Annotated in this window: 51 protein-coding genes and 1 pseudogene (1 of these 52 running past the window's edge); 34 read left to right on the top strand and 18 right to left on the bottom strand. The window is 43.1% G+C overall.

The genetic code is table 11. The features are described from left to right. Positions 1-125, bottom strand: partial view of a DUF6998 domain-containing protein gene (locus C8D84_RS09605; RefSeq protein WP_109591761.1) — the 5' end (the start) only. Its footprint begins 334 nt before the window's first position; the window shows 125 of its 459 coding nt (coding positions 1-125); the start codon lies at positions 123-125; its stop codon lies off the left edge, out of view. 125 nt (positions 126-250) lie between these two features. On the opposite strand from C8D84_RS09605, the gene glyS reads away from it, so the two are divergent. Together glyS and C8D84_RS09595 are read left to right on the top strand one after the other, a co-directional pair. Beyond that, entirely contained in the window at positions 251-2,368 is a 2,118-nt protein-coding gene (glyS, locus tag C8D84_RS09600; protein ID WP_109591759.1) for a glycine--tRNA ligase subunit beta, read from the top strand. A gap of 251 nt (positions 2,369-2,619) precedes the next feature. Next, positions 2,620-2,916, top strand: a complete 297-nt coding sequence (locus C8D84_RS09595) for a hypothetical protein (RefSeq protein ID WP_228244528.1) — start codon at positions 2,620-2,622, stop codon at positions 2,914-2,916. An 82-nt stretch (positions 2,917-2,998) separates the two neighbouring features. On the opposite strand, the gene C8D84_RS09590 is transcribed toward C8D84_RS09595, so the two are convergent. Both C8D84_RS09590 and C8D84_RS09585 read right to left on the bottom strand, forming a co-directional pair. Continuing rightward, complete coding sequence (locus C8D84_RS09590; protein WP_055124735.1) at positions 2,999-3,430, bottom strand: cell division protein ZapA; 432 nt, start codon at positions 3,428-3,430, stop codon at positions 2,999-3,001. A 115-nt stretch (positions 3,431-3,545) separates the two neighbouring features. Further along, positions 3,546-3,986, bottom strand: coding sequence for a hypothetical protein (locus C8D84_RS09585; protein ID WP_055124734.1), 441 nt, complete (start codon positions 3,984-3,986; stop codon positions 3,546-3,548). 260 nt (positions 3,987-4,246) lie between these two features. On the opposite strand from C8D84_RS09585, the gene C8D84_RS09580 reads away from it, so the two are divergent. From C8D84_RS09580 to C8D84_RS09560, 5 genes are all read left to right on the top strand, one after another. Continuing rightward, the gene (locus C8D84_RS09580; RefSeq protein WP_109591757.1) at positions 4,247-4,900 is read left to right on the top strand and encodes a UPF0149 family protein; all 654 of its coding nucleotides are present in this window, start codon (positions 4,247-4,249) and stop codon (positions 4,898-4,900) included. A 78-nt stretch (positions 4,901-4,978) separates the two neighbouring features. After that, positions 4,979-5,461, top strand: a complete 483-nt coding sequence (locus C8D84_RS09575) for a nucleoside deaminase (protein ID WP_109591755.1) — start codon at positions 4,979-4,981, stop codon at positions 5,459-5,461. Positions 5,462-5,596: 135 nt separating this feature from the next. Further along, positions 5,597-6,817: an acetylornithine deacetylase gene (gene argE / locus C8D84_RS09570; protein WP_109591753.1), complete on the top strand. Its 1,221-nt coding sequence runs from the start codon at positions 5,597-5,599 to the stop codon at positions 6,815-6,817. 135 nt (positions 6,818-6,952) lie between these two features. Then, entirely contained in the window at positions 6,953-7,693 is a 741-nt protein-coding gene (locus C8D84_RS09565) for a LysE family translocator (RefSeq protein ID WP_109591751.1), read from the top strand. Between the two features lie 131 nt (positions 7,694-7,824). Further along, positions 7,825-8,322, top strand: a complete 498-nt coding sequence (locus C8D84_RS09560) for a GNAT family N-acetyltransferase (protein ID WP_109591749.1) — start codon at positions 7,825-7,827, stop codon at positions 8,320-8,322. Between the two features lie 186 nt (positions 8,323-8,508). Here C8D84_RS09560 and miaB read toward each other — a convergent pair whose 3' ends face one another. Beyond that, a complete protein-coding gene (gene miaB / locus C8D84_RS09555; protein ID WP_109591747.1) occupies positions 8,509-9,999 on the bottom strand; it encodes a tRNA (N6-isopentenyl adenosine(37)-C2)-methylthiotransferase MiaB in 1,491 nt (496 codons plus the stop codon). 387 nt (positions 10,000-10,386) lie between these two features. Here miaB and C8D84_RS09550 point away from each other — a divergent pair, with 387 nt between their 5' ends. The 4 genes from C8D84_RS09550 (at position 10,387) to C8D84_RS09535 (ending at position 15,539) form a co-directional block, all read left to right on the top strand. Then, complete coding sequence (locus C8D84_RS09550; RefSeq protein ID WP_109591745.1) at positions 10,387-12,525, top strand: lytic transglycosylase domain-containing protein; 2,139 nt, start codon at positions 10,387-10,389, stop codon at positions 12,523-12,525. 552 nt (positions 12,526-13,077) lie between these two features. Continuing rightward, positions 13,078-13,719, top strand: a complete 642-nt coding sequence (locus C8D84_RS09545) for a T2 family ribonuclease (RefSeq protein WP_055124727.1) — start codon at positions 13,078-13,080, stop codon at positions 13,717-13,719. Between the two features lie 371 nt (positions 13,720-14,090). Beyond that, entirely contained in the window at positions 14,091-15,080 is a 990-nt protein-coding gene (locus tag C8D84_RS09540) for a malate dehydrogenase (protein WP_173936711.1), read from the top strand. A gap of 219 nt (positions 15,081-15,299) precedes the next feature. Further along, positions 15,300-15,539 (top strand): DUF2789 domain-containing protein, encoded by a 240-nt coding sequence (locus tag C8D84_RS09535; RefSeq protein ID WP_045444148.1) that lies wholly within the window; start codon positions 15,300-15,302, stop codon positions 15,537-15,539. 115 nt (positions 15,540-15,654) lie between these two features. Here C8D84_RS09535 and ribF read toward each other — a convergent pair whose 3' ends face one another. Continuing rightward, positions 15,655-16,695, bottom strand: a complete 1,041-nt coding sequence (gene ribF, locus C8D84_RS09530) for a riboflavin biosynthesis protein RibF (protein WP_109591743.1) — start codon at positions 16,693-16,695, stop codon at positions 15,655-15,657. A 263-nt stretch (positions 16,696-16,958) separates the two neighbouring features. Here ribF and C8D84_RS09525 point away from each other — a divergent pair, with 263 nt between their 5' ends. After that, on the top strand, positions 16,959-17,573 hold the full coding sequence (locus tag C8D84_RS09525; protein ID WP_109591741.1) for a GNAT family N-acetyltransferase: 615 nt from the start codon (positions 16,959-16,961) through the stop codon (positions 17,571-17,573). A gap of 11 nt (positions 17,574-17,584) precedes the next feature. Here the strand turns inward: C8D84_RS09525 and C8D84_RS09520 are convergent, their stop codons facing one another. From C8D84_RS09520 to ampD, 3 genes are all read right to left on the bottom strand, one after another. Further along, on the bottom strand, positions 17,585-18,220 hold the full coding sequence (locus tag C8D84_RS09520) for a hypothetical protein (protein ID WP_109591739.1): 636 nt from the start codon (positions 18,218-18,220) through the stop codon (positions 17,585-17,587). Positions 18,221-18,331: 111 nt separating this feature from the next. Further along, positions 18,332-19,882 carry a murein biosynthesis integral membrane protein MurJ gene (gene murJ / locus C8D84_RS09515; RefSeq protein ID WP_109591737.1) on the bottom strand — a complete coding sequence of 517 codons (1,551 nt, stop codon included), beginning with the start codon at positions 19,880-19,882 and terminating at the stop codon, positions 18,332-18,334. 173 nt (positions 19,883-20,055) lie between these two features. Continuing rightward, positions 20,056-20,643: a 1,6-anhydro-N-acetylmuramyl-L-alanine amidase AmpD gene (gene ampD, locus C8D84_RS09510; protein WP_109591735.1), complete on the bottom strand. Its 588-nt coding sequence runs from the start codon at positions 20,641-20,643 to the stop codon at positions 20,056-20,058. Positions 20,644-20,917: 274 nt separating this feature from the next. On the opposite strand from ampD, the gene C8D84_RS09505 reads away from it, so the two are divergent. The 12 genes from C8D84_RS09505 (at position 20,918) to lpxC (ending at position 36,356) form a co-directional block, all read left to right on the top strand. Further along, positions 20,918-23,020 (top strand): Lnb N-terminal periplasmic domain-containing protein, encoded by a 2,103-nt coding sequence (locus tag C8D84_RS09505; RefSeq protein WP_109591733.1) that lies wholly within the window; start codon positions 20,918-20,920, stop codon positions 23,018-23,020. An 83-nt stretch (positions 23,021-23,103) separates the two neighbouring features. Further along, the gene (locus tag C8D84_RS09500; protein WP_109591731.1) at positions 23,104-23,967 is read left to right on the top strand and encodes an SDR family oxidoreductase; all 864 of its coding nucleotides are present in this window, start codon (positions 23,104-23,106) and stop codon (positions 23,965-23,967) included. A gap of 56 nt (positions 23,968-24,023) precedes the next feature. Further along, entirely contained in the window at positions 24,024-25,022 is a 999-nt protein-coding gene (locus C8D84_RS09495; RefSeq protein WP_109591729.1) for a hypothetical protein, read from the top strand. Positions 25,023-25,083: 61 nt separating this feature from the next. Beyond that, positions 25,084-25,806 (top strand): orotate phosphoribosyltransferase, encoded by a 723-nt coding sequence (gene pyrE / locus C8D84_RS09490; protein ID WP_372886432.1) that lies wholly within the window; start codon positions 25,084-25,086, stop codon positions 25,804-25,806. A gap of 58 nt (positions 25,807-25,864) precedes the next feature. Then, positions 25,865-26,848 carry a glutathione synthase gene (gene gshB / locus C8D84_RS09485; protein WP_109591727.1) on the top strand — a complete coding sequence of 328 codons (984 nt, stop codon included), beginning with the start codon at positions 25,865-25,867 and terminating at the stop codon, positions 26,846-26,848. Between the two features lie 338 nt (positions 26,849-27,186). Next, entirely contained in the window at positions 27,187-28,272 is a 1,086-nt protein-coding gene (gene murG / locus C8D84_RS09480) for an undecaprenyldiphospho-muramoylpentapeptide beta-N-acetylglucosaminyltransferase (RefSeq protein ID WP_060491766.1), read from the top strand. Between the two features lie 83 nt (positions 28,273-28,355). Then, positions 28,356-29,795 (top strand): UDP-N-acetylmuramate--L-alanine ligase, encoded by a 1,440-nt coding sequence (gene murC, locus C8D84_RS09475; RefSeq protein ID WP_087814065.1) that lies wholly within the window; start codon positions 28,356-28,358, stop codon positions 29,793-29,795. A gap of 26 nt (positions 29,796-29,821) precedes the next feature. Further along, on the top strand, positions 29,822-30,829 hold the full coding sequence (locus C8D84_RS09470) for a D-alanine--D-alanine ligase (RefSeq protein WP_109591725.1): 1,008 nt from the start codon (positions 29,822-29,824) through the stop codon (positions 30,827-30,829). A gap of 544 nt (positions 30,830-31,373) precedes the next feature. Continuing rightward, positions 31,374-32,168, top strand: a complete 795-nt coding sequence (locus C8D84_RS09465; RefSeq protein WP_045444168.1) for a cell division protein FtsQ/DivIB — start codon at positions 31,374-31,376, stop codon at positions 32,166-32,168. Positions 32,169-32,331: 163 nt separating this feature from the next. Continuing rightward, positions 32,332-33,624 (top strand): cell division protein FtsA, encoded by a 1,293-nt coding sequence (ftsA, locus tag C8D84_RS09460; RefSeq protein ID WP_198329470.1) that lies wholly within the window; start codon positions 32,332-32,334, stop codon positions 33,622-33,624. 235 nt (positions 33,625-33,859) lie between these two features. Beyond that, on the top strand, positions 33,860-35,065 hold the full coding sequence (ftsZ, locus tag C8D84_RS09455) for a cell division protein FtsZ (RefSeq protein WP_045454113.1): 1,206 nt from the start codon (positions 33,860-33,862) through the stop codon (positions 35,063-35,065). A 373-nt stretch (positions 35,066-35,438) separates the two neighbouring features. Further along, positions 35,439-36,356 (top strand): UDP-3-O-acyl-N-acetylglucosamine deacetylase, encoded by a 918-nt coding sequence (gene lpxC / locus C8D84_RS09450; protein WP_055124715.1) that lies wholly within the window; start codon positions 35,439-35,441, stop codon positions 36,354-36,356. A 298-nt stretch (positions 36,357-36,654) separates the two neighbouring features. On the opposite strand, the gene C8D84_RS09445 is transcribed toward lpxC, so the two are convergent. After that, positions 36,655-37,170 (bottom strand): hypothetical protein, encoded by a 516-nt coding sequence (locus tag C8D84_RS09445; RefSeq protein ID WP_055124714.1) that lies wholly within the window; start codon positions 37,168-37,170, stop codon positions 36,655-36,657. A gap of 263 nt (positions 37,171-37,433) precedes the next feature. Between C8D84_RS09445 and C8D84_RS09440 the strand changes: the two genes are divergently transcribed. Further along, positions 37,434-38,162 carry a CHAP domain-containing protein gene (locus C8D84_RS09440; RefSeq protein ID WP_045444182.1) on the top strand — a complete coding sequence of 243 codons (729 nt, stop codon included), beginning with the start codon at positions 37,434-37,436 and terminating at the stop codon, positions 38,160-38,162. Between the two features lie 113 nt (positions 38,163-38,275). Here the strand turns inward: C8D84_RS09440 and C8D84_RS09435 are convergent, their stop codons facing one another. Continuing rightward, on the bottom strand, positions 38,276-39,004 hold the full coding sequence (locus C8D84_RS09435) for a DOMON domain-containing protein (protein ID WP_109591723.1): 729 nt from the start codon (positions 39,002-39,004) through the stop codon (positions 38,276-38,278). Positions 39,005-39,226: 222 nt separating this feature from the next. Then, complete coding sequence (locus tag C8D84_RS09430) at positions 39,227-39,535, bottom strand: YhbY family RNA-binding protein (protein WP_045444184.1); 309 nt, start codon at positions 39,533-39,535, stop codon at positions 39,227-39,229. Positions 39,536-39,878: 343 nt separating this feature from the next. On the opposite strand from C8D84_RS09430, the gene C8D84_RS09425 reads away from it, so the two are divergent. From C8D84_RS09425 to C8D84_RS09395, 7 genes are all read left to right on the top strand, one after another. Then, positions 39,879-40,511 carry an RlmE family RNA methyltransferase gene (locus C8D84_RS09425; protein ID WP_045444188.1) on the top strand — a complete coding sequence of 211 codons (633 nt, stop codon included), beginning with the start codon at positions 39,879-39,881 and terminating at the stop codon, positions 40,509-40,511. 401 nt (positions 40,512-40,912) lie between these two features. After that, on the top strand, positions 40,913-42,808 hold the full coding sequence (ftsH, locus tag C8D84_RS09420) for an ATP-dependent zinc metalloprotease FtsH (protein WP_109591721.1): 1,896 nt from the start codon (positions 40,913-40,915) through the stop codon (positions 42,806-42,808). A gap of 187 nt (positions 42,809-42,995) precedes the next feature. After that, the gene (folP, locus tag C8D84_RS09415; protein ID WP_109591719.1) at positions 42,996-43,892 is read left to right on the top strand and encodes a dihydropteroate synthase; all 897 of its coding nucleotides are present in this window, start codon (positions 42,996-42,998) and stop codon (positions 43,890-43,892) included. A gap of 29 nt (positions 43,893-43,921) precedes the next feature. After that, positions 43,922-44,203: an FAD assembly factor SdhE gene (locus C8D84_RS09410; protein WP_045444191.1), complete on the top strand. Its 282-nt coding sequence runs from the start codon at positions 43,922-43,924 to the stop codon at positions 44,201-44,203. A gap of 92 nt (positions 44,204-44,295) precedes the next feature. After that, on the top strand, positions 44,296-44,739 hold the full coding sequence (locus tag C8D84_RS09405; protein WP_109591717.1) for a hypothetical protein: 444 nt from the start codon (positions 44,296-44,298) through the stop codon (positions 44,737-44,739). A gap of 301 nt (positions 44,740-45,040) precedes the next feature. Then, entirely contained in the window at positions 45,041-45,784 is a 744-nt protein-coding gene (locus tag C8D84_RS09400) for a YidB family protein (RefSeq protein ID WP_109591715.1), read from the top strand. A 307-nt stretch (positions 45,785-46,091) separates the two neighbouring features. After that, positions 46,092-47,549, top strand: a complete 1,458-nt coding sequence (locus tag C8D84_RS09395) for an anion permease (RefSeq protein ID WP_055124707.1) — start codon at positions 46,092-46,094, stop codon at positions 47,547-47,549. Between the two features lie 64 nt (positions 47,550-47,613). On the opposite strand, the gene C8D84_RS09390 is transcribed toward C8D84_RS09395, so the two are convergent. The 3 genes from C8D84_RS09390 to trmB all read right to left on the bottom strand — a co-directional run bounded on the left by C8D84_RS09390 (position 47,614) and on the right by trmB (position 51,735). Then, on the bottom strand, positions 47,614-48,732 hold the full coding sequence (locus C8D84_RS09390; protein WP_109591713.1) for a regulatory protein RecX: 1,119 nt from the start codon (positions 48,730-48,732) through the stop codon (positions 47,614-47,616). 57 nt (positions 48,733-48,789) lie between these two features. Next, positions 48,790-49,842, bottom strand: a complete 1,053-nt coding sequence (recA, locus tag C8D84_RS09385; protein WP_109591711.1) for a recombinase RecA — start codon at positions 49,840-49,842, stop codon at positions 48,790-48,792. A gap of 1,041 nt (positions 49,843-50,883) precedes the next feature. Next, positions 50,884-51,735 carry a tRNA (guanosine(46)-N7)-methyltransferase TrmB gene (gene trmB, locus C8D84_RS09380; protein ID WP_109591709.1) on the bottom strand — a complete coding sequence of 284 codons (852 nt, stop codon included), beginning with the start codon at positions 51,733-51,735 and terminating at the stop codon, positions 50,884-50,886. Positions 51,736-52,033: 298 nt separating this feature from the next. Between trmB and C8D84_RS09375 the strand changes: the two genes are divergently transcribed. Further along, on the top strand, positions 52,034-52,963 hold the full coding sequence (locus C8D84_RS09375; protein ID WP_109591707.1) for a pilin: 930 nt from the start codon (positions 52,034-52,036) through the stop codon (positions 52,961-52,963). A 79-nt stretch (positions 52,964-53,042) separates the two neighbouring features. Here the strand turns inward: C8D84_RS09375 and C8D84_RS09370 are convergent, their stop codons facing one another. Together C8D84_RS09370 and C8D84_RS09365 are read right to left on the bottom strand one after the other, a co-directional pair. Beyond that, positions 53,043-54,929, bottom strand: a complete 1,887-nt coding sequence (locus C8D84_RS09370) for a monovalent cation:proton antiporter-2 (CPA2) family protein (RefSeq protein WP_109591705.1) — start codon at positions 54,927-54,929, stop codon at positions 53,043-53,045. A gap of 75 nt (positions 54,930-55,004) precedes the next feature. After that, entirely contained in the window at positions 55,005-55,709 is a 705-nt protein-coding gene (locus tag C8D84_RS09365) for a hypothetical protein (protein WP_109591703.1), read from the bottom strand. Between the two features lie 387 nt (positions 55,710-56,096). Between C8D84_RS09365 and C8D84_RS13760 the strand changes: the two genes are divergently transcribed. Beyond that, on the top strand, positions 56,097-56,246 hold the full coding sequence (locus C8D84_RS13760) for a hypothetical protein (protein ID WP_170108299.1): 150 nt from the start codon (positions 56,097-56,099) through the stop codon (positions 56,244-56,246). Positions 56,247-56,318: 72 nt separating this feature from the next. Here C8D84_RS13760 and C8D84_RS09355 read toward each other — a convergent pair whose 3' ends face one another. Together C8D84_RS09355 and C8D84_RS09350 are read right to left on the bottom strand one after the other, a co-directional pair. After that, a complete protein-coding gene (locus tag C8D84_RS09355; RefSeq protein WP_109591701.1) occupies positions 56,319-57,509 on the bottom strand; it encodes a cation diffusion facilitator family transporter in 1,191 nt (396 codons plus the stop codon). Positions 57,510-57,588: 79 nt separating this feature from the next. Further along, positions 57,589-57,671, bottom strand: a pseudogene (locus tag C8D84_RS09350) (IS5/IS1182 family transposase); the annotation flags it as partial.

The raw sequence follows: 57,671 nt of genomic DNA, 5'->3' as shown, positions 1-57,671 counted from the left end.
TCACCTAAGCTACCTACTAAATGACCGTCTGGAGTAAAGTGTCGACCGGGAAACATGTTTTCCAATTCGTTGACGGTGTTGTAAAGCTGTTTGACTAGAGTTTGCAGCTTTTCATGATCTATCATAAATGGTTCCGAAACATAAAAAATAGTGTTCCACAATAATATGATCAACTGTTGATTACCATGATTTTGTTATAATCTACTCAATTTTTAAATATATAAAAAATTCTTAATAAACCGAGATTCCCATGAGTACTATTCTATTTGAACTGGGGTGTGAAGAGCTACCTCCAAAAAGCCTAAAACCTCTACGTGATGCGCTACAAGCGAGTGTCACCGAACAATTAAATGAAGCTGAAATTGGCTTCGATAGTATCAAAGCCTTTGCTGCCCCACGTCGTTTGGCGCTTCAAATTCAAGGTATTAGCGACAAGCAACCTGATCGTAGCGAGCAAAAACGTGGCCCTGCGATTAAAGCGGCATTTGATGCAGAGGGCAATCCAACTCGCGCGGCAATGGGTTTTGCAAAAGGCTTAGGTATTGAAGCCAGCGAGTTGATAACGATTAACACCGACAAAGGTGATTATGTCGGTTATGAGCAAGTCATTCATGGTCAAGCAACTACTGAACTGTTAGCTGCCATTTTTCAGACTGCACTAGACAATCTACCGATTGCTAAGCGTATGCGTTCAGGTGCCAGCCGCAATGAATTTGTGCGTCCAGTACAGTGGGCGGTATTGATGCAAGATAGTACTGTCATTGATGCGACTATCCAAGGCCATCAGACAGGCACGCAAACTCGTGGCCACCGCTTCCATAGTCCTAACTATCATGAGATTGCGCACGCCAATGACTACGAAGAATTACTAGGCAGTTTAAAAGTCGTGGCTGATTTTGATAAGCGTCAAATGCTGATCAAAAACCAAGTCAAAGCGCTAGCAGATGAAGTCAATGCTGATGCTATCGTGCCGCAAGATTTGTTGGATGAAGTCACCGCATTGGTTGATTTCCCGATTGCACTGCGAGCAAGCTTTGAGCCGCGTTTTTTACAGGTGCCGCAAGAAGCGCTTATCTCTACCATGCAAGCCGATCAAAAGTATTTTTGCTTAACTGATAAAGCAGGCAAGTTGCAGCCGTACTTTATTTTTATTACCAACATTGAGTCAAAAGATCCCAATCAAATTATCGAAGGTAATGAGAAAGTCGTGCGTCCGCGTTTGGCCGATGCCGAGTTTTTCTTCTTACAAGACCAAAAACAGCCATTATTTGCGTTGACAGAAAGCTTGAAAGCTCGCGTCTTCCAAGACAAGCTGGGTACGATTTGGGAAAAATCTGAGCGTATTGCCAAGCTTGCCGCCTTTATTGCCGCCTTGATGCAACAGCAAGGTCAGCAGATTGATATCGATGAAACGGTGCGTGCGGGTATTTTGTCAAAAGCCGATTTGGCAAGCTCGTTGGTCGGTGAATATCCTGAATTACAAGGTATTGCAGGCACTTATTATGCGCGTTTGAATAATGAGCCTGAAGCAGTCGCGGCAAGTTTAAAAGAGCAATATTTACCCAAGTTCAGTGGTGACGTATTACCACAGACGCCAATTGGCATTTGCTTAGCATTAGCCGACCGTTTAGATACGCTGGTCGGTATTTTTGCCATTGACCAAGCACCGACAGGGTCAAAAGATCCGTTCAGCCTACGTCGCTCAGCCATCGGTATCTTGCGTATTTTGATCGAAAAGCAATTGCCAATTAATCTGGTTGCACTTGTCGAAGAAACTATTAAAAACTATGGCAAACAGAATGCGATAAAGCTTATCAATGATGAAAAGACTATGGATTTGAGTATTAGCGATACCTTCACTCAGGTCATGGCATTCTTAAACTCGCGCTATCGTGCGATGTATACCGAACAGGGCGTGAGCGTTGATACTATCCAAGCAGTGCAAGCGATTAACCCGCATATGCCGCTTGATTTTGATCAGCGTATTCGCGCGGTACAAGCCTTTAGCGAATTGTCACAAGCCTCAATGCTTGCTGATTCAAACAAGCGTGTCGCCAATATATTAGCCAAGTCGGAAGTGAGTGTCGCTGATACTGTGGATGAAGCGCTATTGTCTGAGCCTGCGGAGCAAAGCTTATATGCAAGTGTGCTGCAAGCGCAGACGGCGGTTAAACCGATGCTAGAACAAGCGGATTACACACAAGTGTTGCAAACGCTTGCCAGCTTAGATGAGCCGTTGACGCAATTCTTTGATAATGTGATGGTCAACAGTGAAGACGCCGCCCTTAAAAACAACCGCTTAGCGCTGCTTAAGCAAGTACGCGCATTGTTTTTAACCGTCGCTGATATCAGTGAGTTGCAGCTATAGTTTCGCTAATATAGATCGCTCACTTTATTTTCTGTTTAATACAAAAACTGGCCCGCTATGGCCAGTTTTTTACACCGTATCATGGCATTTATTGATAAATTACCATGATAAATGGATGGACAATTAACTCGCTAAAGCATAGCACTATCGTCAGTATTGCTGGTTAAGTTATACTGCCTAGACGTATTGAATAATCCGCCAAGCGGCTTTTATCAGTCATAGCGCTTACTCATATTTAAAGGAGCATTGCCGTGTTTGCTGTTATCATTATCATCATCGTTATTTGGATAGTAATGTGGGGGTTTTATAAATTTATGTACCCGCGTGCGCCCAAAAGCATGATGCCAAAAAAAGGGGATGTGATTACACCGCGTCAGTGCAATTTTTGTGGCAACAGCTTGGCTGAATACCGCGGAGTCCTTGAAACCAAGCCCAACTTGGCTGCAAATAGTGAGAGTGCCATTGGCGAAAACCAAACATTGTTTTTTTGCAATTATGAGCATCAAGCAGATTTTCATGCAGGTAAGGTTTATAACCCTGACGTATAAATAATTAGATTATGGCTTGGGCATAAAAAAGCGCTTGGCTCATCAGAGCGAAGCGCTTATTGTTTCGTCGCGTAATATGCGCTTATAAAACAGACTGTGCGTCTTTCATAATTTTATTTAATAGCGCTTCAGATTGTTTGTCTTGCTGTAGTCGATCTTCATCGCTTCTTTGATTGGTGTGTATTTTTTCATACAAATTCAAGCAGCACAGTACTAAGATACTTTCTTGACTGAGGCTTGGCGCATCTCGTTTGAGATCTAGTGCATGGTTATTGATATACGAGACAGCTGAGAGCAGCTCTTCTTGTTCGTGTACTGGGCAATAAATAGGATAAGTGACACCCGCAATTGCAATATCAACCTTTTTGATTTGTGGTTCAGGGATAGTGGTTTTCACAGTAGCACTCGACGTATTTGAACCAGTTGCAGCGACTGGTTGTGGTTTAGAAGAAATATTCTGCTGTTGGCCATTTTGTGGCTTTTTTTCTATAGAGTTTTTGTGGTCATCGGTCATGATAAATCCTACAATGTCTGGTCAGTAAAATGAGTAATATAAGATATTACCGTTTTGATTTTGTCAGTTCATTAGCAAGTAGTGATGATCGGTCATCGTTTATTGCCATCCCTGATCAGCCTTCTACTTGGTCGATGTGGGTTAAGCGTTTTAATACAACTTGTGTACGCTCAGCTGCCAATTGATTCTTTTTCTGCAGCTCACTGTTTTGCTGTTTAATATCGCTATATTGCTGCTTTAATTCATTATTTTGTTGCTGTAACTGGCTGTTTTGTTGTTGCAATTGGCTGACCTGTTTTTGCAGTTTGTCTTGCTCTTCGCCTATCATATGATGCGCTTCAGCCAAGCTTTGGTAGCGCTTGTCGAGATCGTTCAATTGTTTTTTGGCACCGTCGCGTTCGCTATGACTAGTGTTGAGCTTGGTCGTTAATGCTGCAAGCTCTTGAGGGTCGCTAACAGGATGCTGTTTGAGGCTGCTAAGTTCAGCACTGACAAGCTGATACTGTTTTTTTATGTCGAGTATCATTTTTTCTAATATTCTAAGTTGATCATACATAGTCAGTTTTTATCCTTAACAAGTAAGCGTGAATGAATTTAGTTCTCTGCGTTTAATAATGCCATAGGTGACCGCATAATATCTATATCAACAAAGTAATTACCTATATTAGGTGTTGTTTGTTTATTTTTATTAGCCATGGTTTGATTGATAATATCAAGCGATGTCTCACACCTATTTTATTCGTCTATTTTTATTTTTTAAGCAATATTTTTTAAGCAATATTTTTTAAGCAATAATCAATCACTAGGATCTTTATTATGAATGACAATATATCTGGCTGGAATACATGGCTGACTGCTTTTGATGACTGGACTGACGTGTCTATCAGCGAAGTGCACGGCTTGATGACAGGGCTTATGACTGCCTGTAATGCGCCTGATGAGCAAGTATGGGCTAAGGTATTTGAGGAGCTCAGTTTTGCGCCTTTACCTGACGAGGCATTGACACTGTTAACAGAAGAAGCGGAAGACACTGTTTTTCAGCTTAAAGACAAAGACGATGCTTATTCTTACACGCCATTAGTACCAGATGATGAACATGATTTGTACGAGCGCGTGATGGCATTGAAACAGTGGGCAAATGGTTTTATGACGGGTTTTGGGATTACCGACTGTGGTCTCAGTGGTGACGAAAATGAGATGCTGTCTGATTTGGCTAAAATCGGTGGTATTCGACTAGAGGATGACGAAAATTTTGAAGGTGGCGAAGAGTCTTATCTGCATATTTATGAGTTTGCGCGCATGGTGCCAGTGAGCTTTGCGACCCGTAAGCGTAAAGCGGTGAAAGATATCGCCTTGATTGCTGGACTGGCTATCGATGCCAAAACCACCAAAGAGCTACAAGCAGAAGGGAAGTTGCCAAAACCGATGCCGCCAGTCGTTGATGCGATGAATCAAAACCGTCCTTCATAATAAAGACGCTATCGTAAATGCTTTGATATGAGTTGATATTCAACACGTCCTAGTATGAAGTGATAAAAGGAGATGGAGATGATAACTGACAATGATATGATTCATTTACGCCGCTCTATTGAGCTTGCTACTGAAGCTTTAGAGGCGGGCGATGAGCCATTTGGTAGCGTATTGGTCGACGGCGACGGTCATGTGCTGCATGAAGATCGCAATCGTGCCAATACGGTCGATGCTACTTATCATCCTGAAATTGCCGTTGCTAAATGGGCAGCAGCAAATATGACAGCGGAGGCGCGCGCTAACGCTGTGGTTTATACCTCGGGCGAGCATTGTGCCATGTGTTCGGCCGCGCATGCGTGGGCAGGGCTTGGTCGTATCGTTTATGTCAGCTCATCAAAACAGTTGGATGAATGGATGCAGGAGATGGGCGTAAAATCCTCATCACCAATCAATTCATTAAGTATTCAAGAAGTGGCTCCGAACATACCAGTACAAGGTCCGATTGCTGGATTAGATGCAGAAGTAAAGGCGCTGCAACAGCGCGCATTTCAAAGACGCTAACACTTTCTATTTTTACCATTCCAGAAATTACAGTAGCGAAAAACGAGTGCGAGTACTACATCTAGTAGGCTTGGAAAATTTAACATCGCTAACCGTATTTCTAAAATTGGTATTATATCGTGATAAGGATATTTCATGACTTCGAACAATAATAATCAGCTCAAAAATACGTCTTACCCTGCGCATAGTATCGATTGGCTCACACGCTTGATTGCTTTTGATACGGTCAGTCGCCATTCTAATCTGGCTTTGATTGAAGATGTGCAAGCATACTGTGAACAATTAGGTTTGATAATAGATTTGACTTTTAATGAAGCCAAAAACAAAGCCAATCTATTCGTTACTGTGCCAGCAGGGGCAAACGCTGACGAAGTCAATCACGGTCTGGTGCTTTCTGGTCATACTGACGTCGTGCCAGTCGACGGGCAAGCATGGACGTCAGATCCATTCACTGCGACGATACGTGGTGATAAGCTATACGGACGCGGTGCGTGTGATATGAAAGGCTTTATCGCTTGTGCATTGACGTTATTACCACGCGCTGTGCAGTTATCCAATGAAGGTCAGTTGCGTCGCCCGCTGCACTTGGCGCTGTCATTCGATGAAGAAGTGGGCTGCTTGGGTGCGCCATTGATACTGGCAGATTTGAAAGCGCGTGGTATTACCCCTGATTATTGTATCGTCGGTGAGCCAACCAATATGACGATGGTTGTGGCACATAAAGGCATTGCCGTTTATCGTTGCCGCGTCCATGGTAAGTCTGCGCATTCGTCATTGACCGCCCAAGGTGTCAATGCTATCAGCTATGCCAGTCGTTTGATTGGTTATGTTGATGAGTTGGCAGAAGAGATTAGTCATCGCAGTGATAATGATGCGCTGTTCGATGTGCCTTATTCGACATTGTCTGTAGGCACGATAAAAGGTGGCACGGCGACCAATATTGTCCCCAATCTATGTGAGTTTACCTTTGACTATCGTAACCTGCCGCATATGACACAAGAGGATATTCTTGCACCGATTCAAGCGAAAGTGACAGAATTAAATGCCCAGATGCAAGCACGTGCTGCCGATACCGGTATTGAGTTGATGCAGGAAGAAAGCGTACCGGCAATGACTGATAACGACAGTGCTAAATTGCAATCGTTAATAGCCGCACTGACTGGAGATAACGAGCGTCATAAAGTGGCTTATGCGACTGAGGGCGGGCAATTTACCAATGCTGGCATCCCAACGATTATCTGCGGTCCCGGTAGTATTGAGCAAGCACATAAAGCCGATGAATATGTCGAGCTGAGTGAAATTGAGCGCTGTGATGGTTTTTTACAGAAGTTATTAGACAGCTGTACTGTTAATTAGTCTATTAGATGGCAGACCGTTTGTTTTTGATATGAATGAGCATAAAATACACCGTCGTTATGGCGGTGTTTATTTTTTAGCAGTTCGGCATTATTACGATAAATTTTTTATAAATAACAAAGTAGGGGTTGGTCGATGTCTTGGCATCTGTTTGCAGTATTCTTTGCAAGTACGTTTTTTATCTCAGCGACCCCAGGTCCCAATATGCTGCTGGCATTTCAGTATGGCATGAACTATGGCGTAAAGCGCACATTGTGGACGCTAGCAGGACTGAGCCTTGGGTTGTTTATTTTGCTGCTATCGACACTACTTGGACTCGATGTGATTAGTCGCCAGTCGCCTTGGTTGTTGACAGTCATTAAAGTAGTGGGTGCGGCGTATTTAATCTATCTAGGTATTAGCTCTTGGTGCGATGCAGGCGATGGCAGCTTGATGAGTGATGCTCGTGAAATGAGCGAAGAAGTCGCGGCTGAATATCCTGCGTCTGACAATGACAGTGAAAGCACGGCTAATACACCGCAGCCGCGTTCGCTCTCAAGCGCAGCGGTGAGAATCTCGCCAAGCAATGTGACCTTGTTTCGTACAGGTGTTTGGGTATCGCTATCTAACCCCAAAGCCATCTTATTTTTTGCCGCTTTCTTCCCCAAATTTATCAATTTTAGTGCGCCGTTATGGCCACAATATGTTTTATTAACGATAGGGTTGTTCTTAAGTGAAACAATTTGGCAAATCGTTTATACCTTGGGTGGTACAAAGCTGGCAAGTTGGCTCGATGTTGGCAATCGTTTAGCGTGGCTCAATCGTGGTTGCGGCGTCATATTTATCATCATTGCTGCAGCCCTATTAGCTGAAGTATTAAATAGCTTTATGGTTTAAAGAACGAATCTAGCAGGTTACGTTTTATCGGCGCTTTCTACGTGAGTTTGACAAAAGTAGTTCACCATGTACACTGAGACAGGTAGCTTAGTTTGATCTATTAGGTATTTTATGATTGGGCAGATGATCGTATGTTAAATATTGAGATAAAAATTTTAAGTGTTAATGAGCTTAACGATTTCAGAACTATCAGACTTTCAGCTCTAGAAAAATCTCCAAGAATTTTTGGATCCACATATGTAGCAGAAGTAGCAAAACCTCCAATTTTTTTTGAAAATTGCTTATCAAGTTCAACTGTATTTGGCGCCTATCATAAAAATAAAATCATAGGTTTAGCCACCTTCACACAAGAGACTGGAATAAAGTTTTCTCATAAAGCGTATCTATCCAGTGTATTCATTGAACCTGAATTCCGAGAAAAAGGCATAGCAAGTCAATTGCTTAGGGAAGTTATGGAGTATAGTAAAAAATATGTGGAACAAATTTTACTTACTGTAGCTGATAATAATAAGCCTGCTATTAATTTCTATAAAAATTTTGGTTTTCAAGCTTATGGGTTAGAACCAATGGCATTGAAAGATAATGAGGAATATATTAACGAGATCTTAATGAAGTGTTTTGTGTTATAGCACTTTTACTGTGTTCAAAAGTCAATATCTCAATATGTCTTTACAGCAATCATTTAGAAAGTTAAGTATCGTTTGCACTCTCTTTGAGAGCTTGATAAAACTAACCCACTTTATCAATAAAAAAGCCGCTCACTATTTATAGTGAACGGCTTTTTCTTATTTTTACTCAGACTTAAAAATTAACAGTTACGCCAATACTTCGATTAGCTCACCTTTTACCATGTGCGGGCTGACGAAATCAGTAATACGTACGCTCACGAGTTTACCCAACATCTCATCCATTTTGTCTTCGTCATAAGGGAACATGACCGTACGGGTATTATCCGCTGTGCCGATTAAGCAATCAGGATGGCGGTTGGCAACTTGTTCCACCAACACACGTGTCGTGGTACCGACCATCTCATGGGTTTTGGCAAGCGTTGAATCAATGATGACTTTTTGGAATTCTGCCAAGCGCTCTTTTTTAGTTTTGAAGCTCACATCATCTGGCAATTCAGCCGCTGGCGTGCCCGGACGCTTAGAGTAGATAAAGCTATAAGAGTGATCGAAGTTCAATTCTTTGGCTAGATTTAAAGTATCTTGGAAATCTTGATCGGTCTCGCCAGGGAAGCCAATGATAAAGTCGCTTGATAAGTGAATGTCAGGACGAATGGCTTTAAGTTTATTAATCTGATTGATATACACATCAATCGTGTGATTGCGTTTCATCGCTGCCAAGATAGCATTTGAGCCACTCTGCACAGGTAGATGCAAGTGTGATACCAGCTCTGGCAATTGTGCATAGGCATCAATGATGTCATCTGTGAATTCTAGCGGATGGCTGGTCGTGTAGCGAATACGCTCGACACCATCAACATGCGAGACATAATGCAACAGCTCAGCGAAACGACAAATGCTGCCATCGTCTTTTTCACCGCGATAGCCGTTGACGTTTTGACCCAATAGGTTGATTTCACGCACGCCTTGCGCTGCTAAGCTATCAATCTCAGCCAATACATCATCGAGTGGGCGAGATAATTCTTCGCCGCGAGTATAAGGAACCACGCAAAATGAGCAATACTTTGAGCAGCCTTCCATGATCGAGACAAACGCTTTAAATCCTTCTACTCTCGGCTCAGGCAAAAAGTCAAACTTTTCAATACTTGGGAATGACACATCAATCGTACCGATACGGTTCTTAGGCGCGATTTCACGTTGCTCGTTTGATTGATCATACAATTCTGGCAAACGGTGTAGTGTCTGTGGGCCAAATACCATATCGACATAAGGCGCGCGCTTTTGAATGTTATCGCCTTCTTGAGAGGCTACGCAACCACCGACACCAATGACGAGATCAGGGCGCTTTTCTTTTAGCTTGCGCCAGCGACCCAATTCTGAAAACACTTTTTCTTGCGCTTTTTCACGGATAGAGCAGGTATTCATCAGCAGCACATCGGCTTCATCGATATCATGCGTGACTTCCATACCGTGTGAATCACCGAGCACGTCCAGCATTTTGCCAGAGTCATAGACATTCATCTGACAGCCCTGCGTGGTGACAAAGACTTTCTTAGTCGCTGATTTGACAGGTGCTTGGGCTGAACTTGATTCTTTGAGTGCAGTGACAGCAGGCGCAGTAGCGGTTGTTTCAGCGACAGCAGTGTCATCGATGCGGGGATTAAATACAGTAACACTCATAAGGATAAGTCCATGATTGACTAAAAATATAGCGTGATAGGTGATTAACAGGTGGCGTATTTTATCACAACCCTATGACAATGTGAAAAATTAGCAGGGTCAATTGTTGGTCGTTATGATAAATTATTTATAATAGTATCAATTGTTTACTGCTTCTAATAACGCGTTTGGCAAAAACTATAGCTTGCTATCACTTCTATGTTACACCGTGCTATCGTATTTATTAACAAAAGGTAAAGGTGATGGTTGAAAGTGCAACGAGTATAGTATGATGAATGCGACCATATTAGCGCGATTGATTAAATCGCGATTTACGCCGTTTTGGCATTGTTATGCTAAATATATTATTTAGCCAAATCATTTGGACACATTACAAAGAGAGTCAGTATGACAAAGCCGCAGGTTGCTCATAGCATCAAGGATAGAGAATCTATTAAGCAAAATGAAGATGCAAAACGAATGAAAGCAAGGACGCTACGAGTCAGTGCGTTAAGTTTGGCGACAGCAATGAGTGCGCTAGGATTGTCACAGGTGGCTTGTGCTGAGCTGACGTGGGGCGAAGAGGACAGCTATCAGCAAGAAGGCAGCTATCAACAAAACAGTGGCTATCAGTCGGACAATGGTGTGAGCTCATTTACAGCAGCGGCAATTGCGGCAGAACGCGGTGATGTCAGTGCTTTATACAATTATGAGCAAGCAATGAGCGGCGGTTTGTTTGCCATGTATCCCACTTATTGGCGGATGAATTTAGATCTTAATTCGCAAAGTTCGGCGGCAGTGTCACAGTTTGTGCGTCAATATCCAAATACGGTAATGGCAGAAAAGCTGGTGGCCGATTTTGCTGAGACCAAAGCAGGCTCCAATGATTACGCCTCAGTACGCCAAGTTGCGAATTTGATTACCAATGCGGATGCCAGTGAGCGCTGTGCGGTTGCGCTTGGGTTCAATAATGGCGGCGATACTATGCGGGCTATGGCAGCCAAGTCTGAAGTTTGGTTGACGACCAAAAAGCAGCCCGCCTTGTGTGACCAGCTCGCGATGGAGATGAATAATAACGCGCTGATTAGCAATGAGGATCGTGCGGCTCGGCTCAAGCGTATGCTACGTAAAGGCAAAACGGGTGACATTATGGCATTGTCATCACGTTTAGGAACGCCTATTGCTTATTCAGCATTGAGTGAGATTCAACTGAATCCGTCTGCTTTTTTTAGCCGTTTTAGTCGAGAACCTGCCAGTCAAAACAATCAATACCTATATCTATATGCCATAGGACGCGTTGCTGACAAGTCTTACCGTGAAGCTGCATTACAGTTAGATTTTGATGTTAAGCAAGACAATCAGCGTTCAGTTAAATTGTTGAATGCGGAGACTCGTCGCTATGCGTATCGCATCCTTGGGGTGCAACGTATGAATCATAATACGGATGATGGTTTTAATGCTGAGGCGGTTGACTGGTTCCGCAATAGCCTAGACGAAGATTTTAATTTTGAAGAAGCCGAAGATTATGCCATGGCAGCGATTCGCTTTAGCCGCTGGGATGATGTGGTCGAAGCCATCTCAAAAATGGAGGCTGAAACCCAAAAAAGTGACCAGTGGCAATATTGGCTGGCTCGCGCTTACGAGCAATCAAGCGATGCTAACAAGCGTAATACTGCTAAAAAAATGTATCAAAACTTGGCAAAAAATAATGACTATTATGGCTTAATGGCAAAGGATAAAGTGGGTCAGCGCTTTGATGCCAGTCGTTTGGGTGGTAATAACTTACCAAATGTCAGTACCGCTGATCGCGCACGTGTCATGCAAGATGCCAACTTTGCGCGTGCTTTTGCTCTATATAATGCTGACGCCAGCCGTGCCTATGCCAATCGTGAATGGAACTGGGCGGTAAAGCAGGCGCGCGACAAGCGTGATGATAACTTGATTATTGCCGCTGCTCGTCAAGCCTATGATATGGGCTGGCTCGACCGAGCAATTTATGCCGTTGATAATACTGATAGAGTAGACAGCTTAGCGTTATCACATCCGATGCCGCATCAAGATGCAGTCGTACGTTATAGTCAGTCTGCTGGTATCGATCCTGCTTGGGCTTATGGCATCATGCGTCAAGAAAGTCGCTTTGTTGCATCAGCACGCTCAAACGTTGGTGCCAGTGGTTTGATGCAGGTGATGCCTGACACGGCAAAATACATTGCTCGCAATTTAGGTGAGACCTATAGCGCCAGCCGTGCCAATAGTGGCGATACCAATATTCGTTACGGCACATGGTATATGGGTGATATTTTCGGTAAGCTAAACCGTCAACCTGTGTTGGCAACGGCTGGCTATAATGCGGGTCCGAACAATGCCAAGCGTTGGCAACCAGTATATGGTTCGCTCGCAGCCGACCAGTACGTCGAGTCGATTGCCTTTCCTGAAACCCGTAATTACGTTAAACACGTGATGGAAAACGCCACCATTTATAGCAGTCTATTAGGTCGTAGTCAGCCTATTAGCCAGCGTATGGGCACGATACCTGCCGCGCTCTAAAATGCTAATGTATAAACCAAAAAAACCATTCGTGAGCAATCATTAATGGTTTTTTCATGTCACTTTATGTCACTTTTTATCGTGCAATCAAAGCTAGCTTTGTCTTGACGCGATGCCTAATTCGACGCCCAACCTCGCTGATTATGACATGCTAACGTTGCGATATTTTTGTACTATTGATGCTATCATTAGCTTATGTTTACGTTTCTGCTATAGATTAAAAAAAACGTTTTGCTACCATTGCATCAATTAGTGTCTTTTATACGTGCTTATAACTTTTATACGTGCTTATAATAAGTGCTTATCAATCAACGCACACATTTTTGTTAGCTCTATTCTTAGTTTTATCAGTGTTTATACGTCGAACACTATGAGCTAAACGATAGCCCATGTTTTTATCATTGCTAGATGCCTTCAGCCCCTATGATCAAAAAATATTTCAATCTGTCCCTGTTATTAAAAGTTAGGCATCAGTCATCTATTCAGCAGATGCTCTCGCTATCTACTCTGACGCCAGATTTAAACCAATCAAGCTCGATAACCAATACATCTATGGATAAACTAAATACGACGCTAAGTATCGGTGCATTAGTGATGTTGCAAGGCATTATGATGATGCCGGTACATGCCGCGAGCGCTGTTAAGAGTGGACAGCGTGTGTTGATGATTGAGATGACGCCAGCATTGTGTAGCATACAGCCGACGCGTGCCCGTATGCGTCAATGCTTGGAGGGTTATTCGTTGACAGTATCAGGTCTAGATATGGGATATGGTGAGCGCTGCGGACGTGGTAGTGAGCCACGTCTGACACCGTTACAGTTAAAAGTCGTCAACCGTATCATGCCTGATACGACAGTACGTAGCCAAGCTTGGCAGCGTTATGGGGCGTGTAGTCCACTTAGTGCCAGTAGTTATTTTCGCCAGATTACCAATTACGCTGGCGCATTAAAGCTGCCTAATGAGCTTAATACGGGTAATAGCTATACGGTTTCTAAATCTCGATTTATCAGTCAAATGACCCAGCTTAACAGTGGCATGTCCTCAAACAGTATTGATTTGATTTGCCAAGCGGGCAGTCGTCGTCAATCAACATTGACGGATATCCATATTTGTTATGAAGGGAGCGAATTTGGCACATGTCATAATGTTGTGAATAATTGTGGCAGTAAGTTCGTCATTTCGGGTGGAAAATAGTTTTTTTAGCCTATTTAAATGCTTATTGTTTGAATTGAGGACACGCCCTAATAATATTCGCTTATCTTAAGTGTTATATCACTATATATAACGCTTCTCAATGCTGTTATCAGCTGCCTTTTATTGCTTTCTAGCAGGGTATCCGTATAGGTTTACAGTAGGTATAAAAATCCTCCCGTATAAAATGTAACAATATAATCGGTGGTCGGCGTCTTATTGTCTCTAGACGATTTGCTGAACGAAGTGCTACACTAGCTCTCGGTTTATGACTGCTATATTCAGTAGGCAAGTCGCTATTTACAACGATAGTCATCCATTAGAACCATCAATCAGAATCATGAATTATCTAATCTATAATTAGGGAGTATTCAATGTCAATGAAACAGCCTTTACGTGTTGCCGTCACTGGTGCCGCTGGTAATATCAGCTATGCTATGTTATTTCGTATTGCATCTGGCGAGATGCTAGGTAAAGATCAGCCAGTTATTTTGCAATTGCTTGAAATCGCTCCAGCACTTGACGCCCTAAAGGGTGTGGTCATGGAATTGGAAGATTGTGCATTCCCTTTATTAGCAGGTATTGTGCAGACTGATGATGCGACCGTTGCATTCAAAGATGTTGACTATGCTCTGCTTGTAGGTTCACGTCCGCGTGGTCCAGGTATGGAACGTAAAGATTTGCTAGAAGCCAACGCTGCGATTTTCTCAGCACAAGGTAAAGCATTGAATGACGTTGCAAGCCGTGACGTAAAAGTATTGGTTGTCGGTAACCCTGCCAACACCAACGCTCTTATCGCTCAGCGCAATGCACCAGATCTTGATCCACGTAACTTTACTGCGATGACTCGTCTAGATCACAACCGTGCCATGGCACAGTTGGCTGGCAAAACGGACAGCACCGTCAATGACGTGAAAAAAATGATCATCTGGGGCAACCATTCATCAACGCAGTATCCTGATCTGACTGCTGCTACTGTCAACGGTAAGCCTGCGTTAGATTTGGTTGATCGCGAATGGTACGAAGCGACTTATATCCCAGAAGTACAACAACGCGGTGCTGCAATCATTAAAGCACGCGGTGCATCATCTGCCGCTTCTGCTGCCAACGCGGCCATTGCACACGTACGTACGTGGGCATTGGGTACTGATGAGAACGATTGGGTATCAATGGGCGTTTATTCAAACGGCGAATACGGTATCGCAAAAGGTTTAATCTACTCATTCCCATGCACATGCACGAACGGTGATTGGTCTATCGTAGATGGCGTTGATGTGTCATCAGATTTCTCTAAAGAGAAAATGGCAGCGACTGAGCAAGAGCTTAGCGAAGAACGTGATGCAGTAGCACACCTGCTTCCATAAGCCACCAATGTCATCATGTCATAAAGCTATTTTATAGAAATTGATCTAAAAAAGCCCTCTAATGTAGAGGGCTTTTTTGTGTCTTGTCTGCCTATCCAAATACAATTGATAACGTTAGATACACGTTGATTAACAGCTATTAAAATAAAGCTTGCTACAATAAATGTGTCAATTTAGATAATAAACACAAAGACACTCGTACCATTTAAGGAGAAAAGTATGTTGGGTGAACCAGAATACAATATGAATGAATTGTTTGCACAGTTGGGACTTGATAGCTCAGATGCAGCGATTGATAGTTTTATTGAAAATAATCAGTTGGATAAAGAAGAGAAGTTGATAGAAGCGAGCATTTGGACAGACAATCAACGTGCTTTTCTACAAGAAGAATGGGAAAAAGATGCGGAATGGGTAGAGGTCATCGATGACTTAAACGTACGTATGCATCCAGATGCTTAGAAAAAAGAACTATTAAAAAACGAATTATTAAATAAAAACCCACTAACGTTATAAACGCTGTGGGTTTTTTTATAAATTATAGATATCGAGGGTCGCATTTAAGCTTAATAGCAACCTAAATGGGCTGCTGCTCTCGCCACTCAATTAATGCTTTGACATCATTATGGATGCCTGTTTTTAATGCTTCTAAGCCATCATAATGTCGTTCACCATGTAAATAATGCAAAAATCGAACCTGTAAAGTTAAGCCGTATAAATCGGCATTTAATTCTGGGAAATGAACTTCCAAACGCCAATCATGTTGTTTATCGACAGAGGGTCTGGTGCCAATATTGGCTGTCCCAAAGAGGCTGTTGGAACGTAATCCTGAGATACCTGATTTGCCATCTATAGCAAGTGCCGATAAGCCATCAGCAATCACTTGCCCATCCTCGTCGAGGCTGACGACATCAACAGCAAAGATACCATGCAGGGCAGGTTTTAAACGCTGTAGGTCAACATTCGCAGTAGGGAAGTCCATGGTACGACCTATTTTATCGCCACCAACGACCATTCCTGTAATCGCATAATCGCGACCAAGTAGCGCATTAGCAGCGTCAATATCACCAGCCAATAGTAAGTCTCGAACGCGAGTAGAGCTGATACGTGCCGCTTTACCACTATCATCGATGACGGTATGTAGGTTGGTCACATCTAAGCCATAATTCCGTAAAAACTGACTGTCACCAGTACGGTCATGACCAAATTTGAAGTCATCACCCAACACCAATGCTTTGACATTTAAGCGCAGGGCTAAAAGATCCGCAAATGCTTGGGCGGATAGCGAGCGAAACTCTGCATCAAATCCTGCCACAATCAAGGTCTCAACGCCATATTCTGCTAACAAAGCTTGTTTTTCAGCGAGATTGGTGAGGCGAGCAGGCGCGGTGGCTGGTGCAAAAAATTCACGAGGCTGTGGCTCAAATATCATGATAGCAGAACCAAGATTTTGTGCATGCGCAATATCACGGACTTGTTCAAGCATTGCTTGATGACCAAGATGGACACCATCGAAGTTACCGATAGTAAGCACACAGGGCGCTAAATCTACTGGGCTAGTATTTGCAGTCAAATTACTTGGCGAGGCAATCAGTTGCTCAAGAAAATAGGTGTTCATAAATTTTCAGCTATGATAGATAAAACCAGATAAAAAACACACCCGTACCAAAATCAATGTGTTTAAAATCAGCCATTATAAAGTAAAATGACCACACTAACATCCTATAGTCTACTGACAATAAAAGTATGGCGCTATCCGCTCTGTCATCTTAAAATACCGTGATGTTTGTCCACATGCTTTTGTAATGACCCTCTGTATAGATGGATCATCTTGCAACAATTATTACTCATAGACTATTAATTAATAATTACGGAGACCTTATGTCCGTTACTGCCTTAAATGCTGTACCAGCTGTTTTGTCAGAACACTATCTCACTGATGAGTTTGTCGTGCAGCGTGCAAGTAGAGACGACTTGTCAGAGATTTTGGTGATTTACAATCAGACTATTGCAGGTAAACAAGCCACTGCCAATCTCACCCCAGTGACTTGTGAAGAGCGTGCAGATTGGTTTGATGAGCATATAAACAGTCCGACGCGTCCTATTTATGTCGTAAAAGCTATGCATAAGACCACGCAAAATTCAGCAGAAGCAGAGACAGCAACAATCGTTGCATGGGGCAGCTTTAGCGATTTATATGCACGACCGGCTTATCATATCAGCACTGAGATTAGTATCTACTTGCATCAGGATTATCACGGTCAAGGATTGGGCAGCTTATTGACATGCTGGATGTTGACACAAGCGCCAAGCCTAGGCATTCATAATGTGATCGCACTTATTTTTGCGCACAATCAGCCAAGCTTAGGATTGTTCCGTAAGCTTGGTTTTGAGCAATGGGGATACATGCCAGAAGTTTGCGATATGGAAGGGTTTATCGCTGATGTCGTGATGCTGGGTAAAGCGGTGACATCGGATGATGCTTCAGATAAGTAAGCTAAAATAGCTTAACCCAAGATCTTCCATTGACCTTCTATCTTCTGTAGCTGATAGGTCAATGGTGCAGGTTCGCTTTGTCCTTTTAACATCAGCTCCCCAATGATGGTGGCACGGGTTTTATCATCACTGTATTTAGTATCGGTAATAGTGACGCCATCGACGGTTTGCTGAAAGGCATACTGGGTTTTAGCCAGCTCTTCTTCGAAGTTTGCCATATCTACTTTATAATATCTAACGGCTTCTTTTACCTCGCCATAATACAAGCTATCTAGTGCTTGCTTGACAGTATCTTCCGGCGTACCAGCTTGGGTGGGATTGGTTACGAGGCTTTTTTGCTTGGTTGCAGAGGTGACTGGATTGATATCATCACTATCAATAACCGTTTCCTCTTTACCACTCTCACTCTCAGCCATCTGCTTGCTGTCAACTGTGCTATTCGCATCCACTGCTGACGTTTGATTAGCAGCGCTATTTTCAGCATCAACGCTTTCATCAGAAATGCCTTCAGCGATGGCTGCTGTATCTTCGGCACTATTAGCTGTCTTATCGTTATCGCTACAAGCACTTAAAAGCAGTCCAGTGCTAAGGACACTAGCAGTCAGGATAGTTGGTAAGCGTAGTAAGGTTACTCGTTTGGTTATCATTATTAGCCCTCAAATTTCATTTATTCGTTAATGGTTAATTATGGCAACTATCCGCATCATTCACTATCCATTCTCTTACTAAGCTTGTTTTGGTTTCGTAAGTGAAACTGTTTAACCATGCTTTAGCTGGCGTGGACGGAAACCAGTGGCTAGTAATACTACGCCATAAACCAGTGCTCCCACGGCACACATAATGAGCAAAGCGGCGATACGTCGCCACTGCGCATCATCGCTAGGGAAGTAAGGCAGCATGACATAAAGTATGCCAATCATAGCGCTGGTCGCAATCGCAAACTGGGTGAATAGTTTTTTCCAATGACTGCCAAAGCGGAAAATATCACGTTTATGTAAGAAGTAATATAATAAGCCTGCGTTGACAAAGGCCGCGCCCGTGGTTGCTAATGCCAAGCCGCCATGTAGTGGAATCTCTAAGAAATAAAATATACCGATAAAAATGACACTAAAAATCATATTGGCAAAGACAGAAATGATACCGATTTTTACGGGTGTTCTGGTATCTTGGCGGGCAAAAAAAGCAGGGGCAAAGATTTTAATAAGCATAAAGCCTAAAATACCACCAGCCATACTACGTAATGCGAGCGAACTCATCTGCGCATCACGTAAGGTAAATTCACCGCGCAAAAACAGTGCTTGCATCAGTACATCGGCAAGTATAAACAACGCTGCTGATGCCGGAACACCGACTAAAATGATTAAGCGTGCCGCCCAATCGATGGTTTTTTTAAAACTAACATCGTCTTTTTGCGCCTCACTTTTTGATAAACTGGGCAAAATGACTGTACCGATTGCCACGCCAATCAAGCCTAATGGCAGCTCACTCATGCGCTCTGCGGCATACAGCCAAGAAACCGAGCCGCCAATCATCAATGAGGCAAAAATGGTATTGAGCAGCAGATTAATCTGAGTGACAGAGACGCCAAAGATGGCAGGCAGCATGAGTTTTAAAATACGGCGAACGCCTTCATGCTGAAAGTCGACTTTGGGTGCGACCAGCAGCTTTTGTTGCCATAGCTGCGGTAGCTGCAGTAAGAATTGCAACAATCCTGCGATAGCGACCGCGTAGCCTAGCGCCATGATAGGAACATCGAACATAGGAGCAAAAATTAATGCGCCACCAATCATGCATAAGTTCAATAATACGGGTGCAAAGGCAGGCGCAGCAAAGCGTCCGTAGCTTTGTAAAATGCCACTGGCAAAGGCGGTCATAGAAATAAATAGCAAATAAGGAAAGGTCAGACGCAGTAATTCAGCGGTAATAGCAAATTTACCTGGTTGGTCGGCAAAACCAGGCGCGAATAAAGTCACGACCCACGGTGCCATTAAAATAACAACCACAGTAAGCATCGACAAAATTAACAGCAGAGCGCCTGAAGTACGACTGACTAAGATTTGTACCTGCTGCAAACTATATTTTTCTTTGTATTCAGATAGCACAGGGACGAAGGCTTGACTAAAAGCACCTTCTGCAAATAAACGCCGCAAAAAGTTTGGGATTTTGAAAGCGACTAAAAAGGCATCCATCAGACCACCAGCGCCAAAGACGCCTAACAATACGACATCGCGTACCAGACCTAAGATACGAGATAGCATGGTCATACTACTGACCACCATGGTTGAACGAAATAACCGACTTTTTGCCATGAGAACCTATTGTGCTAATTTGTTTAATGAAGGTTGTTTACTAAGTTGCTGCTATCAAAAAGCTGACGAATTATAGCATTTTCATAATCGAGATAAATGGATTGGATGTGGAATATGCTGTGTACAGTTAATAGAGCTTCTAGCAGGATTGACAAAATAATTATCCATATGACTTAACCCTCAAGAATGTTGGCGACCATCTCACGCAATTTTGACCATTCAAAATAATCACCGGGATCTGTTTTGCGACCAGGGGCAATATCGCTATGACCTGTTAGATGACGACGAGTTTTGGGGTAGGCGGCATAAATAGCACAGACTATTTTTGCAAGTACCTCATATTGTGCGGCGGTGAAGGACACAAAATCAGACCCTTCAAGCTCAATACCGATGCTATAATCATTACATTCAGGGCGACCCAAGTAGCTAGAGCGTCCAGCATGCCACGCGCGCTCATTAAAATTAACAAACTGAGTTATCGCGCCATCACGCTCGATAAATAAGTGAGCCGAAACCTCCGCGCCTTTAATCGTTTGAAAATAGGGATGCGCCGCCCAGTCTAGCTGATTGGTAAATAATGCTTTAACGTAATGGGTGCCGTCAGTATCAGACGCTCCGAACTCGTTCGGAGGTAGGCTGATATTATGAATAACAATAGTATCAATACTCATATCTGTTGGTCGCAGATTGCAGTTTGGTGATGCAAGGTATGTGGCGGCAGATAATCTGCCATCGTTAATCGTTATTGGTGTTATGGACATAATATTCTCTTTTATCATGATATTAATAAGTGGGCATTGACCGCTGGTTGCTAGCCATTTTTTATCAATTAATAGCCATTCTGATAATAGCTACCTTGATAACAGTAGCTTTAATAGTAACAACTTTGATAACAGCCACTTTGACTAAGATATTTCAATGATCTGGCTCGTATATGGTTTTTAAGGTTATTTTAGTGGACGATCCAATCGGCATTATCAGCCAGCCATCAATCACGCTATCGGCGTATGAATAATAACGTGCGAGGTTTACCCCATGTCTCTAAAGCCTAATTTTTTATCTGTAGATTGTACCCTAACTACTATGAGTCAACGAGCGCGTTTACCACTTGCTATTGCAGGATTGTTACTCTCTGCACAAGCGCAAGCTTTTTTGCCAACCCCAGCATCATTAGTAACGACAGGAGCATTAGCGCCTACGCCACAAGCTGCTGCAATCGCTAATAATACGCCAAATAATGCTGCTCAAGAAGACACCCAAGGGCTAGAAAAAAGTAACGCTGAGCAATTATTAGCCAAGTGGCGTGAGCAAGCAGCAACACAAAATTTAGCCCAACATACGACATGGCGACGTTTATTATATTTCTTTGATGATCAAAAAAATTTGATTGGTAAGAAAAAAGACACCAGCATGGTTGATGAGGCTGACTTTTTTTTAAGTAGGAATGGTCGGCAAGACTCGAATGCCGAGCTTGATGCGTTACTCGTCGCCCTCGCTAATGAGGTAGCGACAACGAATAATCGTACTGTCAAAAAAAATACTGCCAACATTTCGGTATTATGTCGTTTTCCAGCGCGTGTACAATGGTTGACCGATACATTAAACATTGACAAGGCGACGCTACAAGTTGACTGTCCGGAGTTGAATGAATGGATGCAGAAGATTGCCCCCGAGCAGCTCTCTATCATGTTTGCCCAAGAATATTTAGACAACCCTTTATCAGCCTTTGCTCATACCTTATTGCGTATCGACTCAAAATCGAGCTTGGCTGATCCGAGCCAGATTCATCACGCGGTTGCGCTGAATTATACGGTTGGTGGTAATCCAAAAGACAATTTTGTGGTGTATGCCATCAAGTCAATGACTGGCGGTTATGACAATCTCATTGAAATTGATCCTTATCCAGCAAGGTTGGCGAAGTATCTGCAAGAAGACGAGCGTGATGCATGGACGTATCAATTGGATTTGACTCCAGCGGAAGTACAGCAGATTATGTTGCACGTTTGGGAAACCAAAGATTTAAAATTGCCGTATTACTTCACCACAGATAACTGTGCGTCTGAGATTTTACGCTTAATTGATGTGGTGCGTCCGCAGCAGCACTTATTGAGTCAGCTGCCTTATGCGGTTATTCCTTCAGATGTCGTGCAGTTGCTTGATGATGAAGGCTTACTTGCCAGCACCAACTATACCCCTGCTGATAGCACTTTACGCCAAGCGCAGTTGAATAAGGTCAAAGAGCAGCGCGAGCAATTCGGCTATCACAACAGCGCAAAACAGACGATTAATGAGGTTAAATCTGCCCAACTCAATACGGTTTCGAGTATGTCAGCTGATGGACAGACGTTATTGCAGCCTAATATAGCAGTATCAGATAACAATCCAATAGACAGACATCCGCTGCAACTGGCTCATATGGGACTAGGGCAGCGCGGTGATAATAACTATATCGATTTGGGCTTACGAGCGGGCTATCATGATATTCTCGATCGTCCCTCAGGATTCCCACAGTTTTTTGACTTAGAAGGCGCATCTGCGACTTTGCGCCTGTACGACACCGATAATGACAAAGCCAATCAGCCAAACAGTGTGGTTTTGCAAAATGTGACATTGATTCGTGGGCGCTCATTTAATCCGGTCAATTCTGCCAAAAAAGGCAAAACGTGGGGCGCTAGCATCGAGGCGACGCGTGTGAATGATGGCTCCCAGCAAGACGGTCGCGATCATTTAGTTGGGAGCTTGGGCTATGAATCAGGTTGGTCATGGGCATTTGGCACGCCTCGCACAGGTACAGGCGAGATGCCGCCGCAGCTATGCTATACCTTTTTGTCCGGCACAGCGCAAGCAGGGCGCGGTATCAATAAAGGCTTTCGCGTTGGTGCTGGCGTCAATGCAGGCTGTCGTTATCAGATTAACAATCAGTTACGCGCGCAGGCTGAATTGCAACTGCCATATTGGTATCATGGCAGCAGCGATGAGTCTAATGCCCGTGGTCATTATTGGCAGCCGATATCAACATTAGGGCTGCAGTACGATATCGATAAAAAACAAGCGTTACGCATTAATGCCAACTACGAATGGCAAGATCGTGTTGATGCCAATGAAGACGTACAGCTGTCGTACAGACGCTATTTTTAACACTTATTACTGAAAAAATGTATAGGTTATTACAAAGATGTATAGGCAGTCATTAGAAATGTCGTTCGAATAAAGGATAAATGATGAGTACGCAAAATTTATTGATTATTGGTCAAGGTGATATTGGTTTGCCAGTCAGCAACCAGCTGGCACAGGATGGCTTGAATGTCACAGGTTTGGCTCGTGGTGAGCGCCATCATTACTCTTTGGATGATCACGCTGAATTTATGCAAGCCGATGCATTGACTCTGACGGCTGAGCAGCTGCGAGATTTTACGGCGATAGCAATTATCGTTACCCCCGATGATTATTCGACCAGTGGCTATCATAATAGCTACTTAGCAATTAGCCAGCATTTGGCAACGCTTGCGGACAAACTCACCAACCTTTCACGCATTGTTTTTATTTCATCAACGGGTGTTTATGGGCAAGATAATGGCGAATGGATTGATGACAATACTGCACCTGTGCCGCCAGCGCGTGAAGCATCGCAGGTGATATTGCAAGCAGAACAAGTCCTGCAACAAGGCTTTGGTGATAAAGCCATTATCATTCGTCCAAGTGGTATTTATGGCCGCGCGCGTATCATGCGTCTGCGTAAAGCCCGCGAGCCACAAAAGGAAGCAGTGGCAGCCGCGCATTGGAGTAATCGGATTATGGATCGCGATTTGGTCGCTATCATCGCTAACGTACTGACTATCGATGCGCCCAAGCCCCTTTATATTGCTACTGATTATGCGCCAGTCACGACTTTTGAGTTGGGCGTTTGGTTAAGTCAGCAGATCAATGAAACGCCTCCTGCTCTTGACGATAAAAAAATAGCGGTTACGGGAAAACGCTTGCACAGTAATATTCCATTAGCTTGGTTGGCATATCCTGATTGGCAAGTCGGTTACCGTGATATTTTGCGTCATCAAGAACAATATCAAGAACAATATCAAGAGTAATATTCCAGTTTGATTTAATTAGAATTGTTTTATATTTTATAGCCTATGGAGATTTCATGACCCAGCCTTCCACTTCTGACACTCATTTACCCAGTGCTGATATTACAGCAGTAGGCGGTACAATTTCAGAAGGCAATGCTGAGCAGTCGTCTATTTTGCCAGATAGTACCCAACCTGCGATTGTACATCCTAATTTTGACCCGAGTCGCTTGGCACTTGATCCTGCCAGACCCTTGAGCGATATTCCAGAACCTGCTAGGCGCTTAAATGGTCAATTGCAACGACTCTATGGTCGCTCTGCGCGTTTTTACCAGCCTAAAGAACACAGCTTGTCAAAATGGTCGCTGATTGCTTCAGAAGTACTGGGCGAGCATCTGTCATTACTGCGGGCAGCAGAGCTTGTCGAGTTTCCAGCCAGCTTTTATCACAATCACAGCGCGCAACCATTATTATCATCATTAAATAGTATGACTTTGCTCGACATGGCCGATATTCAGCAGGCGCTTCGTGCTTATCCAAAACTGCATCGTTACGGTTTTGCACTGAATGGCTCTTCTGTAAGTACCGATACGAGCGTTAGTAGTAATGCTAAAAACAAACAGGCTTCTTTCCGTGCATTGACCAAACGTTATAACCCAGATGAGTTGCTTAACAGTGTTTACGCCGAAGATTGGCAGGTAGTGTTGCAGCCGCAGCAATTTGAGACAGGCGAGGGCAGTTTGGCTACTGACATTATGGCGTGTAGCGTCGCTGTCCATGCATTGAGGCAGTGCGAGACACGCAAAAGTATCAATCACCGCTATAGCGCCGCGCAAATCTGTCAGCACATACGCAGTTATCTACTGAGTCAAATCATTTGTGAGCCATCGCAGCGTCATGCATACCGTCAAATACGCATTTTCACAGGGCATGTTATTGTTGCCGCGTATCATTTAGGTTGGGAGATACAAGTGAGCGATGACGGTCAGTGTTATTTTAATCTCTCATCGCGCAGTGGCCTATTGACTCGTTATCCTAACATGCAGGATTACGACATCAATGGTTGGTCAAGCTGATCAATAATGCGTACAATAACGCCAATTTTTTGCTCTTCTTTTTGTCAATAGGAACGCTTCCATGCTTAATGCCTCAATGCCTAATGCGCAACACCCTTCTTTCTCCTCACATCAATTTATCCAACTGGCTTTAGACAATCAAGTTCTCAAATTTGGCGAGTTTGTCCTCAAGTCTGGTCGCATCAGTCCGTATTTTTTTAATGCAGGCTTGCTGGCGTCAGGTGAGATGTTGTCGTTGCTCGCGTGTGGTTATGCTGATGCCTTGGCTGAGCAAATGGCTGCTAGTCATAACGGTACAGATGAGCAGGAGCTGGTGATATTTGGGGCAGCGTATAAAGGTATTCCTTTTGTGGCAGCAACCGCGCAAGCTTTATGGATTCATCATGGTATCAATGCCAAGTGGGGCTATAATCGTAAAGAAGCCAAAACTCATGGCGAAGGTGGCAACTTAGTAGGCGCTGACGTTAGTGGTAAAGCAGTCTGGGTACTCGATGATGTCATTACCGCTGGTACGGCGATGCGCGAAGTGGTTGAGATTTTAGAGCAAGCAGGCGCTAGCGTTGCTGGTATTATCGTTGCCCTTGACCGTAAAGAAAAAGGTCAGGCTGAGCATTCTGCTATTCAAGAGTTGGCGTCGACATTAGAGGTACCAGTGCGTGCACTCGTCGATATCGATGATTTAATCAGTTATTTGGCAGATGACCATGGCGTACAAAGCGGTCAGCATAAAGACGCGACCCAACTTGCCAAGATGCAACATTATCGCGCGCAGTACGGCGTATAGTTGGGCACTGAGTTCGAAGCTGTTCTACATTAATAATATAACGTAAGTGAGCTTTATCATGAGCCAAGCAAATCAAAAAAAATCGTTAAATATACTCGTTATTATGGATCCTATCGAGCAGGTTAATTATAAAAAAGACACGACCCTTGCGATGATGTGGTCGGCACAAGACCGTGGGCACAGCCTTGGCTATTGTCAGATTCATGATTTGTGGTTGGATCGTGGGCAACTGATGGTTGATACGCAGCCAGTGACCGTCAAGCGTGATCCTAAAGATTTTTATACATTAGGGGATAAAGCGACAGCGGCAATCAGCGACTATGACGTGGTGTTGATGCGTAAAGATCCGCCGTTTGACATGCGTTTTATTTATGCCACTTATATGCTTGATCATGCCAAAGCTGCAGGTGTACTAGTGGTCAATGACCCACAAGCGATACGTGATTGTAATGAAAAGCTCTTTGCCACGTGGTTTAGCGATTATATGAGCCCAACGATTGTGACCAGTAAACAGGCGCATATTCGCAAGTTTATCGCTGAGCAGCAAGACGTCATTGTTAAGCCATTAGATGGTATGGGCGGTACGGGTATTTTCCGCTTGACCGCAGATAGTCCAAATATCGGCGTCACGCTTGAGGTTTTAACCGAGCTTGAAACCTTGCCGATTATGGCACAGCGTTATTTACCAGAGATCAAAGAAGGCGATAAGCGCGTGTTGATCGTTGATGGTGAAGTGGTTGATTATAGCTTGGCGCGTATTCCTACCAAAGGCGAGACCCGTGGTAATCTTGCGGCGGGTGGTAGCGGTGTTGCGATGCCGCTCACCGATATCGAACGTCAAGTGGCAGAAGTCGTGGCACCTATTGTTAAAGAAAAAGGTCTAATGTTCGTCGGACTTGATTTAATCGGCGGTCGTATTACCGAGATTAATGTCACCAGCCCAACGTGTGTACGTGAGATTGATGATCAATGCGGTACAGATATTGCGACCGATTTTATCATCGCCATTGAGAATAAAGTAGCAGTTTGCGCAACACTGTAAGGATAGAGTGATTTATCACTAAGCTATGCGCACAATACTTAAAAAACAGTGTGCTAAGATAGATTGATAAACAGCATCTTTTCATAGCGCATAAAAAGGCGATAAAACGTCATTTATAAACGATGCTTTTATGATTTTTCGATAGTATTTATAAAAGCCAAGTCGTGATTGCTCGCGGCTTGGATTTTTGTTATTGACAGTGCATAAAGTGCTATATATCAGCCAACGATTTACACTATACTATGCGAGATTTTATAGGGTCATTATTGGCTGATAACTAAGATGATCATAGGATAATAAGTCCTTCATATAAATAAAGAAAAGATAGGCAGGCGTTCATGAAAGCACCGCATATATTAATGATGGCCGCGGGTACTGGTGGGCATGTGTTCCCAGCACTGGCAGTGGCTGAGGAATTGACTCAGCGTGGTGCGGTTATTCATTGGCTAGGAACGCCAAATGGTATGGAAAATGGCTTGGTTGCACCGACTGGTTATCCTTTTCATGCGATTGAGATGCAGGGTTTACGCGGTAAAGGAATCGGGCGTTTATTAAAGTTGCCAGTGACTTTATTGTCAGCGACGATGGCAGTTATAAAGGTGATTCGTAGTAATCAAATTGACATAGTTGTCGGTTTTGGTGGTTATGTGACTGCGCCCGGCGGTATCGCCGCACGTCTGACCAATACGCCTCTGATTATCCATGAACAAAATGCCATTGCAGGCATGAGTAATCGCTACCTATCCAAGATTGCAACCAAGGTGCTGCAAGCATTTGAGGATACCTTTGCCAATAGTGCACAGGATGCTAAGCTTGAAACGGTGGGTAACCCAGTACGCAATGCCATCACTGGTGTCTCTGAACCGACGGTGCGTTATGATGTTAATGACAACTCACCGCTCAAATTGTTGGTGGTGGGTGGCTCACTTGGTGCACAAGCCTTAAACGACACTGTGCCAAAAGCGCTGGCATTGCTCAATCAGCCTTTTGAAGTGCGTCACCAATGCGGGCGTAACAATGAGGCTGCCACACAAGCGGCTTACGATGAGCAAGATTTGAGTATGCACAAGTTTGTGGTACAGCCTTTCATCGACGATATGGCCGCCGCTTATAATTGGGCAGATGTTATTGTTTGCCGAGCAGGCGCATTGACGGTTACGGAAATCCAGAACGTTGGTATTGCCGCAATTTTTGTACCGCTGCCGCACGCGGTAGATGACCATCAGACTGCTAATGCCCGCACGTTAACCTCACACGATGCGGCGATTTTGTTACCGCAGTCTGAGTTGACAGCGCAGCGTTTGAGCAATGAGCTTGCTGCCCTTAATCGAGAGAAGTGCCTAGCGATGGCCAAAAAAGGCCATGCCCTTGCCAATCGAAGTGCGAGCAAGCAAGTTGCTGATATTATTTGGCAAACGCTGTAGCCTATATTCTTATAGCTGAATGTTTTTATTACCAATTATTTTGATACACTAAATTTTATTAGCCTTTAATAAAGAGAAGCCCTATGTCTAACCCTGCGAAAGCTCTACCTAAGCGTTTGATTGAAATACCAGAAATGCGTCGTATTCAGCATTTGCATTTTGTCGGTATTGGTGGTTCGGGGATGTGTGGTATCGCGGAGGTGATGAACAATCAAGGCTATCAAGTAAGTGGTTCTGATATTGCTGAGAGCTTAGTGACCAAACGTTTGGCACAGATTGGTATTGATATTGCGATCGGTCACGACTCCAAAAATATTGCCAATGCTGATGTCATCGTTGTATCGTCAGCGATTGATCGCAGCAACCCTGAAGTAAAAGCGGCACTAGAAGCGCGTTTGCCGGTGGTACGCCGTGCCGATATGCTGGGCGAGTTGATGCGTTATCGTCACGGTATCGCTGTTGCTGGCGCTCATGGCAAAACCACGACGACCAGTTTGTTGACTACCATGATGGCAGAAGGGCAACTCGATCCTACCTACGTGATCGGCGGTAAGCTGAATGCATCTGGTAAAAATGCTGCGCTGGGTAGCAGTCGTTTCTTGGTGGCAGAAGCCGATGAGTCTGATGCGTCGTTTTTATCGTTACATCCGATGGCCGCGATTGTCACCAATATCGATCAAGACCATATGGAAACGTATGAGAATAGTTTTGATAAATTAAAAGCCGCTTATATTCAGTTTTTGCAAAATATGCCGTTTTATGGCTTAGCTGTGGTGTGCGGTGACGACCCGGAATTGTATGCCATGATTGATGATATTGGTCGTCCCGTACTGACTTTTGGACTTGAGCCTTTTAACGACGTTCAAGCCATCGACTTGGTGACGGAAGGCACGAAAACTCACTTCACGGTACTGCGCCGTGACCGTGAACCTTTACGTTTGACCCTCAACATTCCTGGTACTCACAACGTTTATAACGCACTTGCTGCTATTACCATGGCGACTGATGAAGGGGTCGATGACGAAGCGATCAAACGCGCTCTGCAAAAATTTGAAGGCGTTGGTCGCCGTTTTGAGCAGCATGCTTCTGTCAGCCTTGATGAGGGTAATGTTTTATTGATTGACGATTATGGTCATCACCCAAAAGAAGTCGATGCCACCATTAAAGCTGCGCGTCAAAGTTTCCCTGAACGTCGTTTGGTAATGATGTTTCAGCCGCACCGTTATAGTCGTACCCGCGATTGCTTTGATGATTTTGTCGAAGTACTCTCCAGCGTTGACGAATTATTATTATTAGACGTATATTCAGCAGGTGAAAGCCCAATTACTGGCGCTGATACCAAGTCATTGGCACGTAGTATTCGGTTGCGCGGTGAAGTTGAACCGACGATTATTGACAAGGACAATTTAGCTCCTGTCATGCAGCGTTTATTGAAAGCCAATGACATGCTCATTACTCAAGGTGCAGGTAATGTAGGGCAGATCGCTGTCGACTTGGCTGCCAATAACCTTTACATTAAGTAAGCTAAAAAATTCTAGGAACGATCTTCATGACGACTGATACTAAAGAAAATACCAGCACTCAAAATTCAGATAATTTAGAGAGCAATGATGCCACTCTAAACACGACGACCAGTGATGCAAAAGATGCCAGACAGTTTGGTAAAGTGGCGGTTGTCTATGGCGGCAGTAGCAATGAACGCAGCGTGTCATTAGACAGTGGTGCTGCCGTATTGCAGGCGCTACAAAACCAAGGCGTTGATGCCACTCATTTCGACCCTAAGCATCAAGACATCACAGAGCTACGTGAGTATGATCGGGTGTTCAATGTGTTGCATGGTCGCGGCGGCGAGGATGGTTTGTTACAAGGTGTGCTGCAATGGTTTGATATTCCGCAGACGGGTTCAGGCATTCTGGCATCAGCGCTGGGTATGGATAAGGTTCGTACCAAGCAATTGTGGCAAGGTTGTGGGTTAGCAACCGCGCCATTTTCATTGTTAACAGCTGAAACTGACTGGCAGCAAGTGGTCAACATGCTAGGTCTACCACTTATTATTAAGCCCGTTCATGAAGGCTCCAGTATTGGTATGACTAAGGTCAACAATCTGGACGAGTTGCCAGCGGCTTATGCCACGGCGGTACAGTGCGGTGATGCGGTCATGGCTGAGCGCTGGATTACCGGTCGCGAGTTCACGATTGTTATTATCGACGATGAAGCCTATCCAGTCATTCGTCTTGAACCCGCTGATATTACCAACTTCTACGATTTTGAAGCCAAGTATAATCGTAATGATACCAGTTACTATATCCCCTGTGGTCTGAGCGCTGCTGACGAAAAGCATTTACAAGATCTGAGCCTTTCAGCGTTCCGTGCCGTTGATGCCAAAGGCTGGGGACGCATCGATGCTATGCAAGATGAAGCAGGCAACTTCTGGTTGCTTGAAATCAATACAGTGCCAGGCATGACCAGCCATAGCTTGGTTCCGATGGCAGCCAAGGCTCGAGGTATGGACTTTGATGCATTGTGCTGGCATATTTTAGCGCAGACATTAGAGTGATTTGTTTAGCAGTCATTGCTTAAACAGTGATTTAGCAACGATACTTTTTAATATTGTTCATTTTTTAACATTGTTCATAATGCTATTGATATTTATTGAGACAGTTGTCATTGATAAGCTGTCTCAATAAACCAGTGACAAAACTTATGAATGATTAGAGTTAAATTTTTCTTATAGCCTGAGAATACTACTAGACGAGAACGGGTTAATGTATCACTAGAGCTGCTATACCACAGCGTCATGTAAACTTGTGTAAATTCGTTGTCACTAGTAGGGGTTAAGCTATTGTTTAACCATAAAATACGTTAATATTGTAATTATAGGTCTGTTTTAGTAATATTTCTGTTTTCTATGAACATAGCCCATAAGTTATTCATAAATTAAGAAAAATGTTACGTTTAAATGAGCATAATGTCATCCTATAAATCGTTTTAGTAAAATATTTTGATAATATGTCAACTTAATAGGCTTCTGCAAAAATATGCAGAGTTACATTTATAAATAGCATGATCAGTTTTATGCAAATATAGGGACAAAGGTCGTTATGGCTCAAACTGTCAACGAGGTAACTGACTTGATGAGTGATAAAACCCGTCGCCCAAACTCTAAGTTCCAAGTACCGACTTCGCTCAAATATTTTTTTATGGTATTGGTACTAGGGTTGCTCGTACTGATATTGATAATGGGTGGAAAAGCGTTGCGTGATGCACCGCCAGCTTCTATCCATGTGAATAATCAGGGTTTGACCGTTACCCAATATCGCGCATTGCAACAGGTTATGAATCAACAAAAGGTAAGCAGCTTTTTTACCTCTGATTTGCAAGCGTTAAGAGATATTACGACGGGTCTGGCTTGGGTTGATCAGGTCAGTATTTCTCGTGATTGGCAACGGGGCATAGTCGTTACCGCATTACCTAAGCAAGCGGTTGCTAATTTTGGTACAGAGCGTTTGGTGGATGCAAAAGGTGCGGTTTTTGTCCCTGCTGATAGTAAAGATCTGACGCAAGAACGCTTTGCCACCTTACAAGGTGAGATAACGCAAGCCCCAGTTATCATGCAGCAAATGCAGCAAGTTAACGACTGGTATGCGCCACTTGGTATGCAAGTCGAAGATATTATCCTGTCACCAAGAATGACTTGGCTGATTCGTTTTGACAATGGACTGCGTGTGATTGTTGATAACGAGAATACTGCGCAAAAGCTGCTGAGTTTAAGTCAGCTGCTCGGCAATCAGTTAAGTGAGCGTCGAGGCGAAATACAGTCTGTAGATTTGCGCTATAAAAATGGTTTTACCATTGCTTGGGATATGGCACAGCCAAAAATTGATGAAGCAAAATAACAATAGATAGCATAAACAAAAACTGGTTAGCATTTTAGTTTGAGCTATTTTGATAGTTTGTAGCACAGAATATACAACATCATAGCGTGTTGATAACGCTTTTTTTAATGATCTAATGGAGACGTCATTTGGTCTCCTGTTTAGCGATAATTTGTCTGGTACCATGAAAAATACTGAAAATCTGGTTGTTGTCCATCTAAGTGCCACGGCAGTCTATGTCGTCATTGGTAACGTTGTCTCTGCAAAAGACATCCGTATTCTGGGCGTGGGACAAGTCAAAAATAGCGATTTTTACCAAGGTCAAATAAAACACCGTGAACGTCTACAAGGTGCTATTAAACAAGCCATTCAAGAAGCAGAAGATACTGCCAATTGCCGCGTGCACAGTGTGTGGTTGACCTTAGCGACACCGGAATTATCGAGCAAAAATAGTGCAGGCGAGGTACGTGTAGAAGATGAGGCGGTACGTGCCAAAGATATGGTGCAGGCGTTGTCTAATGCCAAGTCACGCGATCTATCATCAGACTATTATCTAATGCATTGCTGTCAGCAGGGTATCTATGTTGATGATCAAGATTTCATGGTGGATGATGCAATCGAAATGATGGCGCATAATATTACTGTGATGTACCACATGATGATGATGCCCGTTGCTAGTCGTCAGAATATCCAAAAATTACTGCAAAGCTGTGATGTTGGTATTGACCACATTGTATTTGATGCAGTGACGAGTGCTGAATATAGTTTGATGAGTGACGAGCGCCAGCAAGGGGTTTGTTTGGTAGATATTGGTGCTAGTACGACCAGTATTTGCGTTTATAAAGAAAACAAGCTCATATTTACCCATTGCATCGCGACAGGCAGCCACGAAGTGACGATGGATATCTCAGCTGATTTTGGTATCTCCATGATTGAGGCTGAAAAGCTGAAAAAAACCCATGGTACTGTCGATGTCAATAGTGTCGATCCTAGCTCGTTCTTTATCTTTAAACCGCAAGGAACAGGTGACGAGATTAATATTGGTATCTATAATCTAGCCCGCATTATAGAGGCGCGCTATGTGCAGATATTTACGGAAGTTGCTCGTCAATTGCATGAGGCTGATCTCATCGGCTATATCGACAAAGGTATCGTACTCACAGGTGGCGGTACAGCGATTAAAGGTATGATACCCTTTACCAAAAAATTGCTCAAAATGCCCGTAGTATTAACCAACACTCATCCTGCTATTAGTGCTCATAATCATTTTGATAATGATGAGTCATTTAAGCAGCTAAACAGTCAAGTAAATGATCGTGCTTATCAAACGGCATTTGGTACACTATTATATAGTCAAAGCGAGCAGTTTCGCCGTAGTGAAAAAAGCGAGCCTGAAGCGATTCAAAAAAATCGAGTCACTGGTGTTTTTCAAAGTGCAGGGCAGCGTTTTGCTAGTGTGCTCAAAAAGATATTATAATCTGTTAGCAAAACATACTTATATTAAGCAGCATAAGATTATGCAGCTATATAATAGGCAAGAATACGAAAAGTAACACCCTGTACTATACCGGCATATTTTGGCTAGCACAATTATCTAAGCCATTGCCCTGTTTTATTTAAATACAATTATATATAGTAAGTCGATAGCGCGCCATATAAGTGTGTTACCAAGTATCGACCATCACGCTATCTGCAACTGGAGAAACCTTTTTATGTCAAAATACACCATGCCAGATGATAACCAGCCTCAAAATAACGGCCAAGCAAGCTTCACTGTATTCGGTGTTGGTGGTGGTGGCGGTAATGCGGTTGAACATATGGTACAACAAGGGATTAGAGGTGTAACGTTCGTCTGTGCTAATACGGATAAACAAGCGCTTGATCGTTTAACTGCACCGCATAAATTGCAACTTGGCGCAAAAACGAATCGCGGTTTGGGCGCAGGGGCGAACCCAGAAGTTGGGCGTGAAGCAGCAGAAAGCGAAGAAGAAGCCATCCGTGCATTACTCGAGCATTCAGACATGGTGTTCATCACTGCTGGTATGGGTGGTGGTACGGGTACGGGTGCAGCGCCTGTGGTTGCTCGTATTGCTAAAGAAATGGAGGTATTAACAGTTGCGGTCGTGACTACGCCATTTAAGTTTGAAGGTGGCAAACGTATCAAGGCTGCTAAAGCTGGTATTGAGCAATTGACTAATTTCGTTGATTCTATCATTACGATTCCGAATGATAAGTTGATGAGTGTCTATGGCAATATCTCTATGCAAGATGCCTTTAAGAAAGCGGACGATGTGTTATTACATGCGGTTCAAGGTATTGCTGAAACTATCGCTAGTGAAGGTATGATCAATATCGACTTTAATGATATCCGCACTGCTATGACTGCCAAAGGTCATGCGATGATGGGTATCGGCCGTGCTAGCGGTGATGATCGTGCGCGTCAAGCAACTGAGAAAGCCATCAGATCACCATTACTTGATGACTTGCGTTTAGAAAATGCAAAAGGTCTGTTGGTTAACGTAATTTCTTCTGAATCACTCTCATTGGATGAGATGAGCAAAATCAGTGTTATTGTCGAAGAAATTACAGATATTGACGATGCACATATTTTCTATGGTTCAGTGATTGATGAAAAAATGGGTGATGACTTACATGTCACTGTTATTGCAACAGGTCTGACTTTAGATGAAAACGCTGGGCAAGAGCCAGAAGTAGTCGAGGCACCAGTTCCTTCTGTCAATAGCACTCAGCCTGTTGACCCTAACGTGCATACCAGTGCTTTAAACAGCCAAAAGCAATCGCAAGCTCAGATGTACCAAGAAACGGCTAGTGCTACTCGCTCAAGCGCGCCTCAAGAGCAGGCGAAAACCAAAACCAATAGCATTCAAGACTATCTAAAACGTCAACAAAATAAATAATATTTTCAGATGTTTGGGGTCAGGAAAAGCCAGTACTAAGTTGCTGGCTTTTTTGTGCGTATAGAAAATGTCCATATATTAGTAAGCTGATTCAGCTATGAGCGCGCTCTATTTATAAGAATCGCCTCTCGATGCGAAAATCATTATTAATAAATAGGCGCATAAAACAATTTATGATTGTAACATCTGGCTGTTATTTCCCTGTGTTAACAGAGGCAATGTGATCAATAAAACATGAAAACCATCAAAATTTATTGACGATAAGTGTTATCAATCAAGGAGATAAGGAAATTAGCGAGTTTTAACTATGGCGAACTAGGGGCGGGTAATGATACACTATGGCAATTGTAACAAAATATGTGAGAAGACAGCCATGAACCAAAGAACCATAAAAACTGCGATTGCTGTTACAGGTATTGGTCTCCATAGTGGTCAGCCTGTTGACTTAGAGTTTCATCCGCAACCTATTGATACGGGTATTGTTTTCGAGCGTTCTGATATCGAAGGCAGCCAGCCGATTCCAGCCAGTGCTTTTTTAGTGCAAGATACTATGATGTCGTCAAACCTAGTGTTTGGTGGCACACGTGTGGGGACGGTCGAGCATTTGCTTAGTGCCATTGCAGGACTTGGCGTTGACAATCTTTTAATCCGTGTGTCCGCCTCAGAGATACCGATTATGGATGGTAGTGCGGCTCCTTTTGTAGCGTTGCTGCTTGACGCAGGATTCTGCGAGCAAGACGCTTTAAAGAAGTTTATAAAAATCGTCAGACCTGTAAGAGTAAAAGTAGACGATAAATGGGCAGAACTGCGTCCTTATGAAGGGTTTGAGCTGAATTTTGAGATTGATTTTGATCATCCTGCTATCGACAAAGATTTTCAGCATGCCCAGTTGCAGTTTTCGACGCAAAACTTCATTGAGCAACTGAGTTCAGCCCGTACTTTTGGGTTTTTACGAGATATAGAAGCCTTACGTCAGAATAATTTGGCGTTAGGAGGCAGTATGGATAATGCTATCGTTATTGATGAGGCAAATATTCTTAACGAAGAAGGTCTGCGTTTTAATGATGAGTTCGTTCGCCATAAAATTTTGGATGCTTTAGGTGATTTATATTTGATTGGCTATCCGATTTTGGGTCGCTTTAATGCTTATAAATCTGGTCACGCATTAAACAATTTATTGGTACGTGAGATACTATCTGATCATAATAATTTTGAAATTGTAACTTTTGATGACAATGTAACCTGTCCAATTCAGTATTTGCCTCTCGAAGGTTTGACTGTTGAAGGATGAATACAGGAATATACACGAAGTATCGAAACATTTACGCAATATTACATAATCCGGCAGTAATTACATTCTAATAATATTCGTTTTTTTGAATGTATTGTTTAGATTATTTTAACAATTCTGCTCTAGAGTAGAGAATATCAAAGCTGTGGATAGTTTTTCAATCATCTGTTGGTGACGTTCATAATGTGAACGGAGCTAGCAGGTGATTTTTTTTGTTTGCGTCATTACAAAATCGCAGCGTTACCAGCTGATTTTTACGGTTTTGTTTACACAACTTTACATAGTAACATTGATAATTTCAATGATTTGCCAGACGTAAAAGTGCTTTTTTGAGATTTTCATCAGTGGTGACATGCTCTGCGGCCTGTGATATAGTCCGCTTTGTGTTTTGGCTAAGAGCCTGATTTTCATTGGCTTTACTAGATTTTGACAAAGTTGCTGATACTGCTGATAGTTGTTTAGATGAATGATTATCAGCTGAATTTTTAGCGACGACGACGCGAATTTGCTTGAGTTGTTTAAATGTAATTGACTGCTCTGTTAAGACTTGCAAATAAGCGCTCTGTAAATAGCGAATATGATTGGCAGCAGTCATTGAGCCCACACTGAGTATTAATTGCTCGGAGGTGAGGCCTACGACCCAACAGGTATTAAGAATTTCTTCAGGTAGACAATCTACCAATAGCTCTTTTACCTCGTTGGTCGCTTCTATGTATAGCCGCATATTGTCAGCAAGCGTTCGGGGTAGTGCGCTACCAGCAAAAGCTTGATGGTCGATAAGTTGGGCAAGCCGATTTGGCTGTTTTTTTGACATCGTGATGACTCATCTAATAGGTGACAAAATCGATATTCATAATTGACATGCTAAAGGCAATTGATACTGAACGACTTGCGAGACAGTGAACTAAGCGGAATATGGTATTAACAGATAATACCAGCATTAGTCACTACAGAAGAAATAGCGGGCTGTTTTAACAAGGATTTTATCATGTTTTTGTAATGATCATCTCCTCTAAACTAATTGATGCTTTGTCACGGATGACGAGCGGTCTTGTATTAACAATAGGTAGTAAATTTATGAAACAAGCTTTATTAATTTTGTCAGTATTGGGAATGGGTATAGCACAGACAAGTGGTGCTGTCGAAACAACCTTTCAACCAAATAATACCTTGAGTCATACCATCACTAACATCTCTGCTTCTGCGAACTACGGTTCTAGCCGCAATATCTATAGCACTAACAGTGGTGCTCATGTATATAGCAATGATGAAATTAGTCAAGCCATTGATAATTTAAGTGCGCATGCCAAGCAAAAAGAATACCAGCTTGCTTCGCTTACTAGCCGTTTGTCTTATGAGCAGCGTCAGCAGCAATCAAGCCGCGCTCCTGATCGCAATTCTGCTCCTGCTATCGCAGCGGCAAGTGCATCGCGAGTAGCGTTATCTAGAAGCTCTGGCTACTGTGCTCGCTATGTACGTAAAGCGCTACAATCAGCAGGTTACGAATTTACGCCTAACCCTTCAGCTTATCAGTATGCCTCTCGCGGCACACTTGCTCAAGCAGGTTTTACCAAGATCAGTAATGATATGCAGCCACAAGTGGGTGACGTCGTTGTCTATAATCGTACGTCAAACCGTCCACATGGTCATATCCAGATCTTTGATGGTAACGATTGGGTATCTGATTTCCGCCAAAACAGCATTAGCCCATACAGTGGCACTTACAGCTATACGACATGGCGTGATTCGCAATATGTCGATGATGCATCAGACCGTGGTATTTACCTCGCGATGGCTGACAAATAGTAGCCAGTTAGATGTAACCTAAGTTAAAAGTTTTCTCCAAACCCAGTAATGCCTTTATAGCGTTGCTGGTTTTTTTTGCGCTTTGAGTTGTGATGCTTAAGTTAAAAGTAGAGTTAAAGCTCAAATTTCGACCAGTGGCTACGATTGTGAAAGTCAGGCGGGGAGGCGTGGTTTGGGGCAAAATATAAAGCAATCTCACCAAACCATAAAATAACACAAGGATGTATTTGCTCAATCACAGTATTTGCGATGACGTACTGCTTATTGGATCGTTGGATTACTGATACATTAAAGCTGCGCTCATAATGATGAGGTTTATTTGCGACTGATGGATCATTAAATAAAGGATTCTCAACGTACCTTAATGTTGGCTTTACATTGTTTATCCAATTAATAGACGCGCGCGCTTGTCCATCAGCTGCATATAAGGGTGTTGGTGGTAAGGTCGCAGGATTACGATAGCTCTCAAATTGATATAGCGCGTAACGACCGTCTGGATTGGCATTAATCTCGATATAGGGCGTTGCCTTTTGGGCATCCGTTAGATTTTCATCATTTATCAGACGACCAGCGATAAAACACTCAAGGCAAGTCTCTTCCCACAAGTAATCATCGAATTTTACTTGTGCTTGCTGCCACATTGACCAGTTTAGCTGCTTTGCTAGCAGTTGGTTGGGCAGGGTGAGTTGATAGGTTAGCCTTAAGTGGAGTGATGGCTGTTGAATGACCTGAGCACTCACATTTATACAGATGCGTTGCAACTCATCTACTGTTACACCCAGTTGCTGCGCATCATTTACTATGGTTTCGGTGGCCACACAGAGATTGAATGATTGATTCATAAGTTAAGACCCGACAATAAAAATATAGAAGTAACCATAAGAAAAGTTGTACCGACTAAGCGAGCTAATATTACACGCTAAGTAAATCTAAAACGAGCAGACAACATAAAAGCCGCGAGCAAGATGCATCGCGGCTTTTATGTTTATCGTCACCATTTTCTATGATTTGAGTTGATATGGCATACCATACCATCACTCAAACCAGCTGGTCATCACATATTATTATGCATGACGTGCTAAGTTAGACAGTTTTGGGTTGGCGTTTGGATTTTTACGTAGTAATAATGCCATACGGCCAATAGAATGAACCAAAGACGCGTTAGCCGCTTTGGCAAGTTCAGCACCGATGACATCGCGCTCTTCTTTTGTGCCAGCAGGCAGTTTTACTTTGATGAGTTCATGATCTGATAGCGCGCGATCAATTTCTTCAGTAATGGTTGGGGTAATACCTTTGTTGCCAATCATGACGATAGGTTTGAGGTCGTGACCAATGCCTCTTAGGCGTTTGATGGTAGCGTTATCGAGTTGCATAGAATTCCTAGGTGTTGGTAAAAATAAAAGACAGTGCTATTAAGAGCAGTTGACGACCATTATAGATAATCTGTGGTCATCTTGCATGAGATCAGCAGGATTTTGCACGATTTTACGTGATGAAAATGTTAAACTGAATGTTTGGGCACATTATAAACGCTACTGTCTGATAAATCAGTGTTTTAACCAATAGAATTTAGTCAGTTTAAGACTGCAAATGTATAAAAATCTTGATTGATAGCATATTCGAATGAATTTAACCCATATCGAAAGTGCTTCATAAATCTTTTAGCTACTTCAGTAATATGTATGAATGTTTTGCAAAGCAATAGGAGCAGGTATTTTGGCCACGCGTATCGAAAATAAAAAACTGTCAAAGAGTAGTAGCGCTTGGATGAAAGAGCATATTGACGATCATTATGTGCAAAAAGCGCAAAAAGATGGCTATCGTGCCCGTGCCGCCTATAAACTATTAGAAATTAATGAAAAGACCAATATTATTAAAAAAGGCATGACGGTCGTAGATTTGGGCAGTGCTCCAGGCAGTTGGTCTCAAGTGGCAGGTCAGCTAGTAGGCGAAAAAGGTATTTTGATTGCCTCTGATATTCTGCCGATGGATACATTGCCTGATGTGACCTTTATTCAAGGCGACTTTCGCGAAGCAGAAGTGTTTGATGCAATCATGGCAGAGGTTGGTGATAGGCAGGTCGATGTAGTGCTGTCCGATATGGCACCAAATACGGCAGGAAACAGCGCAATCGATCAGCCACGTATGATGTATTTATGCGAGCTGGCAGTGGATTTCGCGCTTGCAACCTTACCAGAAGGTGGCGCACTTATTATGAAAGTGTTTCAAGGTGAAGGCACACAAGAATTACGCAAGCAGATGCAGCAGGATTTTAGTAAAATCCGTAGTATCAAGCCGGGTGCATCACGACCACGGTCAAAAGAGATGTTTTGGATAGCGATTAAATAATCATAACGTCGTTGTGTCATAGCCATTGTAAGCGAGATAATGTGTCACCATAACATAGTCTCATGAGCGCATTGAACCCGCTACAATCGTTAACTGAATAATAGCGAAACCTGCTTGAATTATGCAGGTTAGCACCACATATCATGGTATATTAACTTTGTTTCAAGCATATGTTTTAGGCAAAGTCGTCTGACAATAAGCGCCTGATGTGCTCATCTAGGATAGATATATAGGTCATTGATATTTATAACTTGTGAAAACAGTCCCCATGCAGCATTTGAGTTGTGTGAGTCTGACTCATAAATTTTGGCTATGAATATATCTACTAAAAAATGAGCGATACGTTTATAGACGTCACGTGTTTAATAAACACACCAATAAGTAAGGGATGGGAATAACTAGTGAGCGACATGGTAAAAAATACCTTATTGTGGCTGGTGGTAATCGGCGTTTTGGTGCTGGTGTTTAGCGGCTTTGATCAATCATCTGAGCCGGATAGCCTTAACTACTCTGAGTTTGTGACCGCTGTGTCAGAAAACCAAGTAGCCAGCGTTGAAATCGATGGCGAGCAAATCACCGGCGAAAAGAAAAATGGTTCATCTTTTGAGACCATTAGACCAGCTGTGTCAGATGATGAGCTGATGCCATTGCTGCGTGAGAACCAAGTCGAAGTCCAAGGGACTGCACCAAAACGCCAAAGCGTGTTGATGCAATTACTGATAGCCAGTTTCCCAATTCTATTGATTATTGGTCTGTTTTTATTCTTCATGCGTAACATGCAAGGTGGCGCTGGCGGTAAAGGCGGCGGCCCTATGAGCTTTGGTAAGTCAAAAGCTAAAATGCTGACTGAAGACCAAATCAAGGTGAACTTTGAAGATGTGGCTGGTTGTGAAGAGGCCAAAGAAGAAGTGGTTGAAGTGGTCGAGTTTTTACGCGACCCTGATAAATTTACCAAGCTTGGTGCGACGATTCCACGTGGTATCTTAATGGTAGGTCCTCCAGGTACCGGTAAAACCTTGTTAGCTAGAGCCATTGCTGGTGAAGCTAAAGTGCCGTTCTTCTCAATCTCAGGTTCTGATTTTGTTGAGATGTTTGTCGGTGTCGGTGCCTCACGTGTACGCGATATGTTCGAACAGGCTAAAAAGAGCGCGCCTTGCATCATCTTTATTGATGAAATTGATGCGGTCGGTCGTCATCGTGGCTCTGGTATGGGTGGCGGTAATGATGAGCGTGAGCAGACACTAAACCAATTATTGGTTGAAATGGATGGTTTTGAAGGCAATGAAGGCGTGATCGTCATTGCAGCGACCAACCGAGCGGATGTGCTTGATAAAGCGTTACTGCGTCCAGGTCGTTTTGACCGTCAGGTACAAGTGGGCTTGCCAGATATTAAAGGCCGTGAACAAATTCTTAAAGTGCATTTGAGAAAGCTGCCGAATACTATCGGTGTGGATGCCAATGCATTGGCTCGCGGTACACCAGGTTTCAGTGGTGCGCAGCTGGCCAACCTTGTCAACGAAGCGGCATTGTTTGCAGCACGTCGCAACAAGACCAGCGTTGATATGAATGATTTTGAAGATGCAAAAGACAAGTTATATATGGGTCCTGAGCGTAAATCAATGGTCATCCGTGAAGAAGAGCGCCGTGCTACTGCTTATCATGAAGCAGGTCACGCCTTAGTCGCTGAGCTACTACCAGGTACCGATCCTGTGCATAAAGTAACGATCATGCCACGTGGTTTTGCGCTTGGGGTTACTTGGCAGTTGCCAGAGCATGACCAAACCAGTATGTATAAATCAAAAATGCTGAGCGATATTGCTATCTTATTCGGCGGTCGTATCGCTGAAGAAGTCTTTATCAATCAAATGTCGACGGGTGCTTCTAACGACTTCGAACGTGCAACCAAGATGGCTCGCGCCATGGTAACGAAGTACGGTATGTCTGATGCGCTTGGTATTATGGTTTATGAAGATGAAGACAGCTCGCAAGGCTATTTTGGCTCTAGCAGTCGTACGATTTCAGAAGCCACGCAGCAAAAGGTCGATGAAGAAGTTCGCCGTATGTTAGAGGAGCAATATGATATCGCGCGTGAATTGATTGAAGGCAATCAAGAAAAAATGCATGCGATGGTAGATGCTCTAATGAAGTGGGAAACCATTGACCGTGATCAGTTGCAAGATATCTTAGCAGGTGAAGACCCTCGTCCACCTAGAGTTTATCAGCACAATGAAGTCAACTTATCGAAAAGTGATATTAAAATAACCAACTCAACACCGCCACCGTTACCAGCGATGTAGTTGTCAGTTGATTCATATCCAATAGAAGAAGCCCTTTATCATAAAGGGCTTTTTTGTTGTCCATATTTCGTGAAGGGTTTAGTACAGAATAGAGTTTACTGGTATCATGAGCACAGCGCATAACAAGCACAGTGCATAACAAGCAGTATGCAATAATTAGAATATTTTAATGAGAGATAATTTGGTTATGTCCTTATTTCAGCCCTTACCCAGCTATAAGATATCAAGTCGTGATAAAACACTAGATCTATCGCAGCCTCATATTATGGGTATTCTTAATGTCACACCCGATTCGTTTTCAGACGGTGGACAGTTCAATGCGGTAGATAAGGCTGTTGCGCATTGTCAGCAAATGATAGAAGAAGGTGCGACTATTATAGACATTGGCGGTGAGTCTACTCGCCCCAGTGCGAATGCTGTGGGCACGTCTGAAGAGCTGCAGCGTGTTGCGCCAGTGGTTCAAGCCATCCGCCGGCATTGCGGAGAGGCTATTTGGCTATCTATTGATACCAGTAATCCAGAGGTTATGAAAGTGGCTTTTGACGCTGGTGCTGATATTTGGAATGATGTACGCGCACTCAAATGTGAGGGTGCAGCAGTACTAGCGGCTGAGCTTGATATACCAGTCATGCTCATGCACATGCGCGGCGAGCCAACAACGATGAATAATTTGGCACACTATGATGATGTCATTAGTGACGTAAGGGCTGAGCTATTATCGCGTATTGACGAAGTAACAAGAATCGGTGTTAAGCGTGAGAAAATTATTATCGACCCAGGCTTTGGTTTTGCGAAAGATTATGAGCATCATTGCGCACTATTAAGCCAGCTTAGCAGGCTACAAGTGCTTGGTTTACCGATGATGTTTGGCATTTCACGCAAGCGTTTTTTAGCGGAAGTATTGAGCAAGAGTGGCGTCGAAGTCGTTGCTACTACTAACGCGGTAGATCGTGATGTGGTAGGTACGGTGGCTGGTATCTTTGCCCTACAGCAAGGCGCTGGCATTATACGCACCCATAATGTGGCGATGATGCAGCAAGCAGTAGCCTTGTGGCGTCAATTATCTGCGCATAACTATCCTTAACCTTAATTTAAAATAATGAGAGTACTTTTATGACCACCCCGATTCAGCCAGAACCAACCAATGAACAGCGCCGCATTATCTATCAAGCACGCCGCGGATTAAAAGAGTTAGACTTTTATATTGACCTTTATGTCAAAGAGATTTACTTAACGGCAGAGCCTGCTGAACAAGAGACGTTTGCAGAGATGCTGACTCATGAAGACCCTGATTTGTTGGATTATTTCACCAATCAAAATCGTCCAGAAAACGAAGAAATATGGGCGCTAGTCAATAAAATTAAGACATGGCGTCATACCAAAGATTTGACTTAAAGACTGATTTAGATATAAAAAATGGTTGTTCAGAGCTGGCATAGCTGGGCCTAAGTAACATAATAGTCTGCCGTTTTTTTTGGTGATAAAATATGACCTTGGCAAATTCGTTGCGTATTGATACGGCTATTCGGCCTGCCAGCTATTTGCGTTTGCTGCTTTATAGTGGGTTGACCGCCGTCATGGTTGTACTGGCATGGCTTGCTTCTTTACTGTTATGGCAATATGTGCTTATTTTAATCGTTACCGCCGCGGTGATTATTTATTTAACATTATCACGACCCATACTGCTGCACCTTAGCCAGCCACCACTTAGCCATCGTGTTGATCAATATTGGCAGCTGCTGCTCCGTACAGGTCGCGGTGATGAGCTATGGCAGGCACAGTTAAGCAATGTCTCTGGATATCGATGGGCGATAAGCTTTGAATTCAATGTTATAGAGCCTTATCATCGCTCTTTATCAGTGACCATCTTTCGAGATCAAGTGAGCCCTGAACAATGGCGAGAGTTGAATGTTTTGGCTAGATTGTATTGAATACTTATAAATAGTGCTTATCAGTGCCATGGTCGAATGTTTAATATGCCTAACATAAACGCCGAAAATACGAGTTAAGGCATTATTTTTTATAGCGCCCAGTGAGCGGTTTTTTCCACGAATTTACGAACGCCTACATGTCATAACAAAACACCTATCTGGATAGCGAAAGAGATTTGTTATATTGCAAGAGAATTATGAATCGCATAAGTAAATTAAGCTCTTGCTTAATATATTAAATTAGCAGCGAAGTTTTTAGCGGTTTATAGATAATAAATAATATGACAAAAAGGAATCGAGAATGAGCTTATTAGGGAATTTGGTTAGTCAGGTGGCCCGTCGTGCGATGGATCCTGAAGATGCGCAGCGTAATCCTGTAAATCAACGCATTGATCCACGTCGTACAGGTGGTCTTGGGGATATATTGGGTAGCGTGCTCGGCGGTGGTAGTCAAACTGGAGGCTACAATCCACGCCAGTATGATCGTCAGCCAGACAATGGTTTTGGCTTAGATGATATTCTCGGTGGGTTAACAGGCGGTGGACTCACTGGTGGCAATCAACGTGGCGGCGTCAATTCTAATGCCGGCGGTCTTGGAGACATATTAGGCAGCGTATTGGGTGGTCAAGCCATGGGTGGTCAAACGAGAAAATCTGGATTCGGCGGTAAAGGTATGCTAATCGCTGCACTTATGCCAATGGTACTAAGCTGGATCAAACGCAATGGCGGCTTGAGTGGTGCATTATCAAAAATCACAGGTATGGGTTATGAAAACCAAGCCCGTTCTTGGATGAGTAACCAGCAAGACAATGACAACCTTGATCCAAATGATATCAGTCAGTTGTTCGATGAAAATGAGATTCAGCAGGTTGCAGCACATACTGGTGCTAATGACGTAGAAGTCCGTCAAGGTCTTGCTGAATTGCTGCCAGAAGTAATGAATCAGCTGACACCAAGTGGCAATTTGGATAATGAATCTGAAGCCAATGAAGAGATTGATCAAATCATTAATCAACTATCTAGTCGACTAGGTGCGCTAAAATAAATTTCTTTTTTAAAGAAAGTCACAATCGTTAATGCCACAAAGTTAATACCATGAAAAAGAGTACGTTATCCAACGTGCTCTTTTTTATGGCTGTTAGTTTAACCCTACTATTGGTACTTAATTACTGAATATTTACTCTTTATTCTAAATAGATATGTTAAAAATGGCGAATAATAGAAAAATAATTCTATAAATCTTATAAGATGGTCATATGATTCATTGAGTCTTTTGTCGCAGTGGCTACTTTGATGATCCTTTATATAATATGACTGCGTGATGGTATAAGCATTTATAAGGATAGTTAATCATGCCATTTAAGCCTATTCAAGCAGCGGTTGCCATTTTGGTCGGCTTGATCATTTGGTTTGTGATACCAGTGCCTACTGGCGTTACCCCTGAAGCATGGCACATGCTGGCGTTATTCATCGCCACTATTGTCGCCATCATCGGCAAAGTATTACCCATTGGTGCCATTGCTATCATTGCAGTCACCCTAGTCGCACTTACAGGCGTGACTAGTGATAGCCCAGCACAAGCCATTAGCGATGCACTATCAAGCTACTCAAGTCCGTTGATTTGGCTAATTGGTATTGCAGTCATGATATCGCGTGGCTTGATAAAAACGGGTTTGGGTCGACGTATTGCCTATTATTTTATTTCTATTTTTGGTAAAAAAACCATCGGCGTGGCTTATTCTTTGACTGCGGCTGAATTGATGATAGCACCCATTACGCCCTCCAATACGGCGCGTGGCGGCGGTATTATTCATCCTATTATGAAGTCTATCGCGCAAAGCTTTCACTCAACACCTGAGGAAGGCACTCAAAATAAGATTGGTCGTTATTTGGCGATGGTGAATTATCATGCCAACCCGATTACCTCTGGGATGTTTATCACGGCTACTGCACCCAACCCGCTGGTTGTAGATTTGGTGAATAAAGCCACAGGCGGGGATATTCAGCTGTCATGGACCACTTGGGCAGTGGCGATGCTTGTACCTGGCATGCTATGTCTGCTTGTGATGCCGTTAGTCATTTATATGATTTATCCACCTGATGTTAAAATCACGCCCGATGCAAAAGGTTTTGCCAAGGAAAATTTGGCAGAAATGGGAAAAATAAGTAGCCAAGAAAAAATCATGCTCGGGGTATTTGCTCTGATGCTGTTATTGTGGGCGAATATTCCCGCATTGATGTTAGGTGAGCAATATAGCGTTGATGCTACCACCACAGCATTTATTGGTTTGACGACCTTAATATTGACTGGGGTACTGACTTGGGACGATATTTTAAAAGAGAAGTCAGCATGGGATACCATTATTTGGTTTGGCGCCCTTATTATGATGGCCGCTTATCTTAATAAGCTTGGACTGATAAGCTGGTTCTCTGGCAATATCGAATCGATGATTGGCACGACTGGGCTTGGCTGGATCGGTGCTGTGACTATTTTGACCCTAGTATACTTATATATCCATTACTTCTTTGCTAGTACCACGGCTCACATTACTGCACTATTTGCAGCATTTTATGCGGTGGGTTTAAGCTTGGGCGCACCGCCGATGTTATATGCGCTTATCTTAGCCGCAGCGGGCAATATCATGATGACGCTTACGCATTATGCAACTGGTACTGCGCCAGTCATTTTTAACTCTGGCTATGTGACGTTAAGAGAGTGGTGGAGTATTGGCGCAATAATGAGTGTGGTCAATTTAGTTATTTGGATCGGTGCTGGTTTGATTTGGTGGAAAGTGCTCGGCTATTATTAATAGATCGCTCAAGTCATATTGTTTTATGTACAGATGGATGTATTTAAAAAAAGGTGAGGGTGGGTTAAAAGCGCTCATCTAATGTGTCTAATGTATAATTGAGCGCGGCAAAACAGATATCGCTCTGAAAGCCTCGATATTGCAAAAACCGTAGCTGCTTTGCTTTGTCTTTTTGTTCAGTGGGTATGTCATCGCCGTACTTCTTAGTGCGGGCTGTGACCGCCAGTTTGAGCCAATCGACACCATCTACCAGATTATCTGCACTATCATCTACAAACTCCCTAAACTCTTCTGACTCTGCATTTGCCATATCGATTAACTCATCGATATTACTGGGCATGGTAATTTTTTTACGATAAAACTCCTGCTTGATACGTCCGCGTCCCCGACCTTTACGGATATTTTCACGAATGAGCATGAGCGTCGTGCGATAATCACTTTGGTAGCCTTTTTCTTCAAACTCATCGAGTAGCGCATCAATTTTATCTAAGGCTTGCTCTTTATCAATAAGCTTTTGCTTAAGCTCAGCCTTGCCGTACTCACGGCGCGATAAATAATAAAAAGCTAACCAACGCAAGCGGCTTTCGGCTTTGATCTCATCTATTTCTGCTTGTCGTTGTTCAGGCGTGCGCAAATAGGCTTTAAGAGCAGCAGGTAGGTTATCCATCTGACTGTCGACTGTGCTGTGCGCAGAAGTGTTGGTAATGGCAGCATCGGTTGTATACTGTGATTCTTTGTTAAATTCATCATCAGTAGCCGTGCTATCGTCTGGTTCATCATGAATATTTTGTTTAACTTCAGCCAGCATCTCTTTGATACTTTGCGCTTCTGGTTGCTGATAAGCAGGCACGTCACTAGGCTCAGGGCTAAAGTTAGCCGCTGGGTGAAAACGCTTTTTACGTTTCTTAGTTTTAGCAGGATTTTTATTGGTAGAAGAGTGAGCCTCAACGGATTCTACTGAAAAGTCAGCATCGTCAGATAATGAATGGTCTTCATGATAGTAAGTTGAATGCTTGCGCGTCTTAGTTGTTTTTTTAGGATTGCCTTGATAGGAATGCTGAGAAAATTTGAAGGATTCAGAGTGTTTGGAAGATTTGGACGGTTTTTTTGATTTGATAGTCGGACTACTCGCTGAATCGGCATCGGATTCAGCGAGTATTTCAGCTAAGGTTTTAATGTTCATAACAATTTAATTTTCATAACAAGTCATGATTATTAATAGCGGTGAATAATTGCGCCGTTATTGTACAGGTTCAGAAACCAACGCTTCATTGGCTTTATCTTCGGCTTTGGCTTCTTTCTTTGATCCAAGCTTTTCCTCGCGAATTTTAGCTTCGATTTCTTGCGCAATCGCAGGGTTTTCTTTTAAGAACAGTACAGAATTGGCTTTACCTTGACCGATTTTTTCGTCGCCATAGCTATACCAAGAGCCTGCTTTGCCAACTGCACCAATTTCAACACCCAAGTCAATCACTTCGGCTAAGTGGTTGGTACCTTCACCATAAGTAATTTCAAACTCTGCTTGGCGGAAAGGCGGTGCCATTTTGTTTTTGATGACTTTGACACGGGTTTGGTTACCGATGATTTCATCACCATTTTTGACCGCACCGATACGGCGGATATCCATACGTACAGAGGCGTAGAATTTCAGTGCGTTACCACCAGTCGTGGTCTCAGGGCTACCAAACATCACACCAATTTTCATACGAATTTGGTTGATAAATACCACCATACAATTGGAGCGTTTGGCGTTACCTGTGATTTTACGTAGGGCTTGGCTCATGAGCCGTGCTTGCAAGCCCATATGTGAGTCGCCCATCTCGCCTTCAATCTCCGCACGTGGCGTTAGAGCAGCAACTGAGTCAATAACAATCATATCGATAGCACCAGAGCGCACCAACATGTCGGTAATTTCAAGTGCTTGCTCACCATTATCAGGCTGAGAAAGCAATAGCTCGTCAGTGTTTACGCCAAGTTTGCGCGCATAAACAGGGTCAAGCGCATGCTCAGCATCGATAAAGGCGCAGGTGCCGCCTTGCTTCTGACATTCTGCAATCGCCTGTAGCGTCATGGTCGTTTTACCTGAGCTTTCTGGGCCATAAATCTCTACGATACGGCCTTTTGGTAGACCACCAATGCCAAGTGCAATATCCAGACCCAACGAACCTGTTGATACTACATCGACATCCATAATAGCTGAGTCGTCACCTAAATGCATGATGGTATTCTTACCAAACTGCTTTTCAATTTGACCGAGTGCTGCTTTAAGGGCTTTGGCTTTATTGTCGTCCATACTGGATTCCTTGTCTTCAATCATTGGTTAAAACTATAAATTTGGTATGATAAATAAAATGTTTGTAGCTATGAAGGTTAACGGCTCAATAGTGCTGATGGCTATCTAAATAATAGGCAGCGTTCGTTCAATGTCTATCTATGATGAATGGGTTAGGGTATCGATGGTGTAGACAGTAATATAGGATATATCACTCTACTATACAGTAAAATCAAATAACGATAAAAGTAAAATTAAGTTCATAATCAGCGGCAACAGATGTAATTTGTAGGTAAAATTATGCTCGTTAAGCCTTAACTGTTTTCTAAAGTACGGTTGATTAGATAAGGTGATTATAACAAAAACCAAGGAGCATATAGAGGATTCAATGATGCTAAACGACACTAACTGTCGCATTGTATATAAGTGATAACTTGTGTAGTCTAGTTGCTGAATACATCCTAATTTTGGATAGGATAATGTCGCCCTTTGTCAATAGCATTAGAAGTTGTCCACAAGAAATAAAGCGTCTAAATTTAGCTTTTGTGAAACATCAGTGAGGATTAATTTAATTTAAAAATATATTAAAAATATATTAAAAATAAATTACAGTATTATGAAATACCGTTTAACTTACTGATTTAAAAGGTTTTTTAAATTGTATAAAAAATGAACGATTTTACCTCATCCTTTGAGCTATCTAGGGAAATTGTTGTCAAGTGCGTACTTATGCACAGGGTTATCCACAGCTTATGGGGAGAACTCATGAATCCCTTATACTATCAATGTTTGAGTAGGTAGGTGACCTGTGAGTGTGGCGCTGGAATATATTTTTTACCGCTATATGTAGCGTTATTTATTTAAAAATTCTATGAAAATAGACGATGTTTCACGTATTAAAAAAAATTTATTATTTTTAATAAAAATACTTATAGCTTGTCTATTAAGGGTTGTAGCTGAAAAAAATCAAATAATATTGTCATTAGATAATTTGCAAGCACAAAAAAGCGGCTAAATAATTTAGCCGCTATGCAGAAGTCATCGAAGATAAGTGAGCCGAATCTAGTCTTTAATATAGATTAAATCCCAAACGCCATGTCCACTATTTATACCGCGGCGCTCAAATTTGGTCATTGGACGAAAGTCAGGGCGGTCGGTGAAGTTACCTGCGCCTGCTTGATTGGTTAAACCAGTAAAACCGTCTAAAACTTCAACCATCCAAAAGGCATAATGCTCCCAGTCGGTTGCGGTATGGAACCAGCCGCCTTGCTTTAGACTACGAGTCACAATCGCCATACGTTCAGGGCTGACGAAGCGGCGCTTGTGATGGCGCTTTTTTTGCCATGGGTCAGGGAAGTAAAGCTGGATGCGATCAATATGGTTTTCTGGTAGTTGCTTGAGCAATTGGATGGCGTCACCGTTGATGATTTTGACATTGGTTAGCGCTTGCGTACCTGCCATATAGGCGCATTTACCGATACCTGGCTCGTGCACTTCGATACCAACGAAATTGCGGTTAGGTTCTGCTGCTGCCATCTCAATGAACGAATCACCCAGTCCAAAACCAATCTCTAAGGTAAGCGGTGCTTCACTACCGTTAGGGCTATCAGCGAATAGCGTTCGTAGATTGTCAATACCATCAAGATTGCCATCACCGAAACTGTTATTAACCAGATACTCAGCAAATTCTGGCGCGGTCAGTGCCAGTTCGGCATTTTTATTCATGTGCGTACGTCGTTTCATAAAAGTATTGACGATACGTAGATGTTTGCTTTCTTCAGGCTCACTCTCATTACTAATACGGGATTCAATGTCAGTATGAGTAAGGCTTTCGGTGTTAGTACTGAGGACTTTTTGCTCATCAGTAGTACTCGTACTATCGATGTTATCATTAATATCAGGATGTGGAATCATAGGATTGACAAGGCTTCATAAAATGGGTGATGTATGCTCATTATAAGTTAAATCTATACAGCTGTGAACGGACAATACTTTTTTAATATTGTTATCGTTCATTCAGCATAAAAAAGTAAAAGCGCTGACCTTGTTTGACGTATCACATATAGATTGGCATTCGGTTACCTTGACTTTCTTTTACATTGAATTAACGGTATTTATCTGTCGTTTTACTATTCTGCACATCGGTTTTGGCGTTATCATATAAAGTGAGTAATGGATTTAAATTTTTCTTCATCGTTAATAGGGGTAATCTATGCTATTTATCGAGACGGATTCGCCGCCCCCTTTTTATCAAGAACAGCTGACTCCTGCTAAGCGTACACAACTTGATAAATGGTTCATCGGTCACCGTAGCCAGCATTATTATCTGAAACGTTTTGAGCAGTTCGATGCGCAAGGTTATCTGTCGCCAAAATGGCATTGGGCAGCATTTTTTGTGACGTTTCCTTGGCTCCTCTATCGCAAACGCTATATGGATGCGATTGTCTATAGCGTGGCTGGCTGGTCGTTTATTCAGCTCAATGTGGCACTGGTATTGGTTGCGTTTGAATTTTTGGCAATGTCCTTCATCCCTGATGCTTACCAGATGGCGACACGCATAGGTATTGCCGCGATCATTTGGTTATTTTGGTCGTTCATGGTGGCGCGTTGGACGGATGCGTATTATTACCGCATGGCGCGACGTGAGATTGCAGATGCTATCGATGATTATCCGCGTGATGAAGCAGCGCAAAAGGCGCATCTGCGCCGAGAAGGTGGGGTCAGTCTATTTGGGCTAGGATTGGGGTTTGGTATTTTTGCTTTTGCTTTAATGGTCATTAAGATACAGTTTCTGCCAATTATTGCCAAGCCAAAAGCCAATGAAGTGCTGTTCGATGCGTATGATACAGCCAAAACGGCACAAAATCGTGTAGCACTGATTTATCAACAGACAGGGCAATGTCCGATTCATTTGCCTATCGATACAGGCACTCAGCAGATACGAATTGATATCGATAAAAAGGCCGCTGGCGTAGTAGAGACGGATTGTGCAGTCATTGCGACCATACAAAATGTTCAGTTCCCTATCCGCTACCTAAATCAGCAGACACTGGTTTTTTACCATGTGCCAGACAGCGATAGTTGGAGCTGTATGAGTTCACTAAATAAGAAACTGGCACCGGCAAGCTGTATGCCCGATTAGGGCATGTTTGATGATCTAACGATGACACTGACAGTGCCTATTTGTGAATCATCAAACACGCTTTAAAATATATAAATATTTAGGTGTTAGAGTCAGTTGCAACGTCGTCCTTTTTATCAACGGGTGTTGCTTTACTTTTTAGCGCGTCATAAAAATCTGTTAAGTCCATTTTTCGGGCTTTATCAATGTCTTCATCAAACAAGCTTTCTAGCTCTGCCATCGCTGATTGTGCGGATTCAATCATGCTGGCTTCATCATCATAGATCGCTTGCTGACGTTCAATTAAGTCATCGTCGTAATCGCGGAAGGTTTGCACTGTCTCGCGCGCTTTTTCTGGTGAGATGCCAAGCAGTTGTAGCGACTCACGCGACATATCCAAGGACGATAGGTAAGTCTCACGCCAAATATGACGCACACCGACCTCACGCAATCGATAATAATGCTGACGGTCACGTGCCCGTGCCAAGACAATCAGGTCTGGATAGTTTTTACGCAAGTATTGAGCCGTGGTGATAGAGCGCTCTAAATCATCGATGGCCAAAATAAACACACGGGCTTTTTTAATACCAGCTGCGCGCAGTATCTCAGGGTTTTTTGGATCGCCATAATAGACTTGGTTACCAAATTTACGCACGAAATCGACGCGATTCGCTGAGCGTTCGATGGCAGTAAACTCAATATCGTGCATGCGTAGTACACGACCGATAATCTGACCGACGCGCCCAAAACCAGCAATAATGACTTGATGTTCATGATCGGGAATGGCATCGTATTCGCGGCTGGGTTTGCTTTTGGCAAATAAAGGCTCACCGATTTTCTCAAGTAATAAAAATGCCAGTGGTGTGAGCGCCATGGAGATAGTGACGATAAGGTTCAGAGTATTGGCAAGTTCAGTTCGCAACACATTTTGTGCCGTAGCGACACTGAATAAAACAAAAGCAAATTCACCACCTTGAGCGAGTGTCACACCCAGTCTGATACTGGTTGGCCAGCGATTGCCTGATATCTTTGCAATGGCGGTAATGACACCAAATTTGATCGCCATCAATGCCATTGCACAGCCGATGATAAAGATAGGTTTTGCCAAGATAAGTTTGACATCCGTCAGCATACCGACCGACATAAAAAACAAGCCAAGTAGCAACCCTTTAAACGGCTCAATACTGGCTTCTAGCTCATGGCGATACTCAGAATCTGCAAGCAGTACCCCTGTCAAAAAAGCACCTAATGCCATCGATAAACCAATTTGACCCATCAAAATCGATACACCCATCACGATAAATAGTGCAACGGCGGTCAGCAGTTCTGATGCACCACTAGAGGCTACAAACTTAAAGAAGGGACGAACGACATAACGACTAGCAAAAATCAGTCCAGCAAAAACCGCAAAAACTTTGCCAAAATAAATCAAATCATAACTTTGTTCGCGCACCCCTGATAGGAAAGGAATGACGGCTAGCAAAGGGATAACCGCAATATCTTGGAATAATAAAATCGTAAACGCTTCACGACCGTGGGTGCTAGAAAGCTGCTGTTTTTCCGTCAGTATTTGTAGTACAAAAGCTGTGGACGACAAGGCAAGGCCAAAACCGACGATAAAAGCAGTATCGAGCTGTAAGCCAAAAATTTGATGTAACAGCCCCATTAATAATGTGCCAGTCAGACCAACTTGCAAACCACCGAGGACAAATATCGAACGCCGCAGTGCCCATAATCGTGAGGGTTGCAGCTCAAGCCCGATAATGAACAGCAGCATGACCACGCCAAACTCAGAGAAGTGCAACAAGCTCTCAGCATCGCCTGCGACGTCCAGACCACTGGGCCCCAATATCAATCCTGTAATGAGATAACCTAAGACCGTCGCAATGCCAAAACGTTTACCAAGGGGTACAAAGAGCAGGGCTGCTCCTAAGAAGATTGTAGCTTGTAACATTAAATTTGGTGAGCCGGTGGCGGCAGCGAACATCTGGAATCCTTAGCAGTCATGATAAAATAAGCGTTACAATATGGGCATAGCAAAAATAAAAAATCTTAGCATACGTTACTTTTTACGATAAATCTTCCACACACCATTATCGGCAAGTGGATTGTTATAAGCATCGTTACGGCGCTTACGCGGGGTCTGGCGACTGTCTACGATTTTGAAATCGGGCAGCGCATGGACGATAAGTCCCGTTCGATAAAAACGCACGCGTTCAGGCTCCAGCATCTCGCCCTTGCTATCACGGCAAAATACATAGGCGCGCAAATCAATAAATTCACGATGCGCCACCAAACGCGCCTCATCATCATTATCAAATACTGCACTCATACGCGCAATTTCATCAGCACTATAGTCACCACACTTATCAGTAAGCGCACCGACCGAACCGAAGCTTTTGGATTCTTTTGCACGGGTCTTGGTCAAATGTAGCCTTTGAACATGATAGATAAATTGCGGTATCTCAAGGCTGGCTGGTAGCGGCAGATGATCGGGTGGTAGGTTGGCCGCAGGATAAAACGCCATGGCGCGCTCAAGCAGATTATGCCAACGCTGCTGATAGGCTTGGACTTCGGCGATATTGCCTTCATAAATTGGCATATCACGAACTTGACGCAAAATATCAGGTGGAAACTGCTCATCTCGAAAGCTAGCAATGTCTTCTTGCAGCGTCGATAACAATGCTTTGGCATGCTTTTTACCCTCTGCTGAGATAGGGTCATCAATGTGGCTTGGAGCAACAAAAGGAGCTGAGCGTCTCGACATGGCAGAAAATAATCCATTAGTGGTAAATTGGGTGTTTCAGCTTTAAGTATACAGAATTTATATGAAAAATATGGCGGCGAGGCTAAATTTCCCATCATTTTTAACATGCTATTACAATGCTAAAAATCGGCGTGGTATAAGCTTATTTAAAATAAAGCCTGTTTATGTCGGCGCATAAGAAGTTAAATTCATGCACGATGATTCGTCCGCTGATAGTAAGTTGCGCGGATTATTGAAGACTTTTAGCAAAATAATTTTAAGGGTTTTCGGGGCAGGACTGGCGCTGTTATTTGGATTTTGGTTGCTGCTTGCGTCATATATGGCATCTGATTATTTGACATCTGATTATTTGACATCTGATTATGTAACGCACATCAGGACTGACGCATGAGATTTTTGGATTCGAATCATATTCTTATCGTTGGGGTTGGGTATTTGGTCAATAACAACGCTTTGGCTCATTTGGTGCATATGGCGTTATGGTTGCCACCACTTGATAAAACGTCGCTAATCAATCATAGACGACGTTTAAATTGATATTTGAATGAAGAATTATCTTTTCAATGTTTAATGTCTGACTTTCAAAGTCTGACTTTCAATGTCTCATGCTTAATGATTGTGACCAATATGATTATTACCCTCTGTTTGTTGTTCTGAGATATCGCAGACCAGCGCATCGCTATGTGCCTCAGTTTGCGGATGTGATGCGCTTTCTACCTGAATGGTCGCATGATGAATACCAAGCGTAAGCAAGCTTTTTTCCAGACTGCCAATCAATATACTCGACTCACGGATACTCATCTCACCATCGACAACGACGTGACAAGATAAGGCATTTAGACCACTGGTAATACTCCAAACATGCAAATCATGGACTTCTTGTACTTGTGGATGGGTAAGCAGTTTTTTTTCGACATCCACTAAGGATATGCCTTCTGGCGTGCCTTCCATCAAAATATGTACGGAATCACGCACGACGCGATAACCACTAAATAATATCAGTATCGCGACAATCACCGAGGCTGCTGCATCCGCCCAAACCCAGCCGAAGCTCATCATCAAAAGCGCGGCAATAATAGCGGCAACCGAACCCATTAAGTCACTCAATACATGCAGGTAAGCACTTTGCATATTAAGATTGACCGGTGCTTTACTCGCATTTTTTCCTTGAGTGTCTTCATTACTGTCTTTGTGACTACCAGCATGACTGTGACCATGTGTATCTCCACCACGACTGCCTCGATGCATCAGCCAAGCGACTAAAATGTTGACCAACATACCAATGGTGGCAACGATAAGCATGCCTTGGGTAGCAATTTCAGGCGGTGCATTAAAGCGCTTAATCGCCTCATAAAAAATCATTAGCGCAATAATGACCAGCGTCGCACCATTGACTGTTGCGACTAAAATCTCAAAGCGTTTATAACCAAACGTCTTTTGATGAGTAGCTGCTTTTTCACCAATTTTAAATGCCATCAGAGTGGCGCCAAGTGCGATTGCATCACTTAGCATGTGACCTGCATCAGATAATAGCGCCAAACTGCCAGTCAGCCAGCCACCGATGGCTTCAATAAACATATAGCCTGTGATAATGATAAAGCTGAACAGCAAGGTGCGCTGATAGCCCTTGGTATCTCGCGGGGCTGTTGTTTGCTCTAAGTGTTCATCGTGATCGTGAATGGCTTGATTGTCATGAGTGTAGTTGCTCTCATCCTCTTTATGCAGATGGTTAGCCACATTAACAGTATCATTTTGATGAGAATGGTTGCCTTGTTCAGCGTTTGATTTATTTTGACTCATAACAACACTCAGAATGACAGAAGAAGAAATTTGATTGCTTATAAGGCTGGACTTGCTGTGCACAAACTAGGGCGTGTCATCAATTAAGCCAAATGACACAAGAAACTAAATGAATCGCACTGAGGAAATGACAGGCTAACTTGTCATAGCGAGTAGCAATCG

Origin of the sequence: Psychrobacter immobilis (assembly GCF_003148585.1) — a bacterium.
Classification (GTDB): domain Bacteria; phylum Pseudomonadota; class Gammaproteobacteria; order Pseudomonadales; family Moraxellaceae; genus Psychrobacter; species Psychrobacter immobilis.
The sequence above is the reverse complement of the archived record's forward strand: the minus strand, read 5'-3'. Positions and strand labels throughout refer to the sequence as shown.

Bases quoted from the DNA above. Each gene is read 5' to 3' on its own strand.
- glyS (WP_109591759.1), top strand. From the start codon at position 251: ATGAGTACTATTCTATTTGAACTGGGGTGTGAAGAGCTACCTCCAAAA.
- C8D84_RS09590 (WP_055124735.1), bottom strand. From the start codon at position 3,430: ATGACCGATGACCACAAAAACTCTATAGAAAAAAAGCCACAAAATGGC.
- C8D84_RS09585 (WP_055124734.1), bottom strand. From the start codon at position 3,986: ATGTATGATCAACTTAGAATATTAGAAAAAATGATACTCGACATAAAA.
- C8D84_RS09580 (WP_109591757.1), top strand. From the start codon at position 4,247: ATGAATGACAATATATCTGGCTGGAATACATGGCTGACTGCTTTTGAT.
- C8D84_RS09575 (WP_109591755.1), top strand. From the start codon at position 4,979: ATGATAACTGACAATGATATGATTCATTTACGCCGCTCTATTGAGCTT.
- argE (WP_109591753.1), top strand. From the start codon at position 5,597: ATGACTTCGAACAATAATAATCAGCTCAAAAATACGTCTTACCCTGCG.
- C8D84_RS09565 (WP_109591751.1), top strand. From the start codon at position 6,953: ATGTCTTGGCATCTGTTTGCAGTATTCTTTGCAAGTACGTTTTTTATC.
- C8D84_RS09560 (WP_109591749.1), top strand. From the start codon at position 7,825: ATGTTAAATATTGAGATAAAAATTTTAAGTGTTAATGAGCTTAACGAT.
- miaB (WP_109591747.1), bottom strand. From the start codon at position 9,999: ATGAGTGTTACTGTATTTAATCCCCGCATCGATGACACTGCTGTCGCT.
- C8D84_RS09550 (WP_109591745.1), top strand. From the start codon at position 10,387: ATGACAAAGCCGCAGGTTGCTCATAGCATCAAGGATAGAGAATCTATT.
- C8D84_RS09545 (WP_055124727.1), top strand. From the start codon at position 13,078: ATGGATAAACTAAATACGACGCTAAGTATCGGTGCATTAGTGATGTTG.
- C8D84_RS09540 (WP_173936711.1), top strand. From the start codon at position 14,091: ATGTCAATGAAACAGCCTTTACGTGTTGCCGTCACTGGTGCCGCTGGT.
- C8D84_RS09535 (WP_045444148.1), top strand. From the start codon at position 15,300: ATGTTGGGTGAACCAGAATACAATATGAATGAATTGTTTGCACAGTTG.
- ribF (WP_109591743.1), bottom strand. From the start codon at position 16,695: ATGAACACCTATTTTCTTGAGCAACTGATTGCCTCGCCAAGTAATTTG.
- C8D84_RS09525 (WP_109591741.1), top strand. From the start codon at position 16,959: ATGTCCGTTACTGCCTTAAATGCTGTACCAGCTGTTTTGTCAGAACAC.
- C8D84_RS09520 (WP_109591739.1), bottom strand. From the start codon at position 18,220: ATGATAACCAAACGAGTAACCTTACTACGCTTACCAACTATCCTGACT.
- murJ (WP_109591737.1), bottom strand. From the start codon at position 19,882: ATGGCAAAAAGTCGGTTATTTCGTTCAACCATGGTGGTCAGTAGTATG.
- ampD (WP_109591735.1), bottom strand. From the start codon at position 20,643: ATGTCCATAACACCAATAACGATTAACGATGGCAGATTATCTGCCGCC.
- C8D84_RS09505 (WP_109591733.1), top strand. From the start codon at position 20,918: ATGTCTCTAAAGCCTAATTTTTTATCTGTAGATTGTACCCTAACTACT.
- C8D84_RS09500 (WP_109591731.1), top strand. From the start codon at position 23,104: ATGAGTACGCAAAATTTATTGATTATTGGTCAAGGTGATATTGGTTTG.
- C8D84_RS09495 (WP_109591729.1), top strand. From the start codon at position 24,024: ATGACCCAGCCTTCCACTTCTGACACTCATTTACCCAGTGCTGATATT.
- pyrE (WP_372886432.1), top strand. From the start codon at position 25,084: ATGCTTAATGCCTCAATGCCTAATGCGCAACACCCTTCTTTCTCCTCA.
- gshB (WP_109591727.1), top strand. From the start codon at position 25,865: ATGAGCCAAGCAAATCAAAAAAAATCGTTAAATATACTCGTTATTATG.
- murG (WP_060491766.1), top strand. From the start codon at position 27,187: ATGAAAGCACCGCATATATTAATGATGGCCGCGGGTACTGGTGGGCAT.
- murC (WP_087814065.1), top strand. From the start codon at position 28,356: ATGTCTAACCCTGCGAAAGCTCTACCTAAGCGTTTGATTGAAATACCA.
- C8D84_RS09470 (WP_109591725.1), top strand. From the start codon at position 29,822: ATGACGACTGATACTAAAGAAAATACCAGCACTCAAAATTCAGATAAT.
- C8D84_RS09465 (WP_045444168.1), top strand. From the start codon at position 31,374: ATGGCTCAAACTGTCAACGAGGTAACTGACTTGATGAGTGATAAAACC.
- ftsA (WP_198329470.1), top strand. From the start codon at position 32,332: ATGAAAAATACTGAAAATCTGGTTGTTGTCCATCTAAGTGCCACGGCA.
- ftsZ (WP_045454113.1), top strand. From the start codon at position 33,860: ATGTCAAAATACACCATGCCAGATGATAACCAGCCTCAAAATAACGGC.
- lpxC (WP_055124715.1), top strand. From the start codon at position 35,439: ATGAACCAAAGAACCATAAAAACTGCGATTGCTGTTACAGGTATTGGT.
- C8D84_RS09445 (WP_055124714.1), bottom strand. From the start codon at position 37,170: ATGTCAAAAAAACAGCCAAATCGGCTTGCCCAACTTATCGACCATCAA.
- C8D84_RS09440 (WP_045444182.1), top strand. From the start codon at position 37,434: ATGAAACAAGCTTTATTAATTTTGTCAGTATTGGGAATGGGTATAGCA.
- C8D84_RS09435 (WP_109591723.1), bottom strand. From the start codon at position 39,004: ATGAATCAATCATTCAATCTCTGTGTGGCCACCGAAACCATAGTAAAT.
- C8D84_RS09430 (WP_045444184.1), bottom strand. From the start codon at position 39,535: ATGCAACTCGATAACGCTACCATCAAACGCCTAAGAGGCATTGGTCAC.
- folP (WP_109591719.1), top strand. From the start codon at position 42,996: ATGTCCTTATTTCAGCCCTTACCCAGCTATAAGATATCAAGTCGTGAT.
- C8D84_RS09410 (WP_045444191.1), top strand. From the start codon at position 43,922: ATGACCACCCCGATTCAGCCAGAACCAACCAATGAACAGCGCCGCATT.
- C8D84_RS09405 (WP_109591717.1), top strand. From the start codon at position 44,296: ATGACCTTGGCAAATTCGTTGCGTATTGATACGGCTATTCGGCCTGCC.
- C8D84_RS09400 (WP_109591715.1), top strand. From the start codon at position 45,041: ATGAGCTTATTAGGGAATTTGGTTAGTCAGGTGGCCCGTCGTGCGATG.
- C8D84_RS09395 (WP_055124707.1), top strand. From the start codon at position 46,092: ATGCCATTTAAGCCTATTCAAGCAGCGGTTGCCATTTTGGTCGGCTTG.
- C8D84_RS09390 (WP_109591713.1), bottom strand. From the start codon at position 48,732: ATGAACATTAAAACCTTAGCTGAAATACTCGCTGAATCCGATGCCGAT.
- recA (WP_109591711.1), bottom strand. From the start codon at position 49,842: ATGGACGACAATAAAGCCAAAGCCCTTAAAGCAGCACTCGGTCAAATT.
- trmB (WP_109591709.1), bottom strand. From the start codon at position 51,735: ATGATTCCACATCCTGATATTAATGATAACATCGATAGTACGAGTACT.
- C8D84_RS09375 (WP_109591707.1), top strand. From the start codon at position 52,034: ATGCTATTTATCGAGACGGATTCGCCGCCCCCTTTTTATCAAGAACAG.
- C8D84_RS09370 (WP_109591705.1), bottom strand. From the start codon at position 54,929: ATGTTCGCTGCCGCCACCGGCTCACCAAATTTAATGTTACAAGCTACA.
- C8D84_RS09365 (WP_109591703.1), bottom strand. From the start codon at position 55,709: ATGTCGAGACGCTCAGCTCCTTTTGTTGCTCCAAGCCACATTGATGAC.
- C8D84_RS13760 (WP_170108299.1), top strand. From the start codon at position 56,097: ATGAGATTTTTGGATTCGAATCATATTCTTATCGTTGGGGTTGGGTAT.
- C8D84_RS09355 (WP_109591701.1), bottom strand. From the start codon at position 57,509: ATGAGTCAAAATAAATCAAACGCTGAACAAGGCAACCATTCTCATCAA.